Source organism: Bacillus sp. FSL R5-0416 (assembly GCF_037975425.1).
GTDB classification, from domain to species: Bacteria; Bacillota; Bacilli; order Bacillales; family Bacillaceae; genus Bacillus; species Bacillus subtilis.
In genome coordinates, this window is sequence record NZ_CP150252.1 from 3,734,214 (window position 1) to 3,791,758 (window position 57,545).

Genomic DNA, 57,545 nt, shown 5'->3' on the forward strand with positions numbered 1-57,545 from the left:
AGGCGGCTTAAATAGGGTAAATGGCTTAATTTAGGCATATAACGCTCTTGAAATGTAGGTATTTGATCTTGTTTTTGTTCGTTATACAGCTAATAAAAGCGTTTTATAAAATGAAATCACCTAATGTCATAGTTATAAAGGCACTTGAAAGAGGCAGATGTTGTTGATCTGCCTCTGTTCATGTTTATGTTCTTCATCAGTTCGGCCACGTCTGATTTTGTCATTTGGCTTATATTATTTCCGTTGCTGATCCTATTGGCATCAGGTGTGACCCTTTGGATCAAAAGCTTGTATTAGCTGCAGTCCCAGTTGTACAGAACGTTTGAAAAGTCTTTTTTCCTTAGATCTTCAGGTGTGATGAAAAAATTGGCGATGCCGACGTCTCCCCACATTGAATCGATATCATCGTCTGAATCAATTTGTAAAAGCATGATGGTGTGTTCTTTATATGCGTATTCCCGGGGATCATGCTGGGTAAAAGAAGCGTATCCGCCAATTTTATGGCCAAATCCGTTTTCAGCCAGTTCATTATAAATGTCTTCTTCATCCTCGCCGAACTGACCAAAGAACTCCATTGTTTCCATGCCTGTATACTGCTCAAATTGAAAATCTGTAGGCAGCACCCATTCCGAAGATTTCACAGGCTCGACTGCCGCTTCTGATAAAATCGGAAAATCACATTCGCCTGTGCCAATAAATGAAAAATCAGAAACAAGGTCGTCTTCGTTTTCTATGATATTTTCAAAATAGATCACTCTAAAATTCTTTTGTTCACATCGATCGTCAAAATTCAATCCATAGACGTCATCATGAACAGAAATGTAGAACTGCAGGATACCTGAAGAAGGGTAGCCGTCAAGCTGGGGAATGTGCGAGAAATTAATCTGTGCCAGAAGCTTCATTGGCTGTCCATTTTCATCAGTCGGGTATGTTTCATGCTTGGGGAAATAGGGATCACCGGCAATTTTGCTGTCATATCGTCCTGTTTTCCCTTTTCTCACATTCAGTTTCACGTATTCTTTCGCTGATTTCTCCAGCAAGTCGCGGTACGGTCTCATTTTTTCGGGTAGATGATTCATCAGATTCTCTCCTTTTCCGGCATCTCCAATTATTTTTGGAAGGTTTTATTTTCTGGTTTTCTTCTAATGTTTTTCAAACGAATGTTTAAAGAAGCCCTACTTCTGCATAATTTTCCAAACAATAGTTAAATAGTAGCAAATGTATTCAGCACCCCGCAATAGATGAAAAAAAGACTGGTGCGCAACCAGCCTTTCTTTTTCAACTATTGAATTGCACCTGACGGAACAACCGCCTTCCGTCCGACAGAATAATACTCCACTCCTGAAGCCAAAGCCTCATCCAATGTGTAGCAGTTTCTGCCGTCAAATATGAGCGGCGTTTCCATCAAATCCTGATAAGCCGCTAACGGAAATTGTTTAATGTCAGCCCAGTCGGTTAAAATCATGACGGCGTCAGAACCTTTGACAGCTTCCTCGATCGTCTCTTTATATTCAACAGCTTGCGGGAGAACATGCTTTGCATGGCTAACTGCAATGGGATCGTAGGCTCTAATACGGGCGTCGAGCGCAGCGAGACGGTCTGCAATAACAATTGACGGCGCTTCTCTCATATCGTCGGTATTCGGTTTAAATGACAGGCCTAAAAGGGCAATCGTTTTTCCCGTCACCCCGCCGAGCCTGTTCAGCGCTTTATCAACCAGCATCGCCTGCTGATTGTTGTTGACTTTGATAACCGATTTCAGCAGTTCAAAATCATGCTCGACATTGCCGGCAATTTGCACGAGGGCGTTTGTGTCCTTTGGAAAACAAGAGCCGCCGTAGCCTATGCCCGCTTTCAAAAACTGGCTCCCGATCCGCTTATCCTGTCCCATCCCGTACGCGACTGCTTCAATATCGGCGCCGACCTTTTCACATATATTCGAAATTTCGTTTATAAAACTGATCTTAGTGGCCAGAAAAGCATTTGAGGCATATTTGATCATCTCGGCGCTTCTGATATCCGTTTGGTATATCGGGATTTGAAACGGACGGAAAAGCTCCTCCAGCGTATTTGCTGTTTTCTCATCGGCCGTCCCGATCACGATCCTGTCACCATGAAAGGTATCATAGATCGCCGACCCCTCACGCAAAAATTCCGGATTGGATGCGACCGAAATACTGACAGGCTCCGCTAGATGTTCAGTGATCAGTCCATTAATCAAATCGTTTGTCCCAACGGGCACTGTGCTTTTCGTTACCACGACTGTATCTCGTTTGACATGCTTTGCGATGCGTTTGGCCGCATCTGTAATTTGCTCCAGATTGGCGTGCCCGTCGCTTTTCTGCGGTGTGCCGACCGCTATAAAAATGATGTCTGCCTGTGCCAAGCCTTTCTCATAGCTCGTTTCAAAGTTCAGCCGTCCATCAGCTGTATTTTTTCTCATCAGCTCTTCAAGACCTGGTTCAAATATGGGGGAAATGCCCTTTCTCATTTCATCAATCTTGTGAGCGTCAATATCAATGCAGGTTACATGATGTCCAATCTCAGAAAGAGAAACACCTGTCACAAGACCGACATAGCCTGTTCCGATGACTGTTATATTCATTGTTTCCCTCCAACAGTTAAATTGCTGCTTTGCAGCTTCCGTAATATCGTATGAGAACATCCTATCATGAATGCGAATGATCTCCCGCATAGCCTGTCGGGTACAGCCTGTACAGATTTCTGAAATGTGATTCAACCATACAATACACTATTATATCGCTCTCAAAAAGAAAGTGGTGAAATGAGAATCGGCTGTTAAAAAAGACCAAACAATTTTCTTCTTTTGACCGGTTGCGGAGGCTGTCTGAAGATGGTCTGATTCCGCAGAAGAAGCTCTGCATTTTCCGTCAGCATATAAGGAAGTTCCGAGCCGAATTCTTTCTCTAGAACATAAAGAGCCTCTTGAGTGTGAAAATTTCTCGTTTTCACATTATGGGCATCTGAGGCTACGAAATGGATCAAATTGGCTTCAACCAGCCGGAGAGAAAATGCTTTCAGCTGCTTGCCGAAGGTCCCCGCAAGACTTCCTGAAGTAATCTGAGATGCTGCTCCTTTTTCCACAAGATGATACAGCAAAGACGGGTTTTCGCGAATTTCCCTGTTGCGTTCAGGATGGGCGATAACCGGAATATATCCTTTCAGCTGCAAATCATAAAAAAGCTGCTCCGCATATCGGGGAACGTGATCAAACGGAAACTCAATCAAGATGTGTTTTGTATCATTCAGCGAAAGCAGCTGCTGTTTGGCAAGGTCTTGTTCCACCTCGCCGTAGATTCTGATTTCCTGTCCCGGAAGCACATGTAAAGGAATGTCTTCTTTGATTAAACGTTTGTTTAACTGATTTGCTGCTTCTCTGACTGCGGCTGGCTCGTTTTTATACACACCGTTGTTATGATGAGGTGTCGCAATGATCGTCCGGATTCCCTGACGAACAGCGGCTCTTGCCATTTCTATGCTGTCGGCCGAATCACCTGCCCCGTCATCCAATGCGGGAAGAATGTGACAGTGAATATCGATCATGTCCTAGCCCCCTTTTTTCGCAAAAATAAATAACGGGCACGATGCACGTTATTTATTTTGCATGAAATTGTCCTTGTTTCCGTAATATCCGTATTCAGAGTGCTTCGAAAGCTTTTTGCCGTTCATAATCGCCCCAAGGAGCTTGCTTTTGCACGTTTCAAGCGCCTCTTTCGCTTTTGCGGCTTGTTCTTTTTCTGTTTTCCCACTTGAAATAACCAGAACAGAACCGTCTGCCACGTTGCCTAAAATCTGTGCATCTGCTACGGCAAGAATAGGCGGCGTATCAAAAATGACCATATCATATGCCGCACACGCTTCGTATGCAAGCTCCTTCATCCACTTCGAGGAGAGAAGCTCGGCCGGGTTTGGCGGGATCGGGCCGCTCGTCAGCACGTCAAGATGTTTTTCATTCGATGCTTGTACAGCCTGCTCCATAGAGCTTTTCTTTAATAAAACAGATGTTAAGCCAACCGTATTTTCAAGAAAAAAGGCCGTATGTACTGTTGGTTTTCGCAAATCAGCATCAATCAGGAGCACTTTTTTTCCCTGTTGGGCGAATACGACAGCCAGATTGGCGGCCGTTGTTGATTTTCCTTCCCCCGGACAAGCCGATGTAATCATGACTGATTTCATTTGCCGGTCCACTGAAGCAAATTCTATATTCGTGCGAATTGTCCGATATTGTTCAGAGTTCAAGGATTTCGGCTCTGTCATTGCAATGACATTTCTCCGCATCCGCGAGTCTCTGCTTTTTCTAAGTGCCAAAATGTCCACTCCCCGTTTTTTCAGATTGGAAACCCTGTAAGGTCTTTGCTGTTTTCTGCTCATTCGCAATGGTGGAAACTGTCCCTAAAACAGGTATGTCCAGCAAGGATTCGAGCTGCTCTTCCGATTTGATCGTATTATCCAAATGCTCAAGCAGGAAGGCCAGTCCGATGCTTCCCGCCAATCCGGCCGCAAACGCGATGGCAATGTTTAGAAGCGGCTTTGGCGATACAGGGGACGGATGTTCTGAAACCTCGGCTTTTGACAGAATGCTGACATTGTCAACATTCATAATGGATGTGATTTTGTCTTGAAAAACAGATGCTATAGTATTGGCAATATGAGCCGCGGTTTCCGCGTTTTCATCCCTGACTGATATGTTGACCACTTGGGAGTCCTGTTCGCTGGATACGGTAATTTTGTCATTCAGTTCTTGGGATGTCATCGACAGGCCCATTTCTTTAATGACTTCATCTAAGATGGCAGGGCTCTTAATGATGACATTGTACGTATTGATTAACTGAAGATTGGTTTGGACATCGTTAAATTGGACTTCTTTTCGTTCATTTTTCGATTGGTTGACCAGAATCTGAGTTGAATTTTCATAGATGGGTGTAAGTGCGAAGAAACTAATGAGTCCGCCGGCAGCAGTGGCAGCCGCGGTTACAATCATAATCAAAAGTATGCGTTTTGTTAACGTTGATAATATCTCTTTTAAGCTTGTAGATTCTCCCATGATACCTCCAAATCTCTTATAACATCCTTTTCCATCTACGATTATACAACGTTGAAACCGCATTTCTCCAGCTTTTCACGTGACATAATTCGACATTTTTTTACAATGCGTTATGTTAGTACTTTTTATGTAAGCGCTGTATTTACTGTGTTGACAGTGCTGTCTCATTTTCTCTTATTCGTGCAGTCACATCATCTCGCATAAAAAAATCCCGCTAAAGGCGTGCGGGATTTTTATGTTGCATATCCATTTTTAATATGAGAAATCAAATTTTCAAGCATTTCCTTCGTCGTCATCTCAGATGACTGCTCACCAATTTCATGTGCATGCATCAAAATTTTCAGAAATTCTTCTTGATTCAATTTCTTTTCACTCATCTTTTTATTCCTTTCAGCTTCCATTAAGTTGAAAACACGATTATTATATGATGCTGGTTATCAATTTGCAATCTCTAATACATCATTCGACACATCCCATTTTTTATGTCCTTTTTTAGGAAAAACTTTTTAAGGCCGATGTGTTGCGATATAATAGAGAAATTGGATCTTTTTATTACGTGACTCGGTTAGGAGCGATAATCATGCTTCAGAATATGATTTCCAAAGACGATGTGCTGGCATCTGCTGAACAGTTAAAAGAACTTCTTCCTTACAATGAGGAAAATGTTCAGCTGATCAAAAAAGCCCTTATTTTATATCGGCAGGATTCAGTCTATCGTTTACAAGCAGTGAGTCCGACGGAAGTTACGGCTTACGTGCAGGATGTTGTGCCTGTGCGGGTCACATTGAACTTGTTTGTCATAGTCAAAAGCGGCTGTTCATGTCCGTCCGGAAGAATCTGCCGCCATATGCTGGCTGTGTTTTTATATGTATATGCAATGTTCGAGCGAGTGGGTACTTTTACAGAGTATTGGCTCGAGAGGGAAAAGCTTGAGGAAAGCAAAGAGCTCGTCCGCCGCCAGTTTCAGGAAAAGGTGCTGCCTAATGAAGAATCGCTTTCAAGCTGGCTTGCTTTTTTTGATTCAGAGTTTTCTCTCTGGCAGGCACGTACGCCAGAAGGCAGCCAAAACATGCAGGGCCTCTATTACGGCTACCTGTCCGCATTAAAAAAACATGCGCCGAACAAGCCGGAGCTGAAAAGCCTGTACCAGATTCATTCCGCGATTGCGGTTTGGCTTCGCATGTTCACATTGATTGAAGCGGGCAAGCTGAACCCCGAACAAGATTTTTATTCCCTCAATCCGTACGTTGAACAGCTGATGGATACAATCTACAGCTCTATTGATAAATTAAAAACGTACGCGCTGTCTTTTGCGCTTGATCCGTTTTTGGATAAAACACCGGATGTTATCCGGCATTTGCTGTTGAAAGAAGAAATTTTCCAATATGAACGCATCCGCGTCTTCGGTGAAATTTGGAGTGCGCTGCTGTCGCGGCCAAAATGGGTGGCACGCGAACAGGAGATATTGAAAAAAGAAGCAGGACGGCGTTTTTCTCCCGAATTGCAATTCGGGCGCCTGCATTTAGAATTCCTGCAAAAGAATGATGACGTTATTTTTGCGGAAGCGGATCAATTCCCGCCAGAAGCGCTCCCTTATACATTCCAATGGCTGAGTGAAATGACTGCCAAGAAGGACTGGAAACGGCTTAAAATATGGTACCAGCAAATTGAACCAATTGCGATGGGTTATACGAAGCTGGATAAGCCGTTTAAAGAGATTCGCGATGTGATCGGCGAGCTGTTCCTTCTGTTGAATGCCTATGTGAAGCAAACCAATGATCAAGCGCTGTTTGAACGCTTTGCCGCGGGCTGTCTGCCGTATACGTTCACAGAATACAGCCATCATTTATATGAAAAAAAACGCTATGCCGAGTGGATTGAAATTCATAGCCTTGTCGGCTTTTCCATCAATGAAATGGATAAAATGATGCTCAAGGAAATTGCAGCGAGCGACCCTGAGGCGCTTATACCGGCTTACCATAGAGAAGTGGCTTTTTTCATTGATCAGAAGAACCGCAGCTCGTACAAGGAAGCCGCCCGGTATTTGAAAAAATTGCGCACCCTGTACAAAAAAGCGAAAAAGCAGAAGGTGTGGGAGCGGTATATTCAGCTGCTGAGCTCGCATTACAAGCGCCTGCGTGCGCTTCAAGAAGAACTGCAGAAAGGAAAGTTGATTGATGGCGAGTCTTAAAGAAATTCTCATCCACGTCGAACAAATGGAAGATGGGTCATTTACGCTCTCAGCCTTTGATGAGAATGAGCAGCCTCTTCCCTACAACCATATGAAAAAGCATTTGTTCCAATGGCATGAATCCTCATTTTACGGAACCTTTCTAGAGGATGTCAGCTTCATCGGGACGACTGCTGTCCTGCTATCTCCATGGATGACTGTAGAGCTTCTCGGCAAAAACTCGTTCAACTCATTCAGCTCCGTGCAGCTTACAGAAGAAACGGAGCCGCTGATCGAGGCGGCATCGACCATCTATGAATTTATCGCGGACGGCGATTTTATGCCTGACTATGACGCATGGACAAACGGTGTTTTTCGCTGGAAGGACCGCGATAATATACTGGAGGGCTTTACTGCGGAATGGTTTTCCGCTGCCGTACAGGATTACATCCAGTACGACGATGACCTGCGGGAGAAATGGGAACATATCAAGGAGAAATCGCCTGCGGTTACGACATTCCGCGGCCATTTTCTTGATGAAGAGGATTTTCTGGAAGGCATTGGCTGGATTGACGACCAATCTCCATTTACTGTCGGCTTGCGCTTAAATGAACCGGACTTTGACGGAGACGAATGGAAGATCGAGATGTTTTTACGCGATAAAAAGAGCGGTGCTGTAGAATTCTTTGACGGACTGAAGAGCCTCAAAAAATCGTGGCAGGCGTACAGCGATAAAATCGCGCGTGAGCAGGACCGCTTTCACAGAACGGTTCCGTGGCTGTCGTTTGATTCCGGGACAACGCTGATCTCGGAGGAAGAAGCCTGGATCTTCCTGTCAGAAGCAAGTGAGGCGCTTGTCGATATGGGGGTAGAAATCCTCCTGCCGTCCTGGTGGCAGATTGTCAGAGACAGCAACATGATGCTGAAAGCAAAGGTGTCGTCCTCCCCGCGCGGCGAGTCATTTGTCGGCATGAATGCACTGCTTGATTTTAACTGGCGGTTTGCGACAAATGGAATTGAACTGACTGAGGCTGAATTTAATGAGCTTGTCGCCAGCAACAGGCGCCTTGTTAATATCCGCGGGCAATGGGTTAAAATCGATCCGCAGTTTATCAAACAGATGAAACGCCTGATGGAAAAAGCAGAATCAGAGGGACTCCACATGTCTGATATTCTGGCGCGTGAGCTAATGGATCAGCAGGATGGCGGACTTGAGGATTCGGATCTGATTGATACATCCGCTTTCGCCGGCATTCAGTTTGATCTGTCTAAACAGCTCAGGTCACTGATTCGAAAGCTCACTGCCGCGGAAAACCTGCCGGAGCACGAAGTCAGTCCTTCTTTCAAAGGAACGCTCCGCCCTTATCAGAAATACGGCATGAACTGGCTGCTGTTTCTGCGGGAAAGCGGTTTTGGCGCCTGTCTGGCTGACGATATGGGGCTTGGGAAAACGATTCAAATGATCGCCTATTTCCTTCACGTGAAGGAAATAGGCCGGCAAAAAACGCCTCATTTGATTATTGCGCCGACATCCGTACTTGGCAACTGGCAGCGGGAGCTTCAAACCTTTGCCCCTGATCTGTCTGTCGCGCTCCATTATGGGCCGCGCCGGCCAAAGGGTGATGATTTCGCAGCGCATTATGAAAACGCAGACGTGGTGCTCACTTCATATGGACTGTCACATGCCGATACTGAAGAGCTTTCTTCTGTGACATGGAACACGATCTGCCTTGATGAAGCGCAAAATATTAAAAACGCGCATACGAAGCAGTCACGCGCAATCAGGAAGCTGAAGGGTCTTCACCATATCGCGCTGAGCGGCACGCCGATGGAAAACCGACTGACTGAGCTGTGGTCTATTTTTGACTTCATGAATAAAGGCTACCTCGGCAGTTTGACCGGCTTCCATAAACGCTATGTGCTGCCGATCGAAAAAGACCGGGACGAAAAGAGAATCGGACAGCTTCAGCAATTAATCCGGCCATTCCTTCTCCGCCGGACGAAACGGGATGAAGAGGTCGCGCTTAATCTTCCTGAGAAGCTGGAAGAAAAAGAATTTATCCCGCTGTCAGCCGAGCAGGCATCCCTTTATGAGCAGCTCGTCAAAGACACTTTTGACCATATGACATCCCTGACCGGCATGCAGCGAAAAGCACTGATCCTCAGCATGCTTGGACGGCTTAAGCAAATATGCGATCATCCCGCGCTTTATTTAAAGGAAGAGCAAACCGAGCTGCTGGCCGGCAGATCAGTCAAGCTCGAAAAATTGCTGGAACTGATGACAGCGATCCGCGCCCAAAACGAAAGCTGCCTGATTTTCACGCAATACATTCAGATGGGGAACATGATGAAGCGGCTGCTTGAAAAAACGTTCGGGGAACCTGTGCAATTTTTAAATGGGAGTCTCTCCAAGCAAGAGCGGGATACACTCGTTGAGAAATTTCAAAGGAAAGAATATCCGACACTGATTCTTTCACTCAAAGCTGGAGGCACCGGACTTAATTTGACCGCCGCCAATCACGTCATCCATTATGACAGATGGTGGAACCCGGCGGTTGAAAATCAAGCGACTGACCGTGCATACCGCATAGGCCAGGAGCGCTTTGTCCACGTTCATAAAATGATTACGACAGGAACAATCGAAGAAAAAATTGATGTCATGCTTGAATCCAAGCAAACCCTGAACGATCAAATTATCCAAAGTGAAAACTGGATTACCGAGCTTTCCACACAGGAGCTCGAAGAACTGTTTACATTAAGCGCAACAGCGCAATAATCATGACTAAAAAAGCTGGCTCTGAAAGAGCCAGCTTTTTTCCGTTCATAGCCGTCACGCCGAATTTCCAAAAAATCCGTTACGCCGGTTATATCAACAGGATGCGCTTTTGGAGCAGCACATATACCTACAGCAAATGTTTCATCATATGTGCGACACCGTGTTCGTCATTGGTTAAGGTGACAGCATCGGCTATCGATTTGATGTCTTCCCGGGCATTGCCCATCGCTACACCTTTTCCCGCAGCCTCCAGCATCGATTTGTCATTTAAACTGTCACCTACAGCCGCGGTTTCCTCGAGCGGAATATTTAGCTGTTCCGCAAGCCTCTTCAGCGCCTGCCCCTTGGAAGCTTTTCGGGAAGAAAGCTCAAAGTTGTGCTCAGCCGAACTGACAAGCGTCAAATCTTCGGCATGCTCATATCTTTTCCAGCCTGCCTCAAGCTTTTCTTTGAAGAAAGAAAAGCCGAGAATATTATAAAAATCGATTGGCTCATCGGCTTCAAACAGCTCTTGAAAGGAGTTAATGTAAGCAAAGCCCGATTGGCTGTATTGCACCTCGGCCGCCTGCTTAAGGACAGAAAGATCCGCTTCCGGATTTGCGCTTCTGAATCTGTCCAGCTCAACATCAAGAAGTTCTCTGCCGCTTTGCGGCGTATAAATCGCTGAACCTGTGAATACCTCATAATAATAGTTTTCCGACTCAAGCCATGAGAGAATGTCATACGCCCGTTTCGTATCAATCGTTTCGTGATGATAAAGCCTGCCGTCGGGATCGTGAATGACGGCGCCGTTTGCACTGATGACCCATGTTTTGATCCCCAGCGGTTCAAAGATTGACATGACGTCAAAATGAGCGCGCCCAGTTGACACCACCACTTCAATGCCGTCCAGCTGCGCCTGCCGCAGTGCGTTTTCATTTTCCAAGCTTACCTGATGCTTGCTGTTGAGTAAGGTTCCATCTAAGTCAATCGCAATTAATTTCACGTTTGTCAGTCCTTTCCTTCATCCTGCTCTGTCACGAGAAGCTCAACGCCGTTTCGGTCAAGCAAGTCACAAAATGCCTGATTCGGCAGCCTGTCTGTAATCAAAAGGTCGATTTCATTCAGCTCCGCATACTGATAAAAACTGGTGCTGCCCAGCTTCGAATGATCTGCAAGCGCGATGACCTGCTTTGCCTGCTGTATCATTTTCCGCTTCACCATGCCATCCTCTTCATGCGCAATTGTAATGCCATGTTCGGAAATACCGACCACACCAATCAGCGCTTTATCAACATGGTAGCTTGAGAGCTTTTCAATCACAGAGGACCCGTACAGAAAGCGGTGCTCCTTTTCCAGCTTGCCTCCCAGCAGATAAATTTCAATTCCCTCTTTATCGGACAGCACATCCGCAAGATTAATCGAATTGGTGATTACCGTACAATCAACCGCATTCAAATGCTTTGCACATGCCTGAACAGTTGTAGAGGCGTCTAAAATCACCCGGTCACCATCATGAATAAGCGATGCTGCAAGCCTGCCGATCTTATTTTTTTCCTCAGACACTGTTTTCAGGCGGCCGGAATAGCTTTGAATTTTCTGATGCACAGTCGGCAAAATGGCGCCGCCTCTTGTGCGGATGATGGCATTCTGTTCCTCAAGTTTCACAAGATCTCGTCGTGCTGTATCCCTTGATACTTGCAGGAGCGTACAGATCTGCTCCGTTGTAATTCGGTTATGCTGTTTTAAAAAATCCAAAATCGCTACTAATCTTTCTTCTTGGTACACGCCCTCATTCCTTTTCTCAGCAATCATTTATAAGTAATTATAAGTTTCCATTTAATTTTATTCAATATTAATAAGTGATTTTAAGTAAAAATGCGTCGAGAGAACCAATTTTTCCTAAGTGGACAAAAAGAAAGAACCAGTCTGGTCGACTGGTCAATTTTGAGGGGATGATGCGGAGATCCGGATAATAGTGAATGGATAGATAACGGGAGGAGCAGGGGGTGTCAATCAGCAGCTTTTTCCCGGGGTTTAGGGTCCATAAAACGAACAGTGTCAGCCAACACTTCTGTTACATACACGTTAACGCCTTCCGCGTTTTCATAGCTTCTTGTCTGAATCCGTCCGCTTACGCCGACGAGAGAACCTTTTTGGCAATACAACGCCGTGTTTTCAGCTGTTTTTCTCCAAAGTGTGCAATTGACGTAATCAGCTTCGATTTCACCTGAAGCATTCTTGAAGCTGCGGTTCACCGCGAGCGTAACATGTGCAACTGCCGCACCGGCGGAAGTGTAGCGAAGATCAGGATCTTTTGTAAGACGTCCGACAAGCATGACCTGATTGAACATGCGATTCCTCCTCTCCTTGCGGTTGTATGTATTGTAAATGATGCAACAAGAAAAGAAAAACGCTTAAAAATGGCTTTCAGCCTCTGTTTTTATCTTTCGTTTTCATTTTTCCTTCAGCTAAAAACATCTTTTGCTTTTTTCCTTTGAAGAAATATGTACTTTTTAAAAAACGGAAAAAGATTTGCTTTGTCAGCCAGTTTTGCGTATTCATGCGCACATAGGAAGAGCCATCCCACGCAAACCACTGAAAGCTCAATTTTTTTTCCGGCATTGACAGCTTGATTTTATACTGCTCCATGCCATCTTGTGTTTCGTATAAAAAACTTATTCTTCCTTTTTTGTTCAGATGAACCTCAAACACTTCTTTACGGCTTAACATATATGTTACTTCCTTTTGAATCAAATGACTTTCAGAAGGAACGCCGTCAATATAAATTTCTTTTAAACGAAATTGATTCATACCACATCTCTCCGTAATCCATAGTCAGTTACAGTATAATGAAAAAATAGAAATTATTAAATGTTTCGCTCATACAAAATTCTTTAGCCCCAACATTGCAGGATTTTTTCCTCGAAAACGTTTATGTTATAATGGAAGGCAAGAAAACTTTGGAAGTAATCGGGGTGAGAAGAAATGAAAACCTTTAAACTGGTTGACCTGAATGTGGAACGAGTGGACAAGGAAGAACAATCAATTGAACAGTTTCCCCTTATTGACGGACTGATTATAAATAAAGAAGACGGTGAAAATCACTGGCTGATTGAGGCGCTTGTACAGAAAGAACATCTGTCTTTTTTTGAACAGCTTCAAAACAGCCAATCTGAAGCCAAAGTATTTGTAACGATCACGAAAAAAAGCAATCGCCCCGCCCAGCTGACAGCAGCAGTGAAAAATATCGTCAAGCTGGAAGAAAGCATTCAGGTTTTACTCTACGGACAAATGGTCACAAGAAAACAGCAGGGCACTGAAACCATTCTCGAGTCCCTTGTAAAAGAGGGCTATACAGGAACAAAACTCATTGAGGCATTTAAACAAAAGTTATAAATATGAGGGGGCATGGTTCCCCAAAACAGACACAGAACCGAAGAGCATCACAATAGACATTTAGAATAGATATGTTCTGCATGAAAAAAAGCTGCCGTTTTGAACGGCAGCTTTTCTTTTCCATATTTAATTTGTATGGCCAAAAGAATCAACCAATTCCCCTTTCACAACAAGGCGCCCTTCAGTTTTGACAGCCTTGTCACATGTGATTAACGTAATCTCCTTTTTGTTTGTCTCCTCAACTACATCTGCATCCATTTCCGATATGATGTCTTTAGATGTTACAGAATAGATATAATCCTTTTTAAAATCCGTGATGACAATTTGTGCACCTGTTTTTATGTTTTCCAGAGGTCCGAACAGGAGATTCTTTTGCTTCAAATGATGGCCCGCCAACGGATAATTTCCCTCGCCCATTTTTTGATCCGGGCGCATTGTTGCCGCCCCTATCAAAAGATTTTCATTGGTTGTGCCTTTTACGATCGGAAGCTCCAGATCAACACTTTTAATTGTTATCCGCCCGATAACCGCTTTTTGATCGTGATCAAAGCCGGCCTTTACAGCATCCATCAACTCAGGCGGCTCGATTGAATCAAATTCATATTCCGCTTCTCTCTCATTATTTTTTTTCAGCTGCTCCACAGTTAAGGCCGATTCACTCTGGCTTTTGCTAAGATAAGCTATAATTCCACCTTTGATATAAGGAGAAGAGATCAGCAGCAGTCCGAAAAGGATGAACACCGTAATGATCATTTTCTTGTACATGCAAAAAACCCTTTCTTATGCATCCTTCTAAAAACGCTCCGTGTCACTTTCACTTTTCAAAAAAGCACCTGATCGATTCTTCGATGATCAGGTGCCTTCAACTTTATCCTTTTCTTTGTTTCTTTCTTGAGGCAACAGCTAAGCCTCCGCCTGCCATAAGCAGCAGGATACCGATCATTGCTGTCAGCATGCTGTCTGTATCTCCGGTTTTTGGAAGGGTTTTGTCTGTGTTCGACTGACCATCCGAGCTGCCATCTGTACCATTGGTATTCGGATGATCTCCATCATCTTTTCCATTTCCACCCGGTGCAGGTTTATCAGGATGATCATGTTTATCAGGCGCTGGTGTTTTCACTTTTTGATTAGAAACTACGATCTCAACAGCTTTTGACTGTCCTTTTTCAATTGTGAATTCAATCGGTGTTTCGTCAAGTTTATAACCTTCGGGAGCCTTCGTTTCAATCAATTGGTAGCTTCCCGGCGCAAGGCCTTTTACAGTGAACTGCCCATTTTGATCTGTTTTCCAGAGTTCAGAAAGCTCTTTTCCATACCCGTCAGTTTTTACAGGCTTGCCGCTTTCGTCCAATAACTTGAATTCAGCGCCCTCCAAAACGGTATTTTTATCGTCTTGATCCACTTTTTTCACATTTACGTCACCTGGTGCCAATATGTTTTCCGCGGTGATTTCGACTGTTTTCGTGTCTGTGTTTGTGATCTTGAACGATATAGGAGTTTGGTCCAACTCATAATCTTTAGGCGCTTTTGTTTCAACAAACTGATATTCGCCAGCTTTAAGGCCGTGCACCGTGATTTGTCCTTTGTCATCGGTAACCAAACCGGACTTCAGCACTTTGCCGTTGGCATCTGTCAAATTGAACTCCGCACCTTGCAGAACTTTATGCTGATCATGCTGATCCACTTTGGTGAGGACAACAAGGTTCTTCGTATTAACCGCTGTTGCTTTCACTTGCTCAGGTTTGCCGCCATATTCTGCTTTAATGGTGAATGACACTGGCTTTTCGGATAAAAGATATCCATCTGGCGCCTGTTTTTCGATAAATTGATAGCTTCCCGGCGCTAACCCGTCAACTTCAATTTTGCCGCCTTCTTTTGAGACTAGATCGTCTCTCACTGTTTTCCCATTGCTGTCCGTGATTTTGAATACCGCGCCTGCCAAGCCATTTCCATCTTGATCTTCCTTCATCAGCTGAACCGATCCTTGATAGTTCACGGCGATCCCGGCATCTGCGGCTTCAGGCTTTCCTGCTGCAGATTCTGAGATGGTAAACTCTATTTTCTCCGTGTTCAGCACATAACCGGCTGGCGCTTTCGTTTCAACAAAGGCGTAACGTCCCGGCGCAAGGCCCGAAGCCTTTACTTTTCCATCTTTATCGGAAGTCAGCTCTTCTTGAACCGTATTTCCTTCCTCGTCGACAATGTTGAAAACTGCACCTTCAAGCTTCTTGCCTTCAGCATTTTCCTTCGTCAACTCAACGGAGCCTTTATGGTTAGTAGCGATCCCGGCATCTGTAGCTTCAGGCTTTCCTTCAGAGGAATCAGAGATCTCAAACTCAATTTTCTCTGTATTCAGCACATAGCCCGCTGGCGCTTTTGTTTCAACAAAAGCGTAGTGTCCCGGTGCAAGGCCTGAAGCTGCGACTTTCCCATTTTTATCTGAGGTCAGTCCTTCTTGAACCGTATTACCTTCCTTGTCGATAATCTTAAAGACGGCTCCTTCAAGCTTCTGGCCATCGGCATCTTCCTTCGTCAGCTCAACAGAGCCTTTATCGTTAACGGCGATTCCGGCATCTGCGGCTTCAGGCTTTCCTGCTGCAGATTCTGAGATGGTAAATTCTTTTTTCTTTGTATTCAGCACATAGCCGGCTGGCGCTTTTATTTCCACAAAGGCGTAGCGTCCCGGCGCAAGACCCGAAGCCTCGATTTTACCGTCTTTATCTGAAGTCAGCTTCTCTTGAACGACCTTTCCATCTTGATCGACAATGTTGAATACTGCGCCTTCAAGTTTCTGGCCTTCAGCATTCTCCTTCGTCAGTGAGACTTTTCCTTGATAGTTGGTCATTTTCCCTAAATTAACGTCAGACACTTGATTCTTTTCATTCTTTGCGACTGAGAAGTGAATCGCTTTTGTATTTACGATAAAGCCTTCAGGAGCTTGTGTTTCTGTCAAGCGATAGTAGCCCGCCGGCAAACCGTTCATTTCTACTTTTCCGTTTTTATCAGATTTTATATCTGTTCGTATGAGAGTATAGGTGCCGTCATTTGATTTTTTCTCCAGCTTGAAAACAGCACCCGCCAAAGGATTGTTTTGTTCGTCTTGTTTGATAAGCGTCACCTTGTTCTGTTGATTTATGACTTTGTGCAGCGCTCCTGTCTTGGAGGAGTTGCTGTCTATCTTAACAGAGACTCCTTTTGCATAAGCATCACTGATGGTATATCCGTCAGGCGCTTTGACTTCTTTTAATACATAGGAACCGTAGCGAATATTTCCGAATGTAAGCTTCCCGCCGGCATCCGTCGTACCAGTGCGGAGGAGCTGTTTGGAGTCCTCAGACCATAACTGGAATTCTGCTCCTTCAAGAGCTTTATCGTCCTCTCCAGTCTTAAAAATCGTCAGGCTTCCTTTTTCTCCGGATCCGGAACCGTCGCCGCTTGAAATGGCAACAAAGATCGAGCTGCTGTTTTCTTGAGTCTGCTCCTTCACATTTGTTCCTGAAATGGACACCTTATTTTTAACGTGGCCGTTCGTGCCGGCTATGTTAATCAGTGACCGGTATTTGATCACATAGGCGCGGTCAATTTGTTTATAGCTGCCTATGAATTTCAGGACAAACGATTGTTCACCTGTTGTATTGTCCGTTTTGATGTCTAACGTGTAGTCTTTGTCTTTTTGAAGCTCGACATCTCCCGCAGTCAGATTTCCACTGCTGTCTTTGACCACTCCGTTTTCATCATATTTTGCTTGATACACTTTAAAAGAATCCGCATCTAATATTTGATTTTCATCCGGCGTATCAGTAACTTTTACGTCATCCAGCGTTGATTGGCTGGAGTTGACATTGATGTTCCAATCGATATAGCTTCCATTTTGTTTACCGCCTTTGAAAACCAGACTTCCTCCGTTCGTAACTGAAACAGAGCCCGTCAGCGTGCGGTCTGCATAACCGTCATTATAGTAGGTTGCCTTGTTTGTGTACTGATTCTGATCAATGACCTGTCCTTTGAGTGATGTCTTAAACTCAATCAGATATGGTACAGAATCGCCTGTTTTAAGGTGTACCGTCAGCGTGCGTTCATTTTTTGCAGAAGGCTCTTCGACTTCATACTTGGAAGGATCAAGCGCGTCTCCTTCTGTGATGGAGCCGTTTTTATTGATCGTATAGCTCTTAACCACAACGGAACCCGGCACAAATTGCTGAGGATCTGTTATGGCATCTTTGATATAAGGGTTTTTCGTCGGCTCGCCGTTATAGTTGACGCCGATTTTCCACGTGATTTCCTTTGAAACCGCGTTATATGATCCGTTTTTGAAACCATTATTTGAAGTCTGATGATTCGGCGTAAAACCGCTTGATACCTTATTCGTGCGCTCATTGCCGTTTTGATCAGTCCATGTCGACTGAGCTGTATTCTTAACGCTTTCGTTAGAATAATCGGCATTGAACGTTGTCGTATAAGTGATCTTAAATTGACTGTCTGTTTTTGCATAATCCCCGATCAATGCCAAAGTAAAGCCTTTATGATCCGGTTTTTTTATTAACGTGTAGTCTTTGTCTTTCTGCAATGTTTTGTTGTTCGTTGTGTCTTGAAGCTTGAACGATTCATCTATCAGTACCAATCCGCCGCTTTCGAATTGATCATCCAAAGTCCAATTGTTCATCAAGTATTTATTTTTATTAACTGTAATCGTCCAATCAGCCGTCTTCTTCTCATAATCTACGTTTGAATATCCTTTGATGAGGTTTTGCTGAATGGCTATTCCGGAAGCCTCTTTTGAATCCCCTGTTCCGGTCACAACGCTGTTGGTGTATGTTGTCGATTTATCAATGATCACTCCGCTGTTGACCTTTGTTTGATATGTGATTTTGTACGCGCTGGTAATGGTTTTATTAAATTTGACTTCAAATCCGCTTCCATTATCGATCAGCGTATAGTCCTCGCCTTCCTTTAAAGGCGTTCCCGCTTGCTCACTGCCGTTCTGTCCAAAGGTAATAGGAATAACCTTCAAAGAATCTTTCACAAGATGCAAATCGCCAGTTCCAAAAGCATCTTTAATGCTGGCCTTGGATTGGTCGATCTGTTTCTCACCGTAATTGTATGAAAGAGCCCAGCTGAATGTTTGAGATTCTCCATCATAGCCGGTCGATGATTTCGCGATCATTTTTCCATATTTGGCTGCAACAGTGGCTTCGGCAGAAATGGGTTCCAGGTTGTCTCCGCTGAATGCCGCCTTGTTCGTCAGCGTTACATTTCCGCCTTCACTCGGCTTCGCACTATTGTCAATGTCGGTTTCGTATACAAGGCGGTATGCTGAATCAATTGTCCCGTCAAATGTGACATTTCCTTTTGAATCAACACTGTAGCCGGAAGAAACTTCATTTCCTCTGCTGACAGAACCATCAATGTTCACATTGAGTTCATACACTTTAACTGAACGGTAGATTACGCCATCTGGAAGGCTTTCCGTGAGTTTGGCATTTTTGACTTGATCCAACTTTTTATTGACATCGACCGTCCATGTTACTTTACCAGGGTTGATGCCTTTATCCAGCACACCTGATTTATCAATGGTTTTACTCACATTGGGTTTAAAATAAACTGTTGTTTCAGGAGTATCGGCATTCACAGGAAATGGAATCTTTTGTGTTGTCGAACCCGTTATTTTTTTCTCGTTGAACTGCGTATTGATAACCAATGTGCCTTTGACATTAGAACTGTCTTTTACCTCGCCGTTAAATGTCATTACCACATGTCCGTTCGTATCAATAGAAAATGTCCCGTATGTGGTGTCTCCGGCGCTTAAAGGCAGGTTCACAATGTCATTATGCATAATAAATTCTTTAGGCAAATCAAATTCATATTTATCGCCGGCATTGATTGTTTTTCCTAAATTGTCGGGAATGGCCCAATCAATTGAAATTTTCACCGGAGAATTCGTATTGGCGCGATTGCCCTTGTCATATGGCTTTCCGTTTTCGTCCGTCAACGTCACGCCAGTTAAAATATTTTGCGTGATTTGTTTTTCTTCAGTTTGCAAGCTTTTGAAAGCTGATTGACTTGAGGATGACACTTTTTTTGAATCATCACTCTTAGAGGCTTCGCCGCTCTTAGCGTCATCTGACGGCTGCTGTTCTTCCTCTTTTTGATCCTTGCTGACTGAAGGTGCAGGTTTGTCATCTTTCCCTTCCTGATCACCCGCAGTATCAGAAGAGTCGTTTTTTGGCTCTTCCGCCTCGGCATCTGGTGTCTCCTCTTTCTTAACAGGAATGATCACCTGCTGGGTTTTGCCTCCCCCTAGCTGAAAAAGGGCTGCTGCTGTATGTTCATCGCCTTTTACATCTGCAGTAAACTTAGCTGGCAGTGTAATGGTCCCCTTGGCATCAGGAGAATCCGTGGATGCAGTTGTTAATTTTACTGTCATGGTGCTGCTGCCCGCCGGCACTTGATAGCTGCCGATGACCTGATCAGCAGATTTGATCTCACCTTCTGCACCTTTATCAAATGTAAAGCTTTTAGGTATCTCCACATTGATATCCTGTTCGCTATCTGCTTTTTTGTCTTTTTTCAATGACCATTCATATGTCAGTTTCACTTCGTCCCCCGGTGTTAGTGCCGGTTTGTTTCCTTTTGATCCGTCAACAATCTGGCCCTTGGCGTCCTTAACTGTTACCGAATCGAAGAATTGGCTGTCACTTGACGTTACGTCCACAGCCTGTGCTGTAAGAGTATAGCTGGCGATCTGGCTGAAGAAGAAAAAGATGGCAAGGCTTATGATCATAACGATCCGCCCGCTTTTTTTCAGCCCTAAGGGAAAACTCCTCGTTCTCAACTTTTCATTCCTCCCTTTCTTATCTATCTTTCACTTGCCGATTGATCCGCGAGACCATAACATCATGTCTCATCCCCCAAAAAGAACTGCTAATGCCGAATGAGTTTCAAAACTAAGATTTGCCATCCGAACCAAACTACATTGTATGAAATGGAACTATACAATTTCTGTACAACTCAGAAATCATGTAAGATTGAAGTGAATTGGAGAGAGTTGAAGTTTCACCCAGGAGACATATGGCGAGGGCCTTCCCTTTAAGTGCACAAAAAAACCAGTGTGCATCGAAAGGCAATCGACACATACTGGTTTGGAGTTCTTTAATTAATTTGATCCTTCATTTGTTTGTAACGCTGATATTCTTTTATCGCCTCTTCTACCTTCCCGTTTTTGTTGAATAGCTGCAGCTTGTATTGCATAATTTTATGATCGCATGGCTCAATTTTCTCGGCTTGCAGGCAAATGTCCATCGCTTGATGATCGTTCATTTCATGAATATGATAATCGATCAGTTCATAGGCCTTTCCAAGCCAAAGCTGGGAAAGACGCGTCTTTTCCGGTTCTGCCCAAAGATAACCGTGCTCCATTAGGTAATGATTTTGATAGGACATGAAAATATCCATGTGCAGATGTAATGTAGCCGTATTGAGCGGCGGCGCCCCTTTTAGTGATTTTTCCCATTCGACAACATCGATTTTTGCGCCTGAAAGCCGAAGAATATATCCAGTATCAGTCTTCTCGATAGTTTGGCTGAAAGGGATCTGGCTGAATAATTTTCGTATTTGGTAAATGGTCGAGTAAAGTTGGGTGCTTGCTTTTGAAACATCGTAATGAGGCCAAAAAAGATCGATTAGCATGTCTTTACTGACCACATGGCCTTGATTATGAAGCAAAAATAAGTATATTTCACGTGCTTTCGACGTTCTCCACTTGACTGGAATGCTTGTTTTGACATCCTTTAAGGTTTGATGAAACTGCAAGCTCCCAAAGCATTGGATGGAAAAATGCGCCTCGGTATTTTCTGCATTTTGTCTGAGCATATTATTCGTTTTGATTCGTTCAACAGTTGTCTCAAGCCGCTTGTATATGACAGGCTTCAGCAAATAATCAATGGCATTTAGCTCAAACGCTTTGATAGCAAACTCATTATAAGCCGTGATGAAAACGACTTGGATGTTTTCATTCATCGATTGAATCGCCTCAGCAAGCTCAATGCCGTTTACCCCCGGCATTTCAATATCAAGAAACACCGCATCTACAGCAGGAGTCTCAGGATGCTCAAAGGCTTCAACTGGATCTTGATACGCCATAATAGATTGAAAGGCGTTTGTTCGTTCAAGCATTTTCTTAAAATGAAGCAATGCCAAGTGCTCATCATCAACAATTAACGCTTTCACAAAACATCCCACCCTATATGTAAAATCGAGATATCAGTAAATAACTTCTATTATATCATGACAAATAACCCCTTTATCTGGATTCTTTTTCTTTCTATTGTAGTTTTTGAAATTTTGCACTTACAATATTTATAAAAAGGTAGGAATTTAGAATGAGCCTGCTTGAATAAAGGAGCTATAATATGAAAGAAAAATTCATCTTTACTTCAATTATTTTCGGTTACGCTGCATTTTTTATGGTTTTCATTGCCATTGACCATTTTTCCGGAACAACGCTTCCTGCGGCAAGGCATGGGGTCATGAACCTGGAGAAGTGGGATTTTCAGAAGGATGGGAATGTACAGCTGAACGGAGAATGGACATTGTATCCAAATCAGATTCTGTCACCAAAAGAGATCGCCTCAGCAAAAGGAAAAGATCCTCTCTTCGTTGATGTCCCCAGCAATGTGAAGCTAGCCAAGCAGGGTATCAATGTGGATTACGGAACGTATAAGCTGACCATCAGATCAAAGCAAGACAATCAGGTTTTTGGGATCAGCACGTCGTTTATTTACAGTGCCAATCGCATCTATTTTAATGGACAATTCATTGGCCAAAGCGGCAACCCTTCAAATAAACCTGATTTTGCGGCACAAAACCGCCCATATACGAGCTTTTTTACGCTTCACAAGGGTGACAATGAACTTGTCGTACAATTTTCGAACTTCGGAAAAACGCCGGGATGGGGAATCGCAAAGCCAATTACTTTTGGCACCCAGGAGCAAATAGTGCGGGAAAATAAAATTTCCTTTCTTAATGATACAATCATGATTACAGCTTTTTTCATTACCGGATTATATTTTCTGGGCTTTTTCCTGCAAAGAAAAAAAGATAAACATTTGTTGTTTTTTTCTGTTATGTGTCTTCTGTTTTCGTTCATTATTCTGATGATCGGAAAAGAGCGGATTATATTTCTCCTCTTTCCGTCAATTTCATTTTCACTGCTAAATTCATTGAGGGCAATCTCTACAGTGCTCGTCAGCATTGCGGTTTTTCTCTATCTCTTTTTTGCTTACAGAGAGATTGTTTCAAAGCGTTTTATTCGCATTGCCACTGTTTCTTCCGGGCTGGTCTTAGTCACAGATTTTTTAACCGTGGGTTTTATCGGCCATACCTCGTACATCTTACATTCTGTGCTAGCCGTCTCGACTCTGGTTTATATTACATATATTTTTACGATTGCTGCGATCCGCAAAATGGAAGGAAGTCTGTATCTTACTATTGCATCTATATCAATGAGTGCTTTTGTCATTTTAACCACCATTTCAGCTTATAGCGGCAAAACGGCTTTTTCCTTTAATTCGATTTATTCACTGCCAACAGTTATCGCTTTACTGGCGATCGTTCTGCTGATGGCGCAGCAATTTGCCGGAGCATTCCGTGAAAATGAAGTGCTGTCGTGGAAATTGCTCAGAATTGACCGGCTAAAGGATGAATTTATCGCCAAAACATCACATGAATTCAAAACACCGCTGAACAGCATCATTAATATATGCCAGACCCTGCTGGCCGGCAAAGGAAAAAGAACGATAGAAGAAGAGAAAGAAAATATGCAGCTCGTCATCCGCATGGGCTACAGGCTGTCCAATCTGGTAAATGACATTCTAGATTTAGAAAAAATAAAGCAGGGCATGCTTCAAATCCACCCGGTTCCTGTTGATATTTATACTTTAGTTTGTTCGGAAATGAATTTCTACAATCTTTTATCGAGACATAAAAACTTGAATATGATGAACCATATCCCTGACGATCTTCCTTTAGTGCTCGCAGATGAAAACCGCTTCCGCCAAATATTAACCAATTTAGTAGACAATGCAATCAAATATACAACAGAGGGCCAAATCATACTTTCTGCTTCAAGACTGAACGACAACATGATCAAAGTGACAGTAGCGGATACAGGAAGCGGCATTTCAGAAGCCGATCGCCAAACCATCTTTGAGTCTTTTCAGCAAGCCGAAAAGAATAAAGACGATGGTGCCGGTCTTGGCCTCAGCATTGTCAAACAGCTGGTTCAGCTCCATAACGGAGACGTTTGGGTCGAATCGGAAGAAGGAAAAGGTTCGGCATTCCATTTCACCTTGCCGATCGCCCAAAATGAACCTGTATATGAAACAAAAAAACGCCTTCCTGAATTACAATCCGAGAGAGATCTATCAGATATCTCATTTAGCACGCCTTATTACTCTGAGCATATTGACGCTCCAACCATCCTGATTGTCGATGATAACATTGACAGTTTAAAAATTTTGAGCGATATGCTTGAAGGTGTGCCCTACAATGTGATTGCTGTGAAGAACGGAAAGGAAGCATTAGAAATCATCTCTTGCACGAAGCTTGATTTGGTTATTTTGGACTTGATGATGCCGGATATGACTGGTTTCGAAGTCTGTATGAAAATTCGCGAACGATTCAGCATGGTTGATCTTCCAGTTCTGATCATTACAGCTGCCATTATCGGCCATGACAAGTACAAGGCTTTTCATGCCGGAGCGAATGACATTTTGCAAAAACCCTATCATTACTCTGAATTTATGGCGCGTATTCAAAACCTGATCATGATGAAACATACAGCAAATCAAGCCACTAGAATGGAAATGGCATTTCTCCAATCGCAAATCAAGCCTCATTTTCTTTATAATGTATTAAACACGATTATTTCTCTCACTCATTTGGATATTGAAAAGGCCCGGGAGGTAACAGAGGAATTTACTAACTATTTAAGAATGAGTTTTGACTTTCAAAATACATCAGCCATCAGTTCCTTCAGACATGAGCTTTCGATTATCAATTCCTATCTTTCTATAGAAAAGACGCGATTCGGTAATCGGCTTGAAGTTCTTTTCGATATAGATGAAGACATTGACTTTATCCTTCCGCCTTTAATGATTCAGCCCTTGGTGGAAAATGCCGTTCTCCACGGTGTCAGCAAGAAAAGAGGCGGAGGATGGATCAAACTGACAGCTAAAAAACAAAGCAAAAATGAGTATTACATTAAAGTAGAGGATAACGGTGCCGGGATGACTCCTGAAAAACAAAAGGATCTCTTATCTGCAGATTTCGATCGCAGCGTCGGATTGAAAAATATCAATCAGCGGCTGAAACATTTTTGCGGAAGCGAGTTGATGATCAGCAGCATTCCGGATGCAGGCACCTCTGTCTCAATGCTCATTCATCTCGCTGAAACAACAGGAAGCCCTGCAGAACTGAAGGACACAGAACGAACCTAAACGAAAATTGAGATAAAAAAAGACGCCGTTTCTAACGGCATCTTTTTTATTCCGGCGACTTTGCTTGCTGCTTCAGCAGGTCTCTGATTTCTTTCAGCAGCTCCTCCTGCGCATCCACCGCTTCCTCCGCAGCCTCTTCTTCTGCTGCTTCTTTTTTGCGCCTTAACCCATTCAAAGTCCGAATGACGATAAAAATGGAGAACGATATAATTAAGAAGTTCACAATCGTCTGTATAAAACTTCCATATTTCACTACAGCATCGCCAAACGTAAACGACAGGCCTGAAAAGTCAAGCCCTCCCAGCAGCAAACCGACCAAAGGCATAATGATATCATTTACTAGAGATGTGACGATCTTTCCGAAAGCGCCGCCTATCACAACACCAATCGCAAGGTCTACGATATTCCCCCGCATGGCAAAGGCTTTAAATTCATTCCACATACAATCACCTGCTTTTCTATATTTGTAAAGAAAAAAAGACAAATGTGCCGCTGGCCATTTGCCTTTTTTCAATTATTCTCCGAGGGCAAAAGTCAGTTCTACTTCGCAAACGACTTCGCCATCAACTGTGGCAACGCCTTTTCCGCGCCCGATTGTGCCGCGGGCACGAATGATTTCAACCTCAAGGTGAAGCTGGTCACCAGGCTTGACTTGTTTTTTAAAGCGGCAGTTATCAATGCCTGCAAAAAAAGCCAGTCTGCCGCGGTTTTCTTCTTTAATCAACATCGCAACAGCTCCGACTTGAGCGAGTGCTTCTACGATTAATACGCCGGGCATAACTGGGTACTGAGGAAAATGTCCGTTAAAGAACTCTTCATTAGCGGTTACATTTTTATAGCCTTTTGCCCGTTTGCCCTCTTCAACTTCCGTAATCCGATCCACAAGCAAAAACGGATAACGGTGAGGAATAATTTCTTTAATTTGCTGAGTATCAAGCATTGTCTTGACATCTCCTTCATCTGCATTAGTATGTATAGCAATCATCAAAGATCCAATCTGTACATTTGAAAAGTATATTATGAATTAATCTCTTTTTCAACCGCGCTAAAATGTAACCAACTGTCAATGAGAGCCGTCAAAAGTTATGATATGATAATTATAGATTTTACCAATAGCAAAGAGGTAGGAAAATGATTTCGAAGTTTATTGAAAAAAGAATGCTAAACATGTTAGACGAGTGGTATTCCGCAATGAGCAAACGCAAAATGAATCACGTTTGCACACTGAAAGAGAAAATTGACCAGCACCTTCCGAAGATCAAAAAAAACACAAAACTTTGGATGCGTTATCAATTGTTTCAGGCCCGCCATCAGCTGCTTTTTGAAAACCAGAACGGACTCGATTCATTGTTCGATGACCTATATGGCCTGGAAGACAAAATGGATGATGAATTGAAATATTATCTGTATTTTTTCTCTGGGTTATACGAGATGGTAAAAACAGCTCCGAAACATGCAGTACATCATTTTAAAAAAGCTGAACAGTACCTGGCCGCCATTCAAAATACGTTTGAAGCCGCTGATTTATATTATCAAACCGCCGGCGCCTATTACTTGATGAAATCACCGCCGCTTTCCATCCAATACGTCAAAAAAGCATTACACATCTATTTGCACCAATTCGGCTATATCAAAAAGGTAATCACCTGTAAACTTTTGCTCGCCGTGAATTATATTGATCAAGAACGCTATGAAAAAGCTGAACAGCTTTTCAAAGAAATCATTAAGAAAACCCAGCAACTACATGACGAAAACCTGCTATGCCACGCTTATTATAACCTTGGCTTTTTAAAAGCGACCGAGAAAAAAGACCAGGAAGCGCTTCTTTACTTTAGAAAAGTATTAAAGAATCAAGAATTTGAAATGAATTCACCAGTCTCATATCTTCATTGTGTGTACGAGTCTGTCAGAGCGCTTTTTAAAACAGGGAACATCACAGAAGCTAAAGCCGTCCTTCAAAAAGGAAAAGAATTATCTGAAAAGGTAGACATTCAAACCATTTATTTAAAATTAAAAACGCTTGAAGCCCTCTACACATCAGCCGAAGACCCTTATGAGCAGCTGCTCGAATATGTGCTTGAATTAGAAAAAATCGAGGCGTGGGTGGATTTAGAAGTGCTGTTAGAAGATATTACGGAATACTACAAAAAAAAGGACGATTTCGAAAAAGCCGCTTTTTTTATCATGCGCGGCTGATTGAAAAACGCCCATTTTCTTATTATCTGACTGAATTGATTAAACCGAGCATTTGATCTCCCATTGTGATCGTTCTGCTGTTCAGCTGATATGAACGCTGGGACGTGATCAAATCTGTCATTTGTTCTGAAATATCGACATTGGACATCTCAAGTGAGCCCTGCTGCATGCCGATGTTTTGTCTATTAGCGCCGTTCAGCTCTTCAAAAGCTGCCGCATTATCAATAGAGAAAAGGTTATTCCCTTCGGATTTCAGCTCTTGAGGGTTATTCACTTGGACAACGCCAAGATTAAACCGCTGAACCGCGTTTCCGTCAGATGCGGTTAAGGTGCCGTTCTTATTGATGGTGATATTCTTCATTGAGCTGTCGATGTTCACTGTATTGCCGTTCTCATCAAGTACGGGATACCCATTTCCAGTGACGAGTTGCAGCTGGTTGGCATTCGCAGCGGACGGCGTTACATACAGCGCCCCGTCCCTCGTATACTGGCGGTTTCCATTTACATTTACCTGAAGATACTGGTATGGAGACGTAAATGCGATATCCAGATCGCGATCGGTCTTCTGAATGCTTCCTTGATCAGAGACCAGGCGTGAATTCATCATCGCTCCGACGCCAAGGCGCAAGCCGGGCGGCGTTTTTCGGGCTTTTGCCACTTCCTCGTTTTTTTCATCAACCTGATCGAATTGCTGTCTGACAAGCTCAGAAAAATTCGTATCTTTTGCCTTATAGCCGGTTGTGTTGCTGTTTGAAAGGTTGCTGCTGATTGTGTCAATCTGCTGCTGCAGCTGGTTTAAGGTTGTTGATGCCGTTAGCATTGACCTGAGCATAGTTGATGTCCCCCGTTTTTTTCTTCCGTTATCTTAAATTTTTCCAATTTCATTTGCTGCTTTATCCATACTTTTATCGTAAGCCTGAATAACCTTCTGATTCGCCTCAAACGATCTGTACGCTTCAGTCATTTCTGTATAGGCGCTTGTCACATCCACGTTTGAAAGCTCTGAGACGCCTTGTTTTAATGAATAGGCTACCTGATTATTTCCGGCTGCGCTTGGCAGATCATTACCGTCCGCCGTGCTGTACAAATCATTTCCGTCCCGTTTGAGATTGCGGACATCTTCCGCCATTCTGACATCAATCTGGCCGGCTGTGCGTCCGTTCGTTGTCACAGTACCGTTTTCAGACACAGTGAAATTCTCATTATCAACAGTGATTGGCTGGCGATCCGTCGATAAAATAGGGCGTCCGTTGATCGTCAGCTGATTGTTCTCATTTAGTGAAAATGTGCTGCTTTTTGAATAACGGATTCCATCCGCTGTTTGAACCGGATAAAAAAGAGCAGCTTTTTCATTGGTTTCCGCATTCATCGGAACTTGATTTTCGATCAATGCAATGTCTGTAGGCTGGTCTGTGGACTTCAGGCTTCCCTGTGTAAAGAGAGGCTTGAGCTCCTGCATATATACTCCGGTATTCACGGAACCGATTTCCGTCCTTGATGTCCCGGCCGGAGATTTTGATTCTATTCTGCTGAGCAGCATCTCAGGGAACGCGCGCATAGAGCCTTGATCAGCTTTATATCCTGATGTATTTGCGTTAGCAATATTATTTGAAAGCATTTCCGTTCTTCGCTGCTGGGCAATCATTGCGGATGTTGCTGTATATAATCCTTTTAACAAATTTCCCACCTCTAAAAATGGCATTTTTTCCAGTTGTCATATAGGAACGTTCGTTCTATAATAAAAACTCAGTATTTTATCCTATTATCGTCATTTAACATCTTTTCGTGAAGGCTTTTTCATAAAAAAACCTCATTCTTTTTCAGAATGAGGTTTGTGAAATCAGCTTAGTTTGCGTTTAGGAAGCTTGTCCATATTATCAAGCATGACACCTGTGCCGATGGCTACGCAATCCATAGGATTTTCAGCAACGAGGACCGGTACCTTCAGCTCTTCAGCAAGCAGCTGGTCAAGGCCGTTTAAGAGCGCGCCTCCGCCGGTAATAATAACGCCGCGGTCAATAATATCAGCAGAAAGTTCAGGCGGTGTTCTTTCAAGCACTTGTTTCGCAGCCTGAACAATAACAGCGACAGATTCACGAAGGGCTTCTTCAACTTCTTTACTGTTTACTGTAATTGTTCTTGGAAGACCGGAAACCATGTCCCGCCCGCGAATGGAAATTTCCTCGTGACGTGCGTCTGGGAAAACAGTTGCGACTTTAATCTTAATATCCTCCGCAGTACGTTCGCCGATCAGCAGCTTGTACTCGCGTTTGATATAATTTAAGATTTCCATGTCAAACTTGTCCCCAGCCATTTTAATAGAAGAGGAGGTGACAATATCGCCCATTGAAATAACCGCGATATCCGTCGTCCCGCCTCCGATGTCTACAACCATGTTACCGCTTGGCTGGAATATTTCCATACCCGCGCCGATAGCGGCAACTTTAGGTTCTTCTTCAAGGTACACATGTTTCCCGCCGCTTTTTTCTGCAGCTTCTTTAATTGCTTTTTGCTCAACGGATGTAATATTCGTCGGGCAGCAAATGAGCATGCGCGGCTTTGAGAACAGGCCTTTTACATTCAGCTTGTTAATAAAATGTTTCAGCATTGCTTCTGTTACTTCAAAGTCAGCAATAACTCCGTCTTTCAGCGGGCGAATCGCAACAATATTCCCAGGTGTACGTCCAACCATTCGTCTTGCCTCTTCGCCAACCGCCAGCACTTTGCCGCTGTTTTTATCAAGTGCAACAACGGAAGGTTCATTCAGAACAATTCCTTTACCTTTAACATGGATCAGTACATTTGCAGTACCGAGGTCAATACCAATATCCCTTGCAAACATCTATTTATATCCTCCTTGAAAATCTGTTTCACAGTAAATATCCACATTGTGCCCTAATTATATATATTATCATAAAATATAGAAAAAAAGTTGGAAGCACAATAAGTTCTTTACAAATTTTTGCGGATGTTTTATGAACGATTTCAAGAAGGCAATGCCAGGTGATTACGATTGCTGAACAGGCTCTCCTTCGAGAATTTCATCTTTTTTATATTTGAGCTTTGTCGCTTCTCCTCCTCTTAAATGCCTGATGGATTTATGATAATCGAGTATTTCTTTCACTTCGTTTGCCAAGTCGGGGTTAATTTCAGGCAGACGCTCTGTTAAATCCTTGTGTACTGTACTTTTGGAAACACCAAATTCCTTCGCAATGACACGAACGGTTTTCTTTGTCTCCACGATGTACTTCCCTATCTTGATTGTTCGCTCTTTGATGTAATCGTGCACACCACTCGACCTCCCTAAAATGGATGTGAGAAGTGTGAAATGAGATCCGTATTCTGTAAAGAGTCGTTCATTATGCCGCTTCTTCGTTGTATGGTTTTAAAAGTAAGTTTGTGAAATATGCCCACGATCCCTCACCTCAAACACTCTCTTTGTTAGGTTTGTAACAGTGTATTAGCATTCTTTTGGGAATATGCTAAAAACTCAATAAGGACAAGGGGTGAAACGAACTTTTTCAGATTCAGCAAACTATTTCGCGTCACTAAATTTTCATCTTTACAACTATTGATCGCTCCTGTAAAATGAAATAAGCAATTAGTTACTTAGGTAAGTTTTTTAGAAGGAGACCGACATGTCCTACGTCAACAGACACCTCATTCATCAAATCAACCAAAGCGCCCGCCTGATTGCCAAGAAAGCCAATGAACAGCTAGAGCCATTCGGCCTTTATTCATCTCAATGGTCAGTTTTATATTGTTTGCGTACGATCGGACCAATGACTCAAAAAGAGATTTGGTCCTATTTAAATGTGGAAGCGCCGACTGTGACTCGGACGATCAAACGCCTGGAGGAGAACGGCTGGGTTCAGAGACGGCAAGGTGAAGACAAACGGGAAAAACTTGTTGTCCTCACAAAAGAAGCCGAGAAAAAATACGAAGAAATCAATGTGAAAATGCTGAAATTCGAGGAAGAGCTGCTTGCAGATTTCCGGGATGAAGACAAAGAAGCTTTTTCTCATTTATTCCGCATGTTTTTACAACAATGAAAATAAGGAAGTGACATACATTTGAAAAAAACGGATGCGATATGGACCAAGGATTTTATTATGGTCCTGCTTGTCAATTTATTTGTGTTTGTGTTCTTTTATACATTTTTAACTGTATTGCCGATCTATACGCTGCAAGAGCTTGGCGGCACAGAATCACAAGGCGGGCTTTTAATCAGCCTGTTCCTTCTGTCTGCGATCATTACACGGCCTTTCTCCGGAGCCATCGTTGAGCGTTTCGGGAAGAAAAGAATGGCGATTGTATCAATGGCGCTCTTCGCCCTATCATCTTTTCTGTATATGCCGATTCATAACTTTTCCCTGCTGCTCGGATTGCGGTTCTTCCAAGGAATTTGGTTCAGCATTTTAACGACTGTTACAGGTGCAATTGCCGCTGATATTATTCCAGCCAAACGGCGCGGTGAAGGGCTTGGATACTTTGCCATGTCTATGAACCTCGCTATGGCGATCGGGCCTTTCCTTGGTCTGAATTTGATGAGAGTGGTAAGCTTTCCTGTATTCTTTACAGCCTTTGCGCTGTTTATGGTTGCGGGCTTACTTGTTTCGTTCTTGATAAAAGTGCCGCAAAGTAAGGACAGCGGTACGACTGTATTCCGTTTTGCGTTCTCGGATATGTTTGAAAAGGGCGCACTCAAAATTGCGACGGTCGGTTTGTTTATTTCTTTCTGTTATTCAACAGTCACATCATATCTGTCTGTATTCGCCAAATCAGTTGACCTTTCGGATATCAGCGGATATTTCTTTGTTTGCTTTGCGGTGACAATGATGATTGCACGCCCGTTCACAGGGAAATTGTTCGACAAAGTCGGACCGGGCATTGTCATTTATCCATCAATCCTGATTTTCTCTGTTGGACTCTGCATGCTGTCCTTCACACATAGCGGCTTAATGCTTCTGCTTTCAGGGGCGGTTATCGGTCTTGGCTACGGATCAATCGTTCCTTGCATGCAAACATTGGCGATTCAGAAATCTCCGGCTCACCGCTCCGGTTTTGCGACGGCAACGTTCTTTACCTTCTTTGACAGCGGAATTGCTGTAGGATCGTATGTATTCGGATTGTTTGTAGCATCTGCCGGCTTCTCTGCCATTTATTTAACAGCGGGGCTGTTCGTTTTAATTGCTCTGCTTCTCTATACGTGGAGCCAGAAAAAACCTGCAGAGGCTGAAGGAAAAGTGTCTATTGCAGAATAAATTTCAGGCTGCCGGGAAATCCCGGCAGTCTTTTTTACATATAAAAAACGGCGCTCTCTAAGAGAACGCCGCTTATAGCAATTATTCAATGACAGGCCGCGCAGGTGAATCAGGATCTAACGAAAAATCATAGGACGCTTCATCACGAAACATCGGATCGGCATATATGGATTGCTGATCGTTTTTTGTTGCTTTTCGATACGACGAAAATGAATCATATTCTTTCTTTTTCCACATCCATATGCCGTCTTGATCCGCTTCCTTGTGGTACACGTTATGATTGACCGTATTTCCTTCATTTTCTGTAAAATCGTTTCCGATAAATAATCTGGAATCACCAGCCGTCAATATATTCTTTTCAATTGTGTTGTTTTTCGTATCGTACTGCAGCAGCAGCTGTCCGCCGTACAGTCCCTTTGTGTCATTCCGGTACATAATATTGCGGGCAATCAGAGAATTGCTGGTGCCGCCCCGCTTTTTGTCATATCCTCCGATTGAAATACCGGTGTACGCATTGTTGTACACTTTGTTGTCTGTGATCTGAATGGCATTTGCATACTTTCCTTTGTGTTCAGACGTTGCTTCAATCCCAATATCGTTATCGTAAACTGTGTTGTTCTTAATTTCGATATCGTGTCCTCCATCGACATAAATCCCGCCCGCTGAGTATTCATCTCCATAAGCAGGATTGCCGTAAGTCGAGTTTTGATAAACTGTATTGTTTTCTACGACTCCGTTTCGCACGTAATCGTTTTTATCCGCGGTTCCCTCATAACCAATTAGATCAATCCCGATGTTATTATTGTTGCGGACCACATTGCCTGCAACTGTGAAGCCGTCGATATTACCGTTCAGCACAACTGCTTCACTCGCTCCAAGCGTCAGTTTCTCAACTGTATTGTCCTCGATTCGGATGTCTTTCATGCTGCCAGTCCCATAAACTGCGATTCCGTGAGCATTTCCTTCATCCGCTGTTGTCTTAATCCCCCGGATGTGATTATCCTTAATGGCGATATGACTGCTGGACCCTGATACATAAATCCCTATAGCAGTTGCTTCCTCAGATGAAACAGAAAGATCTTGAATTGTTAAACCGCTGATGGCAATGTCATGTTTATCGTGAATACGAATAAGCGGTGTTTCATATTCAGCGTCCGTAACGGATTCACCGCTAATCACGACGTTTTCATTTTCATAGTTTCGGAATGTGATAGGCTTTCCATCCGTACCGCTGTGCTTTACATCAAGGGTCTCATGATACGTGCCCTCCCGAATCATGACAGTTGTGCCGGCAGCAGCCTTCTCAGATGCGTGTGCCAATGTACGAAACGGCTTTTCTTTTGTTCCTTCATTTTGATCACTGCCATTTGGCGAAACATACAGATAATCCCCAGATCCTTCCTCATTCGCTTTTGTCTTATCATAAACGAAAGCGAGGATGACAGACGTTAAAACACCCGCCAAAAGAATAAAATACCATTTTCTCATTTTCGATTCCCATTTCGTTTTAGAATAGATTTCTAAAACCATTATAAATGTTCTATTTATGGAAAACCATTCAAAAATATGAAAATATACCGTCTAAATAGATCTTATTCAGCCTGGCTGACCTGCGCATGTTCAACCGTTTCAATTGCCAATGATGCAGGCGGGTGAACACGCATCAGAACAATGTAGAAAAGAAAGGAGATTAGCACACCTACAAACCAAGATATATCGTATAAGCTCTTCAATGCAGGAACATACATGCCAATCAGCGAAATCAGCGCCCCTAACATTGTGGCTGCAAACGCACGGTAATTGTAGCCCTTCCAATACACATACCGTCCTGTTTCGGAATACAGGTCATCTACCGAGAGCTCACGTTTGCGAATGATAAAATAGTCGGCCATCATCACGCCTGCCACCGGTCCAAGCATGCCGCCTATTAAGCCAAGAAACGCATACACGCTTGTCGCGCTCTCCATCAGCTTCCATGGAACCGTAAATAAAGCGAGCAACGCTGTGATAAAGCTGCCACGTTTGAAATTGATATATTTCGGCAGGGCATTCGCTATATCATAAGCGGGCGATACGATGTTCGCCGCGACATTTACAGAGATCGTGGCGATGCAGAGCGTGATCACGGACAAGACGATGACATAAGGGTTATCAAACCGCGCCAAAATATCGACAACATCCCAAATCGGCTCTCCGAACGCGACCTGCGAGCCGGAGGTCACCGTAATACTGGCGAATGCGAACAGCGCAAACGTTCCCGGCAAGCCGTAAAATTGTCCTTTGATTTGCTCTTTTTGTGTTTCAGCAAACCGTGTAAAATCAGGTATATTTAAGATCAATGTCGCCCAGATGCCGATGATGCCAGTAACTCCGGCAGCAAACGGCCAGAATGTTTCTGAAAACGTATGAAACTTTCCTGGTTGAGAGTATATCGGGCCCAATCCTCCAGCAATATCAACGGCCCACCATACCATGCCGCCAAATACCAGATACACTAAAGGCCCTGCCCACACCTCAAAACGTTTAATCGACTCCATGCCGTGATGCAATACGAGTAAATGAATGGCCCAAAAGAATACAAAGGAAAGCAAACCGGACAAGTGAATGCCGAGAATGTTCCACTCGCCGCCAATTTCTCCCCAGCCTGGCCACATATTCAAAAGCAAAATGTTCAGTGCCGTGCTACCCGCAAAGGTCTGGATGCCAAGCCACATGATAGCTGTAAACGCCCTTAGAAGCGCGGGGATATTCGCGCCGTATATCCCGTAAGAAGCCCGAATGATCACGGGAAACGGCAGCCCGTATTTTGTCCCCGCATGGCCGTTTAAGGCAAGAGCGCCAAATAGGATAAGTGATGCCGTAATAATGATCGCCAGCACCTGCCAAGGCGAAAGGCCGATCGCAATTAATCCTCCCACGGTCGCGTAGGTCGGTATGTTATGTATACATCCCATCCAAATGGAGGCAAAGTTCATTGCTTTCCACGTCCGTTTTTCCTGTCCCAAAGGCACCAGATCTTCATTGCTCAGCCTGTTGGATTGCTGCTGACTCTCTTTTAATTTCATAGCCGGCTCCCCTTTCCATATTGTCTATATGTCGTCACACGTTATGTTTTTTGACATTAGATGTCACTTAATATAACTGAAGAGTCAGACAATAACACTGGCTATGATATACAATTTTCCCGTTTGTATTTGAACAGCTTAAACAAGAAAAAGAGACAGACCTCAGAGCCCGTCTCTTTCTTAAGATGCAGTTTTCATTAATGCAGCAAATCTCACAGCCATTAACAGGCTTGCTCCGCCCGCTATAATCATAATGATTCCCATCATATCAAAATGGGCTGCCGTGATTTCTTTACCAAAAAGAATGCCAAGGATCACCGAAGACAAAATCGATCCTAGGTAACGGCAGGTTTGAAACAGGCCTGAAGTCGTTCCTACCATGTTGGAAGGACTCGTTTCCAGCATCGCTGCCTGAAGCGCGACATTGCCCAGTCCGTAGCCTATACCCAAGAGCGACAGAATGAGGCCTTTACCGATGGTCTGGACATTGATAAAAAAGATGGTTAAGAGCACGGCTCCAGCCGTCATCAAAAGCGCTCCCGCAAAGATCGGCTTGACGACACCAGATCGGTCGATCCATTTGCCGGTTAGAGGTGACACAACGATGCTCATTCCAGACATAAACAGCATAAACAGGCCGCTCGTTTGAACAGAAAGATGCATTTCATCCTGAAAGTAACTTGGCAAACCAAAAAATAAACAATAGAAGAAAACATTCAATAAAATAAACTGAACATACACGGCTGACAGGTTTCGCTGTGTTTTAAACAGACGGACATCAATAAACGGCTTATCCGTTTTCAGCTCGCGCCAGACAAACGCACAGAGCAGAAGCAAGCCAAGCACACCTTCAACCGCATGCGGCGACGTGCTGAACGACAGCAAAAAGGATAGAAGGAAAATGATTCCCCCGGCAAATAAAACAATTCCAAGAATATCGAGCTGCCGAATAATGGTTTTGATTCCTGCCCCTTTTTTCTGATCTTTCGGGAACATATACAGGCCCAATAAGAAGCTGAGGATAATAAACGGCAAATTAACGATAAAGATCGCCGGCCAGCCTCCCCATACAATCAAAAACCCGCCGACTGTCGGCCCCAGCGCCGTCATGGCGGACGCAAAAATAGAGAGTACAGCCAAGGCTGAAGCTTGGCGCTCATGAATATGATTCCGAATCAAGCCGACACCTGACGGATAAATCGCACTGCTCCCCACCGATTGAAACAGCCGCATGACCAATAATGTCATAAACGTCGGCGCAAACGGCGCCCCGATGGCAGAAACCGCAACAAGAATAAGCCCGAATAAAAACAAGCGTTTCCGCCCAATCAAATCACCGAGCTTTCCCGTTACGGGCTGCGCTACGGCACTCGCCAAGTAAAACGAGGAAATCAGCCAGGAAACCGTTGTAAACGAGAGGTGAAACTCATGCTGGATGCTATGGAGCGCAAGAGAGATCATAGACGAGTTCAGCGGATTCAGCATTGTTCCCGAAGCCACAGCTGTTAAAAAAACAGCTCGGCTTTTTTTCGATAACATCATTTCACTTGTTCCAGAAACTCTTCCGTTGTCCGCGATTTACCGATTCTCGGGAAAATAAAGCGCAGTGTGGCTTCATGCTCTTCATCGCTAAATGTGGACATGGCATCTGTAATAAAAATCTGCTGATAGCCAAGCTGAAATGCCTCCCGTGCTGTGCTTTCCACCCCGATATTCGTTGCGATGCCGCACAATACAATCGTATCAATGCCGCGACGTCTCAGCTGCAAGTCTAAATCTGTGCCAAAAAAAGCACCCCATTGCCGTTTTGTCACAGTATAATCGCCATCCTGCACACCGATTTCCGGAACAAATTCGGCCCAGTCCGCCGGCATTTCCCCTGAACCTCCCTGCGCAGGCTCATCCGTTTGCGGCTTCAGGGCGTCCGCTCCATCATGAAAGGCTACATTTACAAAGCTGATGAACCCGTTATGTTTCCGAAATTCATCTACGAGCTTTTTCGCGTTCGGGACAACCTGGCCGCTTTGATCAATCGGCACAATCCCCTTTTGTAAATCAATGATAACCAATGCTGTTTTTTGAAAATCAATGTTGAGTGTATTCATCATACGTCTCCTCCTGATACTGTTAGTGTTTCTCACATTGCATATTTTACTCTTCACACTGCCTAAGTTCTTTTATGATGCTTGTGAAATTCTCAGAAGGAGCGTTTTCTCATGATTTTTCTTTTATGTAGTAGTAACAGGTTGTGCATACGAACAAACCGGCAAGCACAGTAATCATAAGGGGCGTCATCACTTCATCACCTGCCTGCTGTCTATCGGTTCCTGCCTGAAAATGCCCATGAATTTGCGGCGGTCCATCCAAAGCAGGATAAGACACATAACCATTAATATCGTGCTAAGATCCTGCACGCCAATGTCAAAACAATAGTTAATCAAGACGATGTTCACAATAATGGGCATAAAAATAACCGCCCCTAATGCAGCCGTTCGCGGAATCAGTAATAAAACAGCTGCCAGGATTTCACCAAAACCTATAAACAGTTCATAGACATGAGAATAACCGAAAAATGTCCACGCGATCGTAAACCCCTTCCCGGCAGCCGCCTCGATTTCAGGCGTCACCTCGCCAAACTGGCCAATTACCACTTTCGCCAGACCGTACACGAAAAAATTAAAGGCTAAAAACAATCGGAACGTCGCGGGAATCGACTTGCGTACCGCTTTCCTCAGCCTGCCGCCTTTCTTCATCATACATCCCCCTCAGTGTATTATTCGATATAGTACACTTAATACAGTATATAGTATTCTAATTAATGTCAATTCCCTTTTCAGCTCATATGAATAGCTTCTTTTATAGATACAAAGTCTTATATCGTAAAAAATGCCGTTCTCCTTTCTTTCCGTCCCTCGATAACATTCCTTAAAAACCATGTCAGGAAATCTTACATGAAAATGTTTTATCATTCTTTTTTCTCTATAATGAAGAAATATAATAATTGCTTTTTATTCTGAAAGATACGGAGGAATGAGACATGCAAATGGGCGATACAGTTTTTATGTTCTTTTGCGCTTTACTCGTGTGGCTGATGACCCCGGGATTAGCGTTATTTTATGGAGGAATGGTAAAGAGCAAAAATGTGCTGAGCACTGCCATGCACAGTTTCTCTTCCATTGCCATCGTTTCCATCGTTTGGGTGCTGTTCGGATATACACTTGCCTTCGCACCAGGCAATTCAATCATCGGCGGGCTGGAGTGGGCCGGCCTCAAAGGGGTCGGATTTGATCCGGGAGATTACAGCGATACCATCCCCCACTCGTTATTTATGATGTTCCAAATGACGTTTGCCGTTCTGACTACAGCGATTATTTCCGGGGCTTTCGCAGAGCGGATGCGATTCGGCGCTTTTCTTTTATTCTCGGTTTTATGGGCCTCTTTGGTTTACACACCCGTAGCGCACTGGGTATGGGGCGGCGGCTGGATCGGCCAGCTTGGAGCGCTCGATTTTGCTGGCGGCAATGTTGTTCATATTTCCTCCGGTGTGGCAGGACTTGTTCTTGCCATTGTGCTCGGCAAACGGAAAGACGGTACAGCGTCTTCTCCGCATAACCTCATTTACACCTTCTTAGGAGGAGCTTTGATTTGGTTCGGCTGGTTCGGCTTTAACGTCGGCAGCGCTTTGACTTTAGATGGTGTAGCCATGTACGCGTTCATCAACACAAACACCGCGGCTGCAGCCGGGATCGCCGGCTGGATCTTAGTAGAATGGATCATTAACAAAAAACCGACAATGCTCGGAGCGGTATCTGGCGCAATCGCCGGGCTTGTCGCCATTACGCCGGCTGCCGGATTTGTCACACCGTTCGCTTCTATTATTATCGGCATCATCGGCGGGGCAGTTTGTTTCTGGGGAGTATTCTCGCTTAAAAAGAAATTCGGATACGACGACGCGCTTGACGCCTTTGGCCTGCACGGGATCGGCGGCACATGGGGCGGAATCGCAACAGGATTATTCGCAACAACTTCTGTTAACTCAGCGGGCGCAGATGGGTTATTTTACGGTGATGCAAGCTTAATCTGGAAACAAATCGTCGCCATCGCCGCCACTTATGTTTTTGTATTTATTGTCACTTTCGTTATTATTAAATTTGTAAGCCTCTTCCTTCCCCTTCGCGCAACTGAAGAAGAAGAGTCACTTGGGCTTGACTTAACGATGCACGGGGAAAAAGCATATCAAGATTCTATGTGAGGAGTGACGCTATGAGCGGTCAAATGTTCAAGGTAGAAATTGTAACGCGTCCGGCAAATTTTGAAAAGCTGAAGCAGGAACTCGGAAAAATCGGAGTGACCTCTCTGACTTTCTCCAATGTACACGGCTGCGGCCTTCAAAAAGCACATACGGAGCTCTATCGAGGGGTAAAAATAGAAAGCAATGTATACGAGCGTTTAAAAATAGAAATTGTGGTCAGCAAGGTTCCTGTTGATCAAGTGACTGAGACCGCTAAAAGGGTGCTGAAAACGGGATCACCGGGTGACGGTAAAATATTTGTCTATGAAATCAGCAATACGATCAACATCCGCACAGGCGAAGAAGGACCTGAAGCACTTTAATATCGGTACGAGATTCGGACACTCCGGATCTCTTTTTTTGTGCACAGAATCCCCCCAGAAACCGCGATTCCTCTTCGAATTCTCTTCAAGCGCCGTTATTTCAGACAATCTCTATTTTTATTTGAAACTTTTCATGAGTAAGATTAGTCTACTAAATATAAAAATGTAAAAGGTGATTATTTGAACTACGAAATTTTTAAAGCAATCCATGGACTATCTCATCACAATTCAGTTCTCGATTCCATTATGGTCTTCATCACGGAATATGCCATTGTCGCCTATGCCCTTATCCTATTGGCAATCTGGCTGTTTGGGAACACACAAAGCAGAAAACATGTGCTATACGCAGGCATCACAGGAATTGCAGGCCTTGTGATCAACTATTTGATTACGCTTGTTTATTTCGAACCGCGCCCGTTCGTTGCGCATACAGTGCATACACTGATTCCGCATGCTGCGGATGCTTCATTTCCAAGTGACCACACGACAGGTGCATTAGCGATTTCTATTGCGATGCTTTTCAGAAACCGCAAAATCGGCTGGCCGCTTGTCATTTTTGGGCTTTTGACAGGCTTTTCGAGAATTTGGGTGGGACATCACTATCCGGTAGATGTATTGGGCAGCCTCGTTGTCGCCATCATTATCGGGTTCCTTTTCTTTAGATTTTCAGATCTGCTTCGCCCGTTCGTCGATTTGATCGTGAGGATCTATGAAGCCATCATCAATAAACTGACGAAAAAACCAACCGATCAAAATTTCTAAGAAAGACAAAAGCCGGCGTCTGAAATCAAGACAGCCGGCTTTAATATTTCTCATACATCTCTTGTTTTCTTCGCTTCGCCAACACATATAAACCATAAAACAACCCAATTCCAACAGCATCGATGAGCACATCCCGGATACAACCATTCCTGCTGAAGAAGAGCTGAAGAACTTCTGTGAAAAAAGCAAACGCAAATGAGCCGGCTGCAGCTGATCTTATGCTGCCCCGCTGTTTCCACAGCAAATATGTCAGCACAAAGAAGGAAAACGCGTGTCCGATTTTTTGAATAAACGCTTCAGGTACAGTAAGCTCAGTAAAATCCATAACTAAAAATTGAGACAGATCAGGGTGCGGCTGAAAATGAAAAGCCACCGTTTGCGATACGACCATGCCGCTGAAGCTTTCCGTACAGACAGAAAGCAGGATAAAAAAGATCCAGCCTGCGAGCAATAGGCGGTTCATGACATAACCTCCTTTATAACGTACGTGCCTACATGTAACAACATAGACGGTAAAACAAAGCAAAAAGTAACAGAAAAAAACGCCCATCACAAGGATAGACGTTTTCTTCATTAAGACTGTTCAGTGTCTTCTGTTGTGCTGCTTTCTTTAGAACCAGATTTGTCAGTTGAATCATCCTTTTTCTCACCGGATTTTTCTTCTGTTCCTTTTTCAGTTGATCCGTCCTTTTTCTCGGAAGATTGCTGAATGGATTCTTCTGTTTCTTGGGTGGCAGCTTTTTCTTCAGCAGCTGCTGCTTTTTCAATAGAAGAAACTGGTTTGTCCATAAAGTTTAACGGATTCATTGCGACCCCATCTTTACGGATTTCAAAGTGCACGTGGTTTCCGCTGTCTTCACTGTAAAGGTTCTTGCCAGATTTTCCGATCACTTGATTTTGTTTTACTTTGTCACCTTGCTCAACGCTTACTTCGGAAAGAGATTGATACACAGTCGATAAACCGTCGGCATGTTCTACTTCCACAACATATCCCAGCACTGGATCTTTTTCAGCTTTAACAACCGTACCGCTCAGAGAAGCAGAGACATCGAAATCTTTTCCGTCTTTCTCAGCTAAGTCAATTCCTTTGCTTAGGCTGTACGTGTTATTATAGGTAACGAGTGCTGCTTCTTTCTCTTCTTTTGCGGCATCGGTTTCATAGAACTTTTTCACAACAGAAACGTTTTCAGAATCAACAACCGGCATTGCGACATTTTCCATTGACTTTCCTACTTCAACTGCATCGTCGTTGTTGTCATATGCGGAGTTTCCGCCGTTATCAGCCAACTGATCCTTTACCTCATCATTTGATACTGATTGATACCAAAGGACAGCTGTTAAAATGACGGCCGCACTGACTAAGTAAATTGCAGGGAACACCCAGCGTTTACGAAAAAACTGCTGAAGTTTTTTGACTTGAGAAGTTTTCTTTTCTTCCTCTCTCATTGTTTCATCACCTCAGCAACATTCTGAACACTTTTCTGAAAATATATACAACCTATCCAAAAAAACTTTTTTAGATGTAGTTTGCACAGACTGAACGAAAATATGTATTTTTTTGAGAGGAGTGCCAAAAACGTATGAACATGACATTGCGCCTTGCTGAACATAAAGACTTGGAGGCTGTTGTGGCGATTTATAATTCAACGATTGCTTCTCGAATGGTAACAGCCGATACCGAACCGGTAACTCCTGAAGACCGGATGGAATGGTTTTCGGGACATACAGAGGCACGCCCGCTCTATGTGGCCGAGGATGAAAACGGAAACGTCGCTGCCTGGATCAGCTTTGAAACATTTTATGGAAGGCCAGCCTATAATAAAACAGCGGAGGTCAGCATATACATTGACGAAGCATGCCGCGGCAAAGGTGTTGGATCATATTTGCTTCAAGAAGCGCTCCGCATTGCCCCGAATCTTGGCATCCGCTCACTTATGGCCTTCATTTTCGGGCATAATAAACCAAGCCTGAAGCTGTTTGAAAAGCACGGGTTTGCAGAATGGGGACTATTCCCCGGCATCGCCGAAATGGACGGGAAAAGATACGATTTAAAAATTTTAGGGAGAGAGCTTTCATGATTAGTCTGGATAAAGATGAAAACGAAATTGAAAATCATAATGAAGAAAATAGCCTTGTTAAACAGGAGACTGCACCTGTTGAGCAGGAGACCCGCCAGCTGAGTGCCTCTGCTGTCAAGTCGCTATCCGACATTGCCAAGTGGGGCAAAATTTCTGGCATCTTGTTAATCATTATGGGATCGCTTGTCACTCTTTCTGTTTTGATGACAGTGATTGGCGCCATTCCGGGCGTACTGCTCATTATTTCAGGCGTATTTTTGATGCGCTCAGCAAAAGCAGCCGCGGAAGCCGACGGAACTCTTACCGGCGCCGCGGGTGAAAGCATGCTTGAGAACTATGGAACGTTTATTAAAATGCAGCTGTTTTACGCAGCATCCAGTATCGCCATGGGACTGATTGGCATCATTTTGGCCATTTTCTTGCTGGTGATTATCGGCATAGCCGCTTATGAAAACACCGATACGTATGAAGATCCGGATTCCTATTATTATGAGGATGATCCGGTGTTTGAATAATGATGAGTCAGGACAGGGCATGAGTTCCATATAAACGGAACCATGCCTATTTTATTTGACTATTCAAAGCAGGCCGGCGTAAACACCAAATCCTGAAGCAAGCATACAATAGACATCTCTAGTAGAGGAAATCAACAAAGCAACGCTGTTACCCTGAAATGAATATCAAAAAAACGGATGAAGTCGGAATCAATCCGAAACCGCACTTTTTATTTCGGGTGTCTGCATGCAAAAAAACACACCCGGATCGTCTGGAAAATCTCAACAATCCGGGTGCAGCTCTTCTTTAATACATTTTTTTGCGTCTGTCTTCCTCAGTCAAAAATTCAACAAAACTCCGCATCGCAAAAGGCTCTTCCTTTATTTGTCGTGCGTAGGAGCTTTTCCGCTCTTCTGAAAGGATTTCGCTCTTTTTGATCCTGTTCAGCATATAGATGTGAACCGTTTTTTGGATTTGTTTATGCTGATAGCCTGCCTCTTTAAAAAATGCGAGCCCGAGCGCCGCCAAAAGGGCGAATATGCCTGCGCTGATCAGGGACTCCCTGTCAGCTGAAGCATGAAATAGAAAAGCAGCTAAATTAAAGAGAGAGAATGCAGCAAGCGGAATAGCAAGAAAACGGTAAATGACGGTTTTTTTCATGAAAGGCTGTACGGCCTTTTGAATTTTTTGCATTTCTGTTTTGATGAACCCCGGCATTTGTTCGACTCTGTAAAAGTTCATATAATCCTCCCCCTTTATTTGATGTTTCAAGCTTCACGAACGTTATCATATGTGTTTATTTTAACGCAGGTGCAAGCTGGTTTTAAAGAAATCTGCCCGTATTTTTCACGAAGAATCTGGATCGCCGCTCTTTATTCTTTTAAAATGTGAGTGTTATAATTTGTAATGGGAATCAGATCACTGTTATTCATGGAATACTAATGGCAATCTTCTTGATAAATATGAATGAGCGGGGTTACAAAGTGAGTATTTCTTCCATCCTTTTATCACTTTTTTTCATTTTAAATATTCTTTTGGCCATCATTGTCATCTTCAAAGAACGGCGCGATGCCAGTGCATCTTGGGCGTGGCTGCTTGTTCTTTTCTTTATTCCCGTTTTAGGCTTTATTTTATACTTACTATTCGGCCATAATCTCAGACGCAAGCATTTGTTTCAATGGGAAGACCGGAAAAAGATTGGAATTGAAAGGCTGCTGAAGCATCAGCTTGAAGATTTAGAAACCAAGCAATTCCAGTTTAACAACCGGGCAACCTTTGATAACAAAGATTTAATTTATATGCTGATTATGAATAACCATGCTGTGTTTACAGAGGATAATTCAGTTGACGTCATTACAGATGGACGGGATAAATTTCAGCGGCTGCTGAGTGACATTTCAAAGGCTAAGGATCATATCCATTTACAGTATTATATTTATAAAGGCGATGAATTAGGCAAAAAATTGCGGGACGCTCTCATCCAAAAGGCAAAAGAAGGTGTTCAGGTCAGAGTGCTTTATGATGAACTCGGGTCTAGAACGCTGAGAAAAAAGTTTTTTAAAGAGCTTCGCGAGGCTGGCGGGCATGTGGAGGTCTTTTTCCCGTCAAAGCTCAGGCCGATTAACCTGCGGCTGAATTACCGGAACCATCGAAAGCTTGTGATCATAGACGGTATGACCGGTTATGTCGGAGGCTTTAACGTCGGAGATGAGTATCTAGGGCTTAATCCAAAATTCGGTTATTGGCGGGATACGCATATCCGGCTGCAAGGAACGGCCGTGCACGCCATCCAAACACGGTTCATCCTTGACTGGAACCAAGCTTCTCATCACCATACGCTGACATATATTCCAAATCACTTTCCTGATTACGGCCCAAAAGGCAACGTCGGGATGCAGATTGTCACAAGCGGCCCTGATTCGGAATGGGAACAAATTAAAAATGGCTACATCAAAATGATTTCAAACGCCAAGCGTTCCATTTTGATACAAACACCTTATTTTATCCCAGATGCAAGCCTGCTGGATGCTTTAAGGATCGCTTGCCTTTCGGGCATTGACGTTAACATTATGATTCCGAACAAGCCCGATCACGCCTTTGTATACTGGGCGACACTTTCGTATATCGGCGATCTGCTGAAAGCCGGAGCCACTGTCTATATTTACGATAACGGCTTTATTCACGCGAAAACCATCGTGGTGGATGACGAAATCGCGTCAGTCGGCACAGCCAACATTGATGTCCGAAGCTTCAGGCTGAATTTTGAGGTTAATGCATTTATATACGATATCACCATTGCTAAAAAATTGGTTTCAACTTTTAAAGAAGATTTGCTAGTATCCAGAAAATTCACCTATGAGGAGTATCTGCAGCGCCCGTTGTGGATTCGAATAAAAGAATCCGTCTCGCGGCTGTTGTCGCCGATCTTATAAGATGCGCCAAAAACCCCCGGCCTTTACGGCCGGGGGTTTTCCTGATGGTCACAGTAAATGATGATCGCATCCCGCAAAAAAGCGGCAAGACCTTCTCCATATTGATTGATTGAATCGGTAAATCGCTCGTCAGTGATATACACTTCCCCGAGTCCTCTGAAAATGTCGAGTGTGCAATCGTAATGATATTGGCAAATATGATCGCGAAATGCCTCCACAGCGGCCTGAATCTCTGCATCATCGGGCCCATGCTTCATTCGAGCCGCAATTCGTCTGTAAATCGAATCAAATTCAGCCATGATCGAGCTCCAATCATCTGCCGAGTATGCAGATGTCCTTTTCTCTGTTTCTTCTGCGATTTCCTTTCCATACAGCTTTCTGACTTCATCAGCGTATGTCTGCTGGTGCTCTTCAATGTCTTTCATGCTTAATCCGGCAAATAAATCCCTCTTATTCATCGTTTCCCCTCCATCAACGGACAAAAGCGTCCTGTCAATTGTTTGAATCATCTCATCCATTCTTTGTTTTTTCTTCATCAATATCTCCTTTTGCGACTGAAGTGCCGCTTTCCGGTCAAAATTCGGATGATCCAGCATCTCTTTAATCTCATCCAGACGAAACCCGATTTCTTTGAAAAATAAAATCTGCTGCAGTCTTTCCAGGTCTGCGTCACTGTACAAACGATACCCAGCATCAGTAAGCGCTGAAGGATTCAGAAGCTCAATATTGTCATAGTGATGAAGCGTCCGAATGCTAACGCCTGATATCTCCGCCACTTGTTTAACTTGATATTTCATACATAACACCTCCTCTTTTTTATCGTAAACAATCACGCAACGTTAGGGTCAATCCCCAAAATGTTATTTTCTATATACAAAACTTCTCACAAATAGTGTATAAAAGAAAAGTGAGTATTTTTTTGTAAAGGGGAGCCAGTATACATGAATCCTGAAACAATGAACAAAACCCTCATCAGCATTTCGAAATGGGGAAAAGCTACAGGCATTTTATTTATTATTATGGGCGCAATTACCGCGCTTTCAGGCGCGTTCTTTTTTCTAATCGGTGCCGTGCCAGGCGTACTGCAAATTATTTCCGGTATCTTTTTGATGAGGTCAGCTAGGGAAGCAGGCCAAATGGCTGAACACAATAGCGGACAGTCTGAAGACTTAATGCTGGAGAATTACGCGAAATTCGTAAAGATGCAAGGGATTTATTTGATCGTAAGCATTGCTGTATCCATTCTTGCGATTATCGCCTTCTTCATCTTTTTAATGCTTGGGATTGCTGATGGCCTTTTCAGCGATACGTACAGCACTTATTAATGAGAAAAACCCGGAGCTGGCTCCGGGTTTTTTATTATTCCGCTTCGCTTACCACTGTGAAGCGTTCATTTTTGTGTTCGGGATGTTCAAGCTCGTCCAACACGGCAATGGCATAATCTGCATAGCTGATATAGCTGTCGCCTTTTGCATTTACGATGACATTGTCTTTTCCTTTTTGGTAAGAGCCAGTCCGTTTTCCTGCTGGATCAAAAAATGCCGCAGGACTGAGGAACGTCCAGGAAATGGAGTCTGTCTGCTGCAAATCTTTCAGGTTCTCGCCTTGATTTGATGCAGTTGGCAAATATTCTTTCGGAAATTCCGGCGTATCCATTAAACGGGTTGTTTTGGCTTCATCAACAAACAGGCTTCCCGCTCCGCCAACAACAAGCAATCTTGTGTGCTTCGCGTCCTTTAAAATGCTGATGAGTGCTCTTCCTGCTTCAACATGAAGATGTTCTTGGCCGGGTGCTGCTCCAAAAGCGTTTACGACCGCGTCGAAAGGCTTGATGTCTTCCGCAGTCAGTTCAAACACATCTTTTTCCAAAATCGCTACGTCCTGCTCCTGCACTTTTGAAGCGTTTCTGACGATGGCTGTCACTTCATGGCCTCTTTTTTTCGCTTCTTTCAAAATCTCGTTTCCCGCTTTCCCGCTTGCGCCTATAATACCAATTTTCATTTTTCATTTCCTCCTTATTTGTAACAATTTTAGTTACATGTTAGCGGTGAGAAGTCATCCCTTTTGATTAAAAGAGATGATTCATAACATCTTTTAATGACTTGCTCGCCAGTTCATTTTCCATCGCTCTTTGCACACTTTCAAACGTTTCATCCAGAGCGTTCTGAATTTTTTTCCCTACCGGACATTTCGGATTCGGGTTTTCATGAACCGCAAAGAGTTCTTCTTGCTTTTGGACAGCCCGGTACACTTCTAAAAGAGAAATATCAGCAGGATCTTTTTTAAGGCTTGCACCCGGCACCCCTGCGCGTGATGTGAGAATATCAGCTTTTTTCAGCAGGCTGATCATTCTTCGCACGACTACTGGATTCGTGTTGACACTGTCTGCAATGATTTCTGAAGATGTTTTTTCATCCATCGAGATGAGGGATAAAATATGAATGGCAACAGCAAGACGGCTGTTAATCATGTTTTTTCACCACCGTTGTAACTATAATAGTTACATTTGATTCGTTTGTCAACATCTAATATACACTAAATACACGGGTTTTGTGCACCGTTTTTAGTCAATAGAACGGCCGGATGCACTCCGGCCGCGTCTTATCAGAATAAGAAATATCTTTGTCCAAGTGGGACATAATCGACAGGCTGGCAAGACAATTCCTCCCCGTCAGCAAAGACCTGATAGGTTTTTGGATCAATCTCAATCTTCGGCAAAGCCGAATTCAGCTTCATATCCAGCTTGCTCAGCTTTCTGATATTTTTGACTGGAGAAATCCTTTTTTCCAGCCCTAAGCTTTCCGCCACACCACGCTCTATGCTTGCCTGAGACATAAATGTAATCGAGGTTGAGCGGTTGGCTTTTCCGTAAGACGCATACATTTGGCGCATGAAAACCGGTTCAGGAGTCGGGATGGACGCGTTCGGATCTCCCATTTGCGCACGTGCAATCATGCCGCCCTTTAAGACCAGTTCCGGTTTTACGCCGAAGAATACCGGGTCCCACAGAACGAGATCAGCAAGCTTCCCTTTTTCCACCGAGCCGACTTCATGGCTGAGCCCGTGCGTAATTGCCGGATTAATCGTGTATTTGGCAATGTACCGTTTTGCGCGCACATTATCATTCCCGTTTTCGCCGGCAAGAGCGCCGCGCTGTTTTTTCATTTTATCGGCTACCTGCCATGTTCGGATGATCACTTCACCGACCCGCCCCATCGCTTGGGAATCCGATGATGTCATGCTGATCGCACCGATATCATGGAGAATATCCTCCGCGGCAATCGTCGCAGCCCTGATTCTGGAATGGCTGAACGCCACATCTTCAGGCACTTTCGCATCTAAATGGTGGCAGACCATCATCATGTCAAGATGCTCATCCATCGTATTAACGGTATAAGGAATGGTTGGCGTTGTAGATGACGGCAGAATGTTCGCGTAAGAAGCGAGCTTCATAATATCCGGAGCGTGGCCGCCGCCTGCACCTTCAATGTGATAAGTATGAATGACCCGGTCCCCGATCGCGTCGAGCGTGTTTTCCAAAAAGCCCGCTTCGTTAATCGTATCGGTATGGATGGCAACTTGAATATCAGCCTCGTCCACGACTTCCATACACGTTTTAATGGCGCTTGGCGTCGTGCCCCAGTCTTCATGAAGCTTAAGGCCGATGGCGCCTGCTTCCACCTGCTCGATCAGCGGCGCTTTATCGGATGCATTCCCTTTTCCTAAGAAGCCGACATTGATCGGAAACTCCTCGGCCGCTTCCAGCATCCTCGCCATATACCACGCCCCGGACGTACATGTTGTCGCTTTGCTTCCTGTAGCGGGTCCTGTTCCGCCTCCCAAAAGGGTTGTCACACCTGAAGAAAGCGCAACTTCCATCTGCTGAGGACAAATAAAATGAATGTGCGTGTCCACTCCCCCGGCTGTTAAAATTTTGCCTTCACCGGAAATCACCTCTGTCCCCGCTCCGATGACCATGTGCGGATCGACTCCATCCATGATATCAGGATTTCCGCTTTTTCCGACACCGACAATCCGGCCGTCTTTCACACCGACATCCGCTTTGACAATGCCTGTGTAATCCAATAGCACGACGTTGGTGATAACCAAATCCAAAGCGCCGTCCTTCCCTGTGATTCTGCCGTTTTGGCCCATGCCGTCGCGGATTGTTTTTCCGCCGCCAAAGATCATTTCTTCACCATATACTGTGAAATCCTTTTCGACTTCGATCCATAAATCCGTGTCGCCCAATCTGATTTTATCGCCCGTTGTCGGGCCAAACAGCTCCGCATATTCCTCCCGTGACATTTTCATCGGATTACACCCTCCATCCAGCCGGCTTGTTTTAAGTTGGCCAACGTTTTTTCTTTGCCGCGTTCATCGATAAACGTGTCGGCCATTCCGTTCAGCCCTCTAATTGTCTTGCGTCCTCTGATTTCCACTAGTGAGACCGTTTTCTGCTCTCCCGGCTCAAAACGGACCGACGTGCCTGATGGAACATCAAGACGCATGCCGATCGCCAGCTCACGGTCAAATAATAAAGCCCCGTTGGCCTCCGCAAAATGAAAATGCGAACCGACTTGAATGGAGCGTGATCCGGTGTTTTTTACCGTTACCTCCCGTATCTCACGGCCTTCATTAATCGTAATGGTTCCCTCAGCAATTTGAAATGCTCCCGGCTTCATGACTTCACCTCCGCAGAAATTGGCTGATGTACCGTAACAAGCTTTACTCCATCCGGAAATGTGGCCTCCACCTGAATGCTGTCCAGCATCTCAGGCACACCTTCCATCACATCTTTTTCCGTTAATACATGGCGGCCGGCTTCCATCAGCTCTGCTACTCCCTTCCCATCACGTGCGCCTTCCATAATAAAGCAGGTGATATAAGCAGCAGCCTCAGGATAGTTCAACAGAACGCCCCGCGCCTTTCGCTGTTTGGCTAATTCCCCCGCTGCAAAAATGAGCAATTTTTCTTGTTCAACCGGTGTCAGTTTCATCTGTAATCCTCCTTCTTTTGTCATATAAAGCGGATGCGGTTACTACGAATTTGTGGAGCATGCAGGCGGGACATCACCTCCCTTTCTTCGAGAATGGGGGTCATACGATAGGGTGCCTTTCAAAGCGGCATGCCGTTTCTTCATCAGCCTTGCCATGGTCAACAACCGTTCCCCTGTCGATTACAGAAAGATAGTCAGCACAGGTTAACGCGTTTTCCAGACTGCGCTCGACTAAGATAACAAATGTCTTTTTTTCTGGAAATTTCTATAATAACTTGTCTGACTAGTTCGACAATTAAAATCTGAATTCCTTCCAATTGTTCATTAAGTAAAATATTTTTCGGATTTACCATCAGCGCTCTGACGATTGCAAGCTGCTGCTGAGACCGCCTTTTCTTTTTGAACAAACGTTTGATTAAAACAAATAGCCCCCCTGTTTAGCCGGAAGCAGGCCTATGAAGTGGATTGGCCGACTCCATTTCGGCCTAATACAGCGACAATCTGCCCCGGGTGAACCTCCATGCTGAGGCTGTGCTAAATCATCGATTGATCATAACCAGACGTTACATTTCAGCCCGTTGTTTTGCTCCGCAACCGGAAGCATGCATGGAGTCCAGTCTGAGGCGCCGTCCTCCACGATACCGAGAACCCGATTATTGCCATTAACTCCGCATCATAGACGGACACTTCGCTGATCGCCACCGTTCGGCTTAACGAGTGAAGAATCCCGGCCTTCACTGAATCCCGCTTGTGTCGATATTAACTGTTTTTTCGCACTCCCGCTGGCTTCCGGCACTTTCTTCGGTGCATTACATTCCGTCATCAAAACCCCTTTGTTTGATTTCTCCAAATGATGTTATAAAACTTTACAACTTATGTCATTATTATATAGAAGAGGCCTATTAATTCAAAGAATATTTAAAAAATTTAGTTACCTTGACCAAATCAGCTTCTTTTTTTGTTATATTTATTCACATCAGAAAAAGCGAACAAAAAAAGACAAGAAACATTTCGTTTCCTGCCTCTTCCGTACGATTAATCTTTATCTGAAAATTTATCCTTGGCTTTCCCGATATCCTTTTGGATTTCGCCTTTTGCCTTATCTTTTTTGCCTTCAGCCTGCATGTCCGTTTTGTCAGCCATATCTCCGACTTTATCCTTCACTTCTCCTTTGGCTTTATTGAATCCGCCCTTCATTTTGTCTTTTACACTATCGTTACCCATGTTAATTCTCCCCTCTCAATTATGTGTGTACTTGTTACCTTCCCGATCTGAGAGGCAATAAACATTCTAATGTTATTTATCGATTTCGTAGCGCTCTCCGTAACGGAGCACCTTGTATATCGCCAGCCCGTCTGATGACTTTTTCTCTGAATATCGGACCGGCAGCAGGGCAAAAAACACATAATACGTAGAAAAATAGACAAACTGATAGAAAAACACATTCGGCTTTAATACACTGTGTAAAATCAGCAGATTGATTGCAAAAATCGTGATGAGGTTAAACAAGCAGCCCCCTGCATACACGAGTGCATTTGAGAATCGATTGTCAATTTTCAACTCCCCGTACCGGCAAAAAGAATCGATAAAATAAATCGTTCTGAACCGTATGGGTCCAATTTTAAGCAGCGTTTTTCCCATGCCTATATCCAACGATCCTTTTCCGCCAAAAATAAAAGCCATAAAGCTGTGCCCTGAAACATGTATAATCTGTACAAGCGGCAGAACAATGAGGAAAGACCACAGAAACTTCACCATATCATTGAAACCAAACATTGAATTCCCCCTCACATGCAGATCTGCATCCCAAAACGGCTTTTGTTCAAAAAACAGTGCTGTAGCGATTTTTCCTGTTCTCCCCGGAAATAAACGTTCCGATGCTCCCCTTTTTTTGCATAAAAAAAAAACCATCTGCCAGCAGATGGTTTTGTCTCATACTTCATATAAACAATCGTTCCTTTGAATCATCTCTCTCATGCTGACCGCTTTTTCATAAAAATACACCGCTTCTTTATATTGTTCGCGATGACTGAAATAAGAGGCAGCATCTAAAGCAAATTCTTCAATATATACATACAGGCCCTTTTCTTCCATATAATCAAATACTTCTTGAATCATATCCAAATTGACAGATTCCACATATAATGCCTGCAGAAATTTATATTTTGCCAGACTGAAGAAGTCGTTTCGTTTTTGGGCAATGGCAATCCCTTTTTCATAGTACCGTATCGCGGCTTCGCTATCTTGTTTTTTGAAAAGAACGCGAGTCAGGCTGAAGAGCGCTTTTGGAAGCTGTTCCAGCTGATAATCCTCGAAGACAGGAAGCGCTTTTTCAAAGTATTCGGCGGCCTGATCCAGCTCCCCCTTGTCATCATAGCAATTCCCGATATTATAAAGGGCTGATCCGATCAAACGGGGCTGTCCTTCCAATAAAGCAAGGCGATACGCGTCATCTAAATGTTCAAGCGCTTTTTCATAATTTCTGTAGTCTATGTAGTTTCCTGATATGACGAAATGGCATTGAATTCTTCTGACTCTATAAAAATCGTGAGCCTTATACGTCTCCAGCGCCTGTACAGCGTGGTTCATGGAAAAGTGCGTCTGCTTCATAATATAAAAGACTTCCGCCACTTTAAAATGAAATTCCGCTCTTTCAATTTCATCTTCTACAAACGCAAGCATCTTCTCAGCTTTCCGATAAAAGGATATAGCCGAGATGTAATTGTTCTGTTCAAATTCGTACATTCCTCTAAACAAGTGAAAATAATACTCAGATAATCCGGAGATGCTGTCCTGATTGCTTTCCAGCGTTTTGATCAATTCACGATATTGAAGCTGAGATTCCTCGTGCAGGTCAGGCTTTACATAATCCAGCATAATTTGGTGCCGGTAGCTGATCAGCTGATAATACAGGAGAAGCAGCTGATCCTCTTCCATCTGTTCGATATCTAGATCAATTTCTTCCTTCAGCTTTACGGCATCAGCCACTTGAAATGCTAAAATGTGCTTATACCACTTATTGATTTTCACTCCTACTTGAGATGACGGGATCTCGTACGCGGCCATGCCCCTCCAACCCTTTCTATTTTCTAATTGGTTATATTTTATCATAATGTATGGCTTTGGAATTAAATTTTCTTACAATGATTCCTTCTTTATGCCTATCCTTATATATTTCGGTTTTTATACGTATTTTTTGCACTCGGATTCTAATAAAAAAGCTTATCGGACAGTGCCGATAAGCTTTTGACTTCAAATTAACCGCCAATATAAGACATTTCCACTTTCTTTTTGCCAGATGCTTTTGATAGCGTACGATCGACTGAATACTGATCAATCCGATTTTTCCATACTGTCCCGATCATTTCTGATAGTTCGTCATCACTTAATTCCTGGCGAACCGGAGCTCTGAGGTCAAATCCGCTTGAAGCGAATAAGCAGGTAAACAGCTCTCCTCTCGCAGAAAGACGGGCTCTGTTGCAAGATCCGCAGAACGCATCAGATACAGATGATATGACGCCGATTTCTCCGGAGCCGTCCAAGTAGCGGAATCTGGAAGCCACTTCGCCTATATAATTAGGCGCTATAGGCTCAACCGGCATGTGTTCATTGATCAAATCTATGATTTCCGCCTTTGTCATGACGTCTTTCTTTTCCCATTGGTTGGTGTTGCCTACGTCCATAAATTCAATGAATCTCAGGATATGCCCTTTTTCTTTAAAATAACGGGCCATAGGCAGTATATCTTTTTCATTGACGCCCTTTTGAACGACCATATTGATTTTAACACCGAGCCCTGCTTGCTTCGCCGCTTCAATGCCTTCCAGCACCTTGCTGACAGAAACGCCGCGCCCGTTTATCTTCTTAAAACGCTCGTCTTCTAAAGAATCAAGGCTGATCGTAACCCTTTTCAGCCCAGCCTCCTTGAGCCTCTTTGCATAAACAGGCAGCAGTGATCCGTTTGTCGTCATCGCGATGTCACGAATACCCGGTATGCGGGCCAGTTTTTTGATTAACTCCGGCATATCCTTTCTCATGAGGGGCTCTCCGCCGGTCAGGCGGATTTTTTCAACGCCAAATCTTGTGACAAACAATGTCGCAAGCCGTTCCAGCTCCTCAAATGAAAGCAGCTCCTCTTTCTTTAAAAAAGGATAATCCGGGCCGAATAACTCGGCGGGCATACAGTACGTGCATCGGAAGTTGCAGCGGTCTGTAACAGAAATGCGAAGGTCTCTCAGCGGTCTGTTTCTTTTATCCAACATCTGACGCGACTCTGTAATCATAGCTACAGCCCCTTCCTATCCCCTGATTCTCTCAGGGTGTGTATATACATTAAATGATCCGTTTCTGACAAATCCAATCGCTGTGATATTCAATTCTTCAGCCATTTGAATCGCAAGCTCCGTCGGGGCCGATTTGGAAATGACAATCGACACGCCGATTTTGGCCGCTTTTAACAGGACCTCTGATGAGATTCTGCCGCTGAACACAATCAGTTTGTCGCGTACGGACATACCGTTTAGAAGGCAGTGTCCGTATAGTTTATCAAGTGCGTTGTGCCGACCGATATCTGTGCGCATCAACAGAAGCTTCTCTGTGTCGCAAAGCGCCGCATTATGGACGCCTCCCGTATCCTGAAACGTCCCGCTCCCTTGCTGCATGTCTTTCATAAGCGCCAAACATGCCTCAGGCGATATCTTGATTTGGCTGACAGCCGTCTTGGCTGTTTTGACATCCTGCTGAAAATAAAAATGACGGCCCTTTCCGCAGCATGAGCCGATCACCCGTTTCGTATAATCCTTTTGATCCAATGTCTCAGGGTGAACGAGGTCGACATATACAAAACCGAGACTTTCATCTATTGTAAACCTTTTAATTTCTTTTTGAAATCGTATAACACCCTCTGATGCGAGAAATCCGATGACAAGCTCTTCGATATGCTCAGGCGTACAAACGAGCGTCACAAATTCACTGCCATTCAGTATCACTGTCAAAGGGAATTCCGTCACCATCCGGTCTTCTACTTTGCTTATTTCCCCTTGTTCATAGCGCCATACATCCCTGACCGCAGTTACTTTATCGTTCAATGTCTCTTCCCCTCCGCAATGTTCCTGCCTTTATATTTTTTCACACTCCTCGGATTTTGTCGAATTCTGAGACACAAAAAGAGCCCTCTATATAAAGGGCTTTCACAGGATGTGATGACGGCGGTGTTTAGGCAGGGCGCCTAAGCATTTAGCCGCCGTTCCTTTTATAACACGTGAGCACCAATGTGCATTGACAACGAACGCGGGGTTTGTCGACACGCTGAGACACCTCTGTATAAAGGACTCTATGTTTGATTATGCTGATTCTTTTTCAGAACCGTAAACAGCACAATAGCTGCGATCAAGGTGAGAATGCTGACAAAAAAGAAGGCTGCCAGTTTTAGAAGAACACCAAGCAATATAAATGCAACGGTGGCTATAAGAAAAATCATTCCGAATAATTTCATATGTTCAACCCCTTTTTAGGGAATCATTCCCGCCCAAACTGTTTTTAAACCAATAAAAAAGGCGCCTGGGGGAGCGCCTGATCTTTAGGTTCCTTACTCAGTAAATTTTTGTGCTTCTTTTTCCCAAGCCTGTTCGAACTCATCCGCACTGTTCGCTGAAATATATTCTCCGCCGCCAGCGACAGCTGCTTGTTTCATCTCTTCATTACCCTTGACATCAAAGTTGAAGCCAATGATGTTTACAATCGTATCCACATTTGATGCACGGAGCTTTTCGATTTCTGCCGCAGGGTCTCCGCCGCACGTTTCTTCACCGTCAGTGATTAAATACACCACGTTTTTCCCGTCTGCGTCAAATGCTTCAAATTCTTTTCTTGTGTCTGCAAGTGCTTTGGCAATCGGTGTCCATCCAGTCGGCTTGAGCTCACTCAATGAATTGTCAAACAGAGACCCTTCATATGGATGAAGGCCGTAAATGGTTTCCGTCGTACTGCATGAAAGGGCTTTACCGGACAGTTTATTGTTCCCTGCATGCCCGAAAACGCGAAGCATAAGATTTGTATCCTTCGGAAGAAGTTCGGCAAAAGATTTTACTGATTTTTTGGCAATGTCTATTTTGCGCTCTCCTCCTGTTTTTTGAACCATGCTTCCGCTTCCGTCAAACAAAACAGCTACATTTGTATCAGCCTGTTTCTCAGCGGCAAAAGACGGGGAGGCAATGGAAACAGTCAACAATCCAATGATACCGGCAGCCAGCAATTTTTTCATATGATTACTTCCTTTCTTTTTCATATTTTCCAACTATATGTTGGATTCTTCTTTATGCTAGAATACGAAAATGCAAAAAGATATAGGACATGCTGCCTTTTGTGCTGCTTTCACGATCTGTCCAAAATCGCTTGAAATGCCGTTCATTTTTAGCCATTTCCGCCCAGAAAGCATAAACAGATTGTGTGATCATTCATTCTTTTTTCGCCTTGATTATGACAGAAAAACGGAAATCTGCTACTATGCTACAGGCAGACAGCTAATTAGTTTTGAAGTTTTTGTTACATACAAAAAGAGGCTGACCATCACCAGCCTCTTTCTTCTTATTTAGATAACATTAGTGATTGCTGAGTGAAAATTTTCTCAACATCTTTTTGGGTATAAGCCGGGAAGTATTCACCGCCGCCTACTTTCGCAATTGCGTTCAGCTGGCCTTTGTATCCCTCTTTATAATCAAAGCCGATCACATTAACAGTGATATTGTCTTTTTGCAG

At 43.8% G+C, this 57,545-nt stretch carries 61 protein-coding genes and 2 pseudogenes (1 of these 63 only partly in view); 16 read left to right on the top strand and 47 right to left on the bottom strand.

Annotated features, from left to right (window positions below):
* Positions 1–116: 116 nt before the first annotated feature.
* The 7 genes from NYE20_RS19720 to NYE20_RS19750 all read right to left on the bottom strand — a co-directional run bounded on the left by NYE20_RS19720 (position 117) and on the right by NYE20_RS19750 (position 5,442).
* Complete coding sequence (locus NYE20_RS19720; protein ID WP_124047866.1) at positions 117–224, bottom strand: hypothetical protein; 108 nt, start codon at positions 222–224, stop codon at positions 117–119.
* A gap of 69 nt (positions 225–293) precedes the next feature.
* Positions 294–1,079 (bottom strand): YwqG family protein, encoded by a 786-nt coding sequence (locus NYE20_RS19725; RefSeq protein ID WP_161621167.1) that lies wholly within the window; start codon positions 1,077–1,079, stop codon positions 294–296.
* A 203-nt stretch (positions 1,080–1,282) separates the two neighbouring features.
* The gene (uglF, locus tag NYE20_RS19730; RefSeq protein ID WP_072173792.1) at positions 1,283–2,605 is read right to left on the bottom strand and encodes a UDP-glucose 6-dehydrogenase UglF; all 1,323 of its coding nucleotides are present in this window, start codon (positions 2,603–2,605) and stop codon (positions 1,283–1,285) included.
* Positions 2,606–2,799: 194 nt separating this feature from the next.
* Complete coding sequence (locus NYE20_RS19735) at positions 2,800–3,564, bottom strand: tyrosine-protein phosphatase (protein WP_021480777.1); 765 nt, start codon at positions 3,562–3,564, stop codon at positions 2,800–2,802.
* Between the two features lie 48 nt (positions 3,565–3,612).
* Complete coding sequence (gene ptkA, locus NYE20_RS19740) at positions 3,613–4,329, bottom strand: tyrosine-protein kinase PtkA (RefSeq protein ID WP_015714839.1); 717 nt, start codon at positions 4,327–4,329, stop codon at positions 3,613–3,615.
* Positions 4,319–5,065, bottom strand: a complete 747-nt coding sequence (gene tkmA, locus NYE20_RS19745; protein WP_041850438.1) for a protein-tyrosine kinase activator TkmA — start codon at positions 5,063–5,065, stop codon at positions 4,319–4,321. Before tkmA ends, ptkA begins: the two co-directional genes overlap by 11 nt.
* Positions 5,066–5,298: 233 nt before the next feature.
* Positions 5,299–5,442, bottom strand: a complete 144-nt coding sequence (locus tag NYE20_RS19750) for a hypothetical protein (RefSeq protein ID WP_003242876.1) — start codon at positions 5,440–5,442, stop codon at positions 5,299–5,301.
* A 203-nt stretch (positions 5,443–5,645) separates the two neighbouring features.
* Between NYE20_RS19750 and NYE20_RS19755 the strand changes: the two genes are divergently transcribed.
* Together NYE20_RS19755 and NYE20_RS19760 are read left to right on the top strand one after the other, a co-directional pair.
* On the top strand, positions 5,646–7,256 hold the full coding sequence (locus tag NYE20_RS19755) for an SWIM zinc finger family protein (protein WP_064671495.1): 1,611 nt from the start codon (positions 5,646–5,648) through the stop codon (positions 7,254–7,256).
* Complete coding sequence (locus NYE20_RS19760; RefSeq protein WP_064671494.1) at positions 7,243–10,011, top strand: DEAD/DEAH box helicase; 2,769 nt, start codon at positions 7,243–7,245, stop codon at positions 10,009–10,011. Before NYE20_RS19755 ends, NYE20_RS19760 begins: the two co-directional genes overlap by 14 nt.
* Positions 10,012–10,138: 127 nt before the next feature.
* On the opposite strand, the gene ywpJ is transcribed toward NYE20_RS19760, so the two are convergent.
* The 4 genes from ywpJ to ywpG form a co-directional block, all read right to left on the bottom strand.
* On the bottom strand, positions 10,139–10,996 hold the full coding sequence (gene ywpJ / locus NYE20_RS19765) for a phosphatase YwpJ (protein ID WP_095252517.1): 858 nt from the start codon (positions 10,994–10,996) through the stop codon (positions 10,139–10,141).
* 5 nt (positions 10,997–11,001) lie between these two features.
* A complete protein-coding gene (glcR, locus tag NYE20_RS19770; RefSeq protein WP_003244075.1) occupies positions 11,002–11,778 on the bottom strand; it encodes a transcriptional regulator GlcR in 777 nt (258 codons plus the stop codon).
* 224 nt (positions 11,779–12,002) lie between these two features.
* Positions 12,003–12,344, bottom strand: a complete 342-nt coding sequence (gene ssbB, locus NYE20_RS19775; RefSeq protein ID WP_014478203.1) for a single-stranded DNA-binding protein SsbB — start codon at positions 12,342–12,344, stop codon at positions 12,003–12,005.
* 76 nt (positions 12,345–12,420) lie between these two features.
* A complete protein-coding gene (gene ywpG, locus NYE20_RS19780) occupies positions 12,421–12,804 on the bottom strand; it encodes a DynA interaction protein YwpG (RefSeq protein ID WP_003227796.1) in 384 nt (127 codons plus the stop codon).
* A 174-nt stretch (positions 12,805–12,978) separates the two neighbouring features.
* Between ywpG and NYE20_RS19785 the strand changes: the two genes are divergently transcribed.
* Positions 12,979–13,389 carry a YwpF-like family protein gene (locus NYE20_RS19785; RefSeq protein ID WP_003227794.1) on the top strand — a complete coding sequence of 137 codons (411 nt, stop codon included), beginning with the start codon at positions 12,979–12,981 and terminating at the stop codon, positions 13,387–13,389.
* A 126-nt stretch (positions 13,390–13,515) separates the two neighbouring features.
* On the opposite strand, the gene NYE20_RS19790 is transcribed toward NYE20_RS19785, so the two are convergent.
* The 3 genes from NYE20_RS19790 to NYE20_RS19800 form a co-directional block, all read right to left on the bottom strand.
* Positions 13,516–14,154: a class A sortase gene (locus tag NYE20_RS19790; RefSeq protein WP_032727025.1), complete on the bottom strand. Its 639-nt coding sequence runs from the start codon at positions 14,152–14,154 to the stop codon at positions 13,516–13,518.
* Positions 14,155–14,257: 103 nt separating this feature from the next.
* The gene (locus tag NYE20_RS19795; protein ID WP_339183900.1) at positions 14,258–20,221 is read right to left on the bottom strand and encodes a SpaA isopeptide-forming pilin-related protein; all 5,964 of its coding nucleotides are present in this window, start codon (positions 20,219–20,221) and stop codon (positions 14,258–14,260) included.
* A gap of 317 nt (positions 20,222–20,538) precedes the next feature.
* Complete coding sequence (locus NYE20_RS19800; RefSeq protein WP_161621165.1) at positions 20,539–21,615, bottom strand: response regulator; 1,077 nt, start codon at positions 21,613–21,615, stop codon at positions 20,539–20,541.
* An 806-nt stretch (positions 21,616–22,421) separates the two neighbouring features.
* On the opposite strand from NYE20_RS19800, the pseudogene NYE20_RS19805 reads away from it, so the two are divergent.
* Positions 22,422–23,735 (top strand): annotated as a pseudogene (locus NYE20_RS19805) (sensor histidine kinase); the annotation flags it as partial.
* 177 nt (positions 23,736–23,912) lie between these two features.
* Positions 23,913–24,884, top strand: a complete 972-nt coding sequence (locus NYE20_RS19810; protein WP_232567581.1) for a histidine kinase — start codon at positions 23,913–23,915, stop codon at positions 24,882–24,884.
* Between the two features lie 46 nt (positions 24,885–24,930).
* Here NYE20_RS19810 and mscL read toward each other — a convergent pair whose 3' ends face one another.
* Both mscL and fabZ read right to left on the bottom strand, forming a co-directional pair.
* Positions 24,931–25,326: a large conductance mechanosensitive channel protein MscL gene (gene mscL / locus NYE20_RS19815; protein ID WP_021445844.1), complete on the bottom strand. Its 396-nt coding sequence runs from the start codon at positions 25,324–25,326 to the stop codon at positions 24,931–24,933.
* Between the two features lie 72 nt (positions 25,327–25,398).
* Positions 25,399–25,824, bottom strand: a complete 426-nt coding sequence (gene fabZ, locus NYE20_RS19820) for a 3-hydroxyacyl-ACP dehydratase FabZ (RefSeq protein WP_003221796.1) — start codon at positions 25,822–25,824, stop codon at positions 25,399–25,401.
* 191 nt (positions 25,825–26,015) lie between these two features.
* Between fabZ and rapD the strand changes: the two genes are divergently transcribed.
* Positions 26,016–27,080 carry an aspartate phosphatase RapD gene (gene rapD / locus NYE20_RS19825; RefSeq protein WP_014478211.1) on the top strand — a complete coding sequence of 355 codons (1,065 nt, stop codon included), beginning with the start codon at positions 26,016–26,018 and terminating at the stop codon, positions 27,078–27,080.
* A 22-nt stretch (positions 27,081–27,102) separates the two neighbouring features.
* Here rapD and flhP read toward each other — a convergent pair whose 3' ends face one another.
* From flhP to NYE20_RS19850, 5 genes are all read right to left on the bottom strand, one after another.
* Positions 27,103–27,912, bottom strand: a complete 810-nt coding sequence (gene flhP / locus NYE20_RS19830; RefSeq protein ID WP_014478212.1) for a flagellar hook-basal body complex protein FlhP — start codon at positions 27,910–27,912, stop codon at positions 27,103–27,105.
* 33 nt (positions 27,913–27,945) lie between these two features.
* A complete protein-coding gene (gene flhO / locus NYE20_RS19835) occupies positions 27,946–28,758 on the bottom strand; it encodes a flagellar hook-basal body complex protein FlhO (protein ID WP_032727034.1) in 813 nt (270 codons plus the stop codon).
* 162 nt (positions 28,759–28,920) lie between these two features.
* Positions 28,921–29,922, bottom strand: coding sequence for a cell shape-determining protein Mbl (mbl, locus tag NYE20_RS19840; RefSeq protein ID WP_003227776.1), 1,002 nt, complete (start codon positions 29,920–29,922; stop codon positions 28,921–28,923).
* 165 nt (positions 29,923–30,087) lie between these two features.
* Positions 30,088–30,369, bottom strand: a complete 282-nt coding sequence (gene spoIIID / locus NYE20_RS19845; protein ID WP_003221804.1) for a sporulation transcriptional regulator SpoIIID — start codon at positions 30,367–30,369, stop codon at positions 30,088–30,090.
* A 14-nt stretch (positions 30,370–30,383) separates the two neighbouring features.
* Positions 30,384–30,494, bottom strand: coding sequence for a protein usd (locus tag NYE20_RS19850; protein WP_010886628.1), 111 nt, complete (start codon positions 30,492–30,494; stop codon positions 30,384–30,386).
* Between the two features lie 224 nt (positions 30,495–30,718).
* Between NYE20_RS19850 and NYE20_RS19855 the strand changes: the two genes are divergently transcribed.
* Both NYE20_RS19855 and NYE20_RS19860 read left to right on the top strand, forming a co-directional pair.
* Positions 30,719–31,132: a MarR family transcriptional regulator gene (locus NYE20_RS19855; RefSeq protein WP_003227771.1), complete on the top strand. Its 414-nt coding sequence runs from the start codon at positions 30,719–30,721 to the stop codon at positions 31,130–31,132.
* A gap of 21 nt (positions 31,133–31,153) precedes the next feature.
* Positions 31,154–32,344 carry an MFS transporter gene (locus NYE20_RS19860; protein WP_021480789.1) on the top strand — a complete coding sequence of 397 codons (1,191 nt, stop codon included), beginning with the start codon at positions 31,154–31,156 and terminating at the stop codon, positions 32,342–32,344.
* Positions 32,345–32,425: 81 nt separating this feature from the next.
* Here the strand turns inward: NYE20_RS19860 and NYE20_RS19865 are convergent, their stop codons facing one another.
* The 5 genes from NYE20_RS19865 to NYE20_RS19885 form a co-directional block, all read right to left on the bottom strand.
* On the bottom strand, positions 32,426–33,832 hold the full coding sequence (locus NYE20_RS19865) for a right-handed parallel beta-helix repeat-containing protein (RefSeq protein WP_031315369.1): 1,407 nt from the start codon (positions 33,830–33,832) through the stop codon (positions 32,426–32,428).
* 104 nt (positions 33,833–33,936) lie between these two features.
* The gene (gene pucI, locus NYE20_RS19870) at positions 33,937–35,409 is read right to left on the bottom strand and encodes an allantoin permease (protein WP_014481153.1); all 1,473 of its coding nucleotides are present in this window, start codon (positions 35,407–35,409) and stop codon (positions 33,937–33,939) included.
* A 180-nt stretch (positions 35,410–35,589) separates the two neighbouring features.
* On the bottom strand, positions 35,590–36,948 hold the full coding sequence (locus NYE20_RS19875) for an MFS transporter (protein WP_032727108.1): 1,359 nt from the start codon (positions 36,946–36,948) through the stop codon (positions 35,590–35,592).
* Positions 36,948–37,517: a hydrolase gene (locus tag NYE20_RS19880; RefSeq protein ID WP_003227761.1), complete on the bottom strand. Its 570-nt coding sequence runs from the start codon at positions 37,515–37,517 to the stop codon at positions 36,948–36,950. Before NYE20_RS19880 ends, NYE20_RS19875 begins: the two co-directional genes overlap by 1 nt.
* 186 nt (positions 37,518–37,703) lie before the next feature.
* A complete protein-coding gene (locus NYE20_RS19885) occupies positions 37,704–38,165 on the bottom strand; it encodes a hypothetical protein (protein WP_072175615.1) in 462 nt (153 codons plus the stop codon).
* 281 nt (positions 38,166–38,446) lie between these two features.
* Between NYE20_RS19885 and amtB the strand changes: the two genes are divergently transcribed.
* The 3 genes from amtB (at position 38,447) to bcrC (ending at position 40,785) form a co-directional block, all read left to right on the top strand.
* Entirely contained in the window at positions 38,447–39,661 is a 1,215-nt protein-coding gene (gene amtB, locus NYE20_RS19890) for an ammonium transporter AmtB (RefSeq protein WP_015251031.1), read from the top strand.
* Positions 39,662–39,672: 11 nt separating this feature from the next.
* Complete coding sequence (locus tag NYE20_RS19895) at positions 39,673–40,023, top strand: P-II family nitrogen regulator (RefSeq protein ID WP_003221829.1); 351 nt, start codon at positions 39,673–39,675, stop codon at positions 40,021–40,023.
* Positions 40,024–40,203: 180 nt separating this feature from the next.
* On the top strand, positions 40,204–40,785 hold the full coding sequence (bcrC, locus tag NYE20_RS19900) for an undecaprenyl-diphosphate phosphatase BcrC (protein ID WP_015714854.1): 582 nt from the start codon (positions 40,204–40,206) through the stop codon (positions 40,783–40,785).
* A 40-nt stretch (positions 40,786–40,825) separates the two neighbouring features.
* On the opposite strand, the gene NYE20_RS19905 is transcribed toward bcrC, so the two are convergent.
* On the bottom strand, positions 40,826–41,248 hold the full coding sequence (locus NYE20_RS19905) for a VanZ family protein (RefSeq protein ID WP_003227753.1): 423 nt from the start codon (positions 41,246–41,248) through the stop codon (positions 40,826–40,828).
* A 110-nt stretch (positions 41,249–41,358) separates the two neighbouring features.
* Positions 41,359–42,231, bottom strand: a complete 873-nt coding sequence (spoIIQ, locus tag NYE20_RS19910; protein WP_014481160.1) for a stage II sporulation protein spoIIQ — start codon at positions 42,229–42,231, stop codon at positions 41,359–41,361.
* Between the two features lie 140 nt (positions 42,232–42,371).
* On the opposite strand from spoIIQ, the gene NYE20_RS19915 reads away from it, so the two are divergent.
* The 3 genes from NYE20_RS19915 (at position 42,372) to NYE20_RS19925 (ending at position 43,668) form a co-directional block, all read left to right on the top strand.
* Positions 42,372–42,863, top strand: coding sequence for a GNAT family N-acetyltransferase (locus NYE20_RS19915; protein WP_080031076.1), 492 nt, complete (start codon positions 42,372–42,374; stop codon positions 42,861–42,863).
* Positions 42,860–43,378, top strand: coding sequence for a DUF5362 family protein (locus tag NYE20_RS19920; RefSeq protein ID WP_339183910.1), 519 nt, complete (start codon positions 42,860–42,862; stop codon positions 43,376–43,378). The genes NYE20_RS19915 and NYE20_RS19920 overlap by 4 nt, the downstream gene beginning before the upstream one ends.
* Positions 43,379–43,536: 158 nt before the next feature.
* Entirely contained in the window at positions 43,537–43,668 is a 132-nt protein-coding gene (locus NYE20_RS19925) for a hypothetical protein (protein WP_017696029.1), read from the top strand.
* On the opposite strand, the gene NYE20_RS19930 is transcribed toward NYE20_RS19925, so the two are convergent.
* Positions 43,665–44,099: a DUF5392 family protein gene (locus NYE20_RS19930; protein ID WP_003244359.1), complete on the bottom strand. Its 435-nt coding sequence runs from the start codon at positions 44,097–44,099 to the stop codon at positions 43,665–43,667. The genes NYE20_RS19925 and NYE20_RS19930 overlap by 4 nt on opposite strands.
* Positions 44,100–44,341: 242 nt before the next feature.
* Here NYE20_RS19930 and cls point away from each other — a divergent pair, with 242 nt between their 5' ends.
* The gene (cls, locus tag NYE20_RS19935; protein WP_003243311.1) at positions 44,342–45,790 is read left to right on the top strand and encodes a cardiolipin synthase; all 1,449 of its coding nucleotides are present in this window, start codon (positions 44,342–44,344) and stop codon (positions 45,788–45,790) included.
* Positions 45,791–45,813: 23 nt separating this feature from the next.
* Here the strand turns inward: cls and mta are convergent, their stop codons facing one another.
* On the bottom strand, positions 45,814–46,587 hold the full coding sequence (gene mta, locus NYE20_RS19940; protein ID WP_273797265.1) for a transcriptional activator Mta: 774 nt from the start codon (positions 46,585–46,587) through the stop codon (positions 45,814–45,816).
* A 144-nt stretch (positions 46,588–46,731) separates the two neighbouring features.
* On the opposite strand from mta, the gene NYE20_RS19945 reads away from it, so the two are divergent.
* Complete coding sequence (locus NYE20_RS19945) at positions 46,732–47,115, top strand: DUF5362 family protein (protein ID WP_003227738.1); 384 nt, start codon at positions 46,732–46,734, stop codon at positions 47,113–47,115.
* Positions 47,116–47,149: 34 nt separating this feature from the next.
* Here NYE20_RS19945 and NYE20_RS19950 read toward each other — a convergent pair whose 3' ends face one another.
* From NYE20_RS19950 to NYE20_RS20030, 17 genes and pseudogenes are all read right to left on the bottom strand, one after another.
* Complete coding sequence (locus tag NYE20_RS19950) at positions 47,150–47,791, bottom strand: NAD(P)-dependent oxidoreductase (protein ID WP_003227736.1); 642 nt, start codon at positions 47,789–47,791, stop codon at positions 47,150–47,152.
* A 67-nt stretch (positions 47,792–47,858) separates the two neighbouring features.
* Complete coding sequence (locus NYE20_RS19955; protein WP_003227734.1) at positions 47,859–48,260, bottom strand: Rrf2 family transcriptional regulator; 402 nt, start codon at positions 48,258–48,260, stop codon at positions 47,859–47,861.
* Between the two features lie 134 nt (positions 48,261–48,394).
* On the bottom strand, positions 48,395–50,104 hold the full coding sequence (gene ureC, locus NYE20_RS19960) for an urease subunit alpha (protein WP_003243090.1): 1,710 nt from the start codon (positions 50,102–50,104) through the stop codon (positions 48,395–48,397).
* The gene (ureB, locus tag NYE20_RS19965) at positions 50,101–50,475 is read right to left on the bottom strand and encodes an urease subunit beta (RefSeq protein WP_003227726.1); all 375 of its coding nucleotides are present in this window, start codon (positions 50,473–50,475) and stop codon (positions 50,101–50,103) included. The genes ureC and ureB overlap by 4 nt, the downstream gene beginning before the upstream one ends.
* Positions 50,472–50,789, bottom strand: coding sequence for an urease subunit gamma (gene ureA / locus NYE20_RS19970; RefSeq protein WP_003227724.1), 318 nt, complete (start codon positions 50,787–50,789; stop codon positions 50,472–50,474). The genes ureB and ureA overlap by 4 nt, the downstream gene beginning before the upstream one ends.
* Positions 50,790–50,983: 194 nt before the next feature.
* Positions 50,984–51,142: a hypothetical protein gene (locus NYE20_RS19975; RefSeq protein ID WP_124059325.1), complete on the bottom strand. Its 159-nt coding sequence runs from the start codon at positions 51,140–51,142 to the stop codon at positions 50,984–50,986.
* A gap of 100 nt (positions 51,143–51,242) precedes the next feature.
* Complete coding sequence (locus NYE20_RS19980; protein WP_144486809.1) at positions 51,243–51,311, bottom strand: hypothetical protein; 69 nt, start codon at positions 51,309–51,311, stop codon at positions 51,243–51,245.
* Positions 51,312–51,443: 132 nt separating this feature from the next.
* A pseudogene (locus tag NYE20_RS19985) lies at positions 51,444–51,612 on the bottom strand (urea ABC transporter substrate-binding protein); the annotation flags it as partial.
* Between the two features lie 212 nt (positions 51,613–51,824).
* Positions 51,825–52,013, bottom strand: a complete 189-nt coding sequence (gene csbD / locus NYE20_RS19990) for a stress response protein CsbD (protein ID WP_015251021.1) — start codon at positions 52,011–52,013, stop codon at positions 51,825–51,827.
* A gap of 72 nt (positions 52,014–52,085) precedes the next feature.
* The gene (locus NYE20_RS19995; RefSeq protein WP_014478240.1) at positions 52,086–52,565 is read right to left on the bottom strand and encodes a hypothetical protein; all 480 of its coding nucleotides are present in this window, start codon (positions 52,563–52,565) and stop codon (positions 52,086–52,088) included.
* Positions 52,566–52,721: 156 nt separating this feature from the next.
* Positions 52,722–53,855: a response regulator aspartate phosphatase RapB gene (gene rapB, locus NYE20_RS20000; RefSeq protein WP_015251020.1), complete on the bottom strand. Its 1,134-nt coding sequence runs from the start codon at positions 53,853–53,855 to the stop codon at positions 52,722–52,724.
* A 191-nt stretch (positions 53,856–54,046) separates the two neighbouring features.
* Complete coding sequence (gene moaA / locus NYE20_RS20005; protein WP_015483814.1) at positions 54,047–55,072, bottom strand: GTP 3',8-cyclase MoaA; 1,026 nt, start codon at positions 55,070–55,072, stop codon at positions 54,047–54,049.
* A gap of 15 nt (positions 55,073–55,087) precedes the next feature.
* Positions 55,088–55,876 carry a formate dehydrogenase accessory sulfurtransferase FdhD gene (gene fdhD, locus NYE20_RS20010; protein WP_014481178.1) on the bottom strand — a complete coding sequence of 263 codons (789 nt, stop codon included), beginning with the start codon at positions 55,874–55,876 and terminating at the stop codon, positions 55,088–55,090.
* Between the two features lie 245 nt (positions 55,877–56,121).
* The gene (locus NYE20_RS20015; protein WP_003227706.1) at positions 56,122–56,283 is read right to left on the bottom strand and encodes a hypothetical protein; all 162 of its coding nucleotides are present in this window, start codon (positions 56,281–56,283) and stop codon (positions 56,122–56,124) included.
* A 93-nt stretch (positions 56,284–56,376) separates the two neighbouring features.
* Positions 56,377–57,051: a VWA domain-containing protein gene (locus NYE20_RS20020; RefSeq protein WP_003243553.1), complete on the bottom strand. Its 675-nt coding sequence runs from the start codon at positions 57,049–57,051 to the stop codon at positions 56,377–56,379.
* A gap of 52 nt (positions 57,052–57,103) precedes the next feature.
* Complete coding sequence (locus NYE20_RS20025; RefSeq protein WP_014478246.1) at positions 57,104–57,244, bottom strand: hypothetical protein; 141 nt, start codon at positions 57,242–57,244, stop codon at positions 57,104–57,106.
* Positions 57,245–57,374: 130 nt separating this feature from the next.
* On the bottom strand, positions 57,375–57,545 hold the 3' end of the coding sequence (locus tag NYE20_RS20030) for a VWA domain-containing protein (RefSeq protein WP_003227700.1). 513 nt of this gene lie beyond the right edge of the window; the window shows 171 of its 684 coding nt (coding positions 514–684); its start codon lies off the right edge, out of view; the stop codon is at positions 57,375–57,377.

Coding starts and splice junctions, on each gene's coding strand:
- NYE20_RS19720 (WP_124047866.1), bottom strand. CDS start 224: ATGACAAAATCAGACGTGGCCGAACTGATGAAGAACATAAACATGAAC.
- NYE20_RS19725 (WP_161621167.1), bottom strand. CDS start 1,079: ATGAATCATCTACCCGAAAAAATGAGACCGTACCGCGACTTGCTGGAG.
- uglF (WP_072173792.1), bottom strand. CDS start 2,605: ATGAATATAACAGTCATCGGAACAGGCTATGTCGGTCTTGTGACAGGT.
- NYE20_RS19735 (WP_021480777.1), bottom strand. CDS start 3,564: ATGATCGATATTCACTGTCACATTCTTCCCGCATTGGATGACGGGGCA.
- tkmA (WP_041850438.1), bottom strand. CDS start 5,065: ATGGGAGAATCTACAAGCTTAAAAGAGATATTATCAACGTTAACAAAA.
- NYE20_RS19750 (WP_003242876.1), bottom strand. CDS start 5,442: ATGAGTGAAAAGAAATTGAATCAAGAAGAATTTCTGAAAATTTTGATG.
- NYE20_RS19755 (WP_064671495.1), top strand. CDS start 5,646: ATGCTTCAGAATATGATTTCCAAAGACGATGTGCTGGCATCTGCTGAA.
- NYE20_RS19760 (WP_064671494.1), top strand. CDS start 7,243: ATGGCGAGTCTTAAAGAAATTCTCATCCACGTCGAACAAATGGAAGAT.
- ssbB (WP_014478203.1), bottom strand. CDS start 12,344: ATGTTCAATCAGGTCATGCTTGTCGGACGTCTTACAAAAGATCCTGAT.
- ywpG (WP_003227796.1), bottom strand. CDS start 12,804: ATGAATCAATTTCGTTTAAAAGAAATTTATATTGACGGCGTTCCTTCT.
- NYE20_RS19785 (WP_003227794.1), top strand. CDS start 12,979: ATGAAAACCTTTAAACTGGTTGACCTGAATGTGGAACGAGTGGACAAG.
- NYE20_RS19790 (WP_032727025.1), bottom strand. CDS start 14,154: ATGTACAAGAAAATGATCATTACGGTGTTCATCCTTTTCGGACTGCTG.
- NYE20_RS19810 (WP_232567581.1), top strand. CDS start 23,913: ATGCTTGAAGGTGTGCCCTACAATGTGATTGCTGTGAAGAACGGAAAG.
- mscL (WP_021445844.1), bottom strand. CDS start 25,326: ATGTGGAATGAATTTAAAGCCTTTGCCATGCGGGGGAATATCGTAGAC.
- fabZ (WP_003221796.1), bottom strand. CDS start 25,824: ATGCTTGATACTCAGCAAATTAAAGAAATTATTCCTCACCGTTATCCG.
- rapD (WP_014478211.1), top strand. CDS start 26,016: ATGATTTCGAAGTTTATTGAAAAAAGAATGCTAAACATGTTAGACGAG.
- flhP (WP_014478212.1), bottom strand. CDS start 27,912: ATGCTCAGGTCAATGCTAACGGCATCAACAACCTTAAACCAGCTGCAG.
- mbl (WP_003227776.1), bottom strand. CDS start 29,922: ATGTTTGCAAGGGATATTGGTATTGACCTCGGTACTGCAAATGTACTG.
- NYE20_RS19855 (WP_003227771.1), top strand. CDS start 30,719: ATGTCCTACGTCAACAGACACCTCATTCATCAAATCAACCAAAGCGCC.
- NYE20_RS19865 (WP_031315369.1), bottom strand. CDS start 33,832: ATGAGAAAATGGTATTTTATTCTTTTGGCGGGTGTTTTAACGTCTGTC.
- pucI (WP_014481153.1), bottom strand. CDS start 35,409: ATGAAATTAAAAGAGAGTCAGCAGCAATCCAACAGGCTGAGCAATGAA.
- NYE20_RS19875 (WP_032727108.1), bottom strand. CDS start 36,948: ATGTTATCGAAAAAAAGCCGAGCTGTTTTTTTAACAGCTGTGGCTTCG.
- NYE20_RS19880 (WP_003227761.1), bottom strand. CDS start 37,517: ATGATGAATACACTCAACATTGATTTTCAAAAAACAGCATTGGTTATC.
- NYE20_RS19885 (WP_072175615.1), bottom strand. CDS start 38,165: ATGATGAAGAAAGGCGGCAGGCTGAGGAAAGCGGTACGCAAGTCGATT.
- amtB (WP_015251031.1), top strand. CDS start 38,447: ATGCAAATGGGCGATACAGTTTTTATGTTCTTTTGCGCTTTACTCGTG.
- NYE20_RS19895 (WP_003221829.1), top strand. CDS start 39,673: ATGAGCGGTCAAATGTTCAAGGTAGAAATTGTAACGCGTCCGGCAAAT.
- NYE20_RS19905 (WP_003227753.1), bottom strand. CDS start 41,248: ATGAACCGCCTATTGCTCGCAGGCTGGATCTTTTTTATCCTGCTTTCT.
- spoIIQ (WP_014481160.1), bottom strand. CDS start 42,231: ATGAGAGAGGAAGAAAAGAAAACTTCTCAAGTCAAAAAACTTCAGCAG.
- NYE20_RS19915 (WP_080031076.1), top strand. CDS start 42,372: ATGACATTGCGCCTTGCTGAACATAAAGACTTGGAGGCTGTTGTGGCG.
- NYE20_RS19920 (WP_339183910.1), top strand. CDS start 42,860: ATGATTAGTCTGGATAAAGATGAAAACGAAATTGAAAATCATAATGAA.
- NYE20_RS19925 (WP_017696029.1), top strand. CDS start 43,537: ATGAATATCAAAAAAACGGATGAAGTCGGAATCAATCCGAAACCGCAC.
- NYE20_RS19930 (WP_003244359.1), bottom strand. CDS start 44,099: ATGAACTTTTACAGAGTCGAACAAATGCCGGGGTTCATCAAAACAGAA.
- mta (WP_273797265.1), bottom strand. CDS start 46,587: ATGAAATATCAAGTTAAACAAGTGGCGGAGATATCAGGCGTTAGCATT.
- NYE20_RS19945 (WP_003227738.1), top strand. CDS start 46,732: ATGAATCCTGAAACAATGAACAAAACCCTCATCAGCATTTCGAAATGG.
- NYE20_RS19950 (WP_003227736.1), bottom strand. CDS start 47,791: ATGAAAATTGGTATTATAGGCGCAAGCGGGAAAGCGGGAAACGAGATT.
- NYE20_RS19955 (WP_003227734.1), bottom strand. CDS start 48,260: ATGATTAACAGCCGTCTTGCTGTTGCCATTCATATTTTATCCCTCATC.
- ureC (WP_003243090.1), bottom strand. CDS start 50,104: ATGAAAATGTCACGGGAGGAATATGCGGAGCTGTTTGGCCCGACAACG.
- ureB (WP_003227726.1), bottom strand. CDS start 50,475: ATGAAGCCGGGAGCATTTCAAATTGCTGAGGGAACCATTACGATTAAT.
- ureA (WP_003227724.1), bottom strand. CDS start 50,789: ATGAAACTGACACCGGTTGAACAAGAAAAATTGCTCATTTTTGCAGCG.
- NYE20_RS19975 (WP_124059325.1), bottom strand. CDS start 51,142: ATGGTAAATCCGAAAAATATTTTACTTAATGAACAATTGGAAGGAATT.
- csbD (WP_015251021.1), bottom strand. CDS start 52,013: ATGGGTAACGATAGTGTAAAAGACAAAATGAAGGGCGGATTCAATAAA.
- NYE20_RS19995 (WP_014478240.1), bottom strand. CDS start 52,565: ATGTTTGGTTTCAATGATATGGTGAAGTTTCTGTGGTCTTTCCTCATT.
- rapB (WP_015251020.1), bottom strand. CDS start 53,855: ATGGCCGCGTACGAGATCCCGTCATCTCAAGTAGGAGTGAAAATCAAT.
- moaA (WP_015483814.1), bottom strand. CDS start 55,072: ATGATTACAGAGTCGCGTCAGATGTTGGATAAAAGAAACAGACCGCTG.
- NYE20_RS20015 (WP_003227706.1), bottom strand. CDS start 56,283: ATGAAATTATTCGGAATGATTTTTCTTATAGCCACCGTTGCATTTATA.
- NYE20_RS20020 (WP_003243553.1), bottom strand. CDS start 57,051: ATGAAAAAATTGCTGGCTGCCGGTATCATTGGATTGTTGACTGTTTCC.
- NYE20_RS20025 (WP_014478246.1), bottom strand. CDS start 57,244: ATGATCACACAATCTGTTTATGCTTTCTGGGCGGAAATGGCTAAAAAT.